Source organism: Aquimonas sp. (assembly GCF_044377145.1).
Classification (GTDB): domain Bacteria; phylum Pseudomonadota; class Gammaproteobacteria; order Xanthomonadales; family Xanthomonadaceae; genus Aquimonas.
Window position 1 is genome coordinate 1 of the sequence record NZ_JBILJQ010000025.1, and the last position, 56,596, is coordinate 56,596.

Genomic DNA, 56,596 nt, shown 5'->3' on the forward strand with positions numbered 1-56,596 from the left:
CATCGACGTACTCACCCGACTGCCGACCACGCGCAACCGCGACATCGACAGCTTGCTGCCGATCGAGGGCTGGGCGCCGATCTGCAACTGAGGCTCAGCACGGCGAGTGGGGAAGCGGTAGGTGGCTTGGGCGGACGCATACGTCACGATGCAATCAGCGTGACCCGCGATCGCCGCAGCCAGGACATGTGCGTCGTCGGGGTCAGGCAGCACCAAGCCTGCCGCGATCGCGATACAGGAGGCTTCGGGCACTTCCCAGTCGGGGTTGGCATCGCGCATCAGAGCACGCCGACGATCCAGTTTGCCGGCAAGCTCGGGCCTGCTGCGCTCCAGGTTTCGGATCCACTCCTGCTCGATCGCTACCGTCCATTTAGCCGCATACAGCCCTGCTACCGCCATGCTCATCAGGGCGTCGGCCACACAAACGGGATAGAGCACGCAGGCATCCAGTACCGCGGTGTAGCGCGCATGCCCAGCCATCAGTACTCCAGACCGAGGTCGCGTGCATTCTCGGCGATCTGTCTCAGAGCGTCCTTCTGGCCGGCCAGCATCTGCAGTTTGTAGGCATGTAGATCATCGAACTGCACGCGACGATGGCTACCCACCATTCGGTGAGGTAGACGGCCTGCCTCGATCTCGCGGATCAAGAACGGGCGGGACACGTGGAGATAGCTGGCCGCCTCCACGGTCGTCATTTCTAGCTTGGCCGACACCACCGTCACCGCCCTGCGCTCGCTGAGCTGTCCCAGGACTTCCCCGATCAGGCGCAGCGCGCTGGGTGGCAGATCCACGGAAGGCATCTCGCCCTCATCACTGGTGAGGCCAATCGTGGCCGCTCGGGCTCGATCCAGCGACTCAGCGATGCAACGATGCGCAACGCGAGCCATCTCAAGTTCCTCCGGACTCAACTCGGGGCGCTTGGAACGGCGGGTGGGCTCTTGAGTACTCGACATGATGTTCTCCTTGAAAGATGCGCCAGACACTCACTGCGTTTGCAGTGTCGAGGGCATTTTATCAATCGCAATATATGCATCAAATGCACTATCTGCAACGCAAAGGCAGCATAAGTGCGCCCATACCCACCCAGCGCCGTCCCTATGCGCACGCCGGGCTGCCGACCGGCCTCCGCGCGGACAAGTGGAGCTTCTGGAAACGCGGGGTCTCGTGCAGGCCGGCTCGGAAGCGACTGGCACCCTGGAAGCAGGACCTGCGGTCCAGTTGCCCCAAGCTGACGGCCTCAACCCAAGCCAACCCAACAGGTATACAAGCTCGTAAACGCACGAGGCTGCGCAGCCTCGAACTCCGCCCACGCCTGAAGATCCGCTGGCGGCGAGGGGCTTGCGGCCAGCACGGCGCGTTCGTCGGGGTCCAGCTCGAAGCCGCGGAAGCGCAGGCCGGCGGACTGCAGCCGTGTGGCCAGGCCACGCAGATCGAGCGCGCTGGCCTCGTACTCGAACAGCAGGCTGCGGCACGACCCCAGTGCGTAGAACTCGGCGACTGCGCTGACGCCACGGGCGGGATCGGACTCGGGCAGGGCCAGGATCAGTTCGCGGGCGCGCCGGAGGTCGTCGGGGCTGGGCCCGAGTCCGGCTTCGGCGAGGTGCACGCGGGCCGCACGCAGGGCGCTGCGCAGACGACCGGAGGCAAGCCGGATCCGCAGCAGGCCCAGCGGTGCCAGCCAGCGCTTGAGTTCCGGCAGCTGTGCCAGCGGGCGCGGATCGACCAGCAGGCTGCGTCCGCTGTCGATCAGGGTGTAGCCGCCGGCGCCGGCCTGGGCCAGGCCGCCCTGGGCACAGCGCAGCTGCGGCAGGCGCAGGCGCTGGGCCTGATCGGTCGTCGCCGCCACGCAGTCGGGGTCGGGATCGAGCGCCAGCACCTGGGCGCCATACACCCGCTGGACCAGCTCGATGGCCCATTCCCCGGCGCCGCAGCCGAGCGCGAGTACCCGAGGATTTGGCACACCGGGCAGCGCACCGGTATGCGCCTGGCCGCGCCGCTCCAGCAGGTAATCCGGCAGGCTCAGCGGCCGCGGGCTGCAGCTGGCGCGGGTCCAGCGCAGGCTCGGCAGCAGGGTGGCCGCATCGGCCAGCGCGAAGCTGAGCAGGGCCTGCACCGACACCGGCCAGCTGCGCTCCTGCAGGCGCTTGGCGTCGCGCAGGCTGGCCAGCGGCAGGCAGGCGATCAGCGCCGGCAGCCAGGCCGGATGGATCGGCTGATCGTTGTCGATTGCATGCAGCAGGCGGTGACGCAGGCGCAGGGCTTGGGCGTGTTCAGCATCGGATTGCGGGTAGGCGTGGCGATTGCGCAGGCAGTGCGCCGCCAGCGCGCAGTGGAAGGCCAGCTGCGGCTCCGACCAGGCGATATCGTTGCTGTCTTCGGCACGCTGCAGCAGCCAGCTGCGCAGGTTGATCAGCAGGCGCTCAATGGCACTGTCGGGAATCAGCGGCTGGCGCAGCAGAGCGCGCAGCAGCGGCTGCCCGAAGATCGCCGGGCCCAGCCGCAGATCGGCCAGGCTGCGTGTCGGCAGCTGTTCCGGCCAGGCCGCAGCTACGCGATCGATCCAAGCCGCCACTCGTGGATCGGCCCGCAGCAAGCGACAGGCCGCTGGCAGCAGCTGGCGCGGCGCCGCCCAGGGCGCGTCGAGGGCGCGCGCCATCAGGCTGGCTTCGGGCTCGAAGCCGACGATCTCAGGTTGCTCGGCCAAATGCTTGAGCAACAGCCGCACCCAGGCTTCGGCAGCGGGCAGGTACTGGGGATCGGTCTGCAGCAGGACGCGCAGTTCGTTCAGGGCCGCATCGGTGTTGCCCACGGCCGCGTTCAGCAGGGCCTGGTGGGTCAGCGCAGGGGCATGCCCGGGCCGCCGACTCAGGGCGACCGCGCTCGCTGCCAAGGCCTCTGGGAAGCGGCCCAGGTCGGCCAGCAGGGCACTGCGCTGGAGCAGCAGATCGGGCTCGTCCGGCCACTGCTGCAGCCCCCGCTCGACCTCGGCCAGGGCTTGCTCGGGGCCCTGCCGCTCGCGCTGCAGCTCGGCCAGAATCGACAGCGCCTCGGTGCAGCTGGGATCAAGCTGCAGTGCGCGCTCAGCCCGCTGGCGGGCTTCATGGGTGCGGCCGGTGCGCATCAGGATGATGCTCAGATTGAACAGCACCGAGACCCGGTCCGGCGCCAGCTGCAGGGCCCGTCGGTACAGCGCCTCGGCCTCGGGCAGGCGCTCGCGCGCATGGTGCTCCAGCGCCTGCAGGAACATAGCTTTGGCTTGCTCGAGCGCGCTCATGCGGCGTAGCCGTTATGGCAGTGCAGTCGCGCATTGGCGCGGCTTGCGGCCTTCAGCGGCGAGGGGTCGAGAATTCTCTCGCAAGGGGTCGTGTTCACGGGTGCACCTGCTAGACCGCCCTTGCGAGCTGAAAGATCGGCCAGTAAATCAGCACCGGCATGGCCACCAGCATCACCGGCAAGCTGGACAAGCCGATCAGAAACACCCGCTTCGACTGCTGCAGCGGATCGCGGCCAGCGAAGCGAAGCGCCAGCAATGCGAAGGGCAGCGCCCACAGCAGCAGGTGATAGCGCAGCAGCCACCGGGTCAGCAGCGGCAGGTCAGCGCCAAACGCATCAAACACCGAAGCGAAATTTGGCAGCACGAGTGTCGGCATTGCCGCTGTGACAACCGCGCACAGCAGGCCCGCGGTCAGCCAGCCGAGGCCCGTTCCCCCGGCATCGGCCTGGGTGCTTGGCGTGCTCGCCGGCGCAGCATAGGGATTGTCCATCGCGGTTCTCATGTCACTCGGGAAGCGGCGCCGCCGCAGCCGCTGAACCTACATGATGCCAGTGCGCGGCGTGATCGCCGATGATGATCGGGCTTTCGGTCTTGATCTGCTGCGCCGGGTCTGGACGCAAAAAGGGCGGCCGCGCGAAATCGCGTGCTGGTGTCTGGCCCGGGCCTCGCGGTAGGCTGCGCGCCCACTGCAGTGCTGCGCCGACGCGCAGCCTTCCGCGGATCTTCATGACCCCTCGCCTGGACGCTGCCGCGCCGATGTTTGCGAACCCGACTTCCGCGCCCGCCCTGCCGGTCCAGCTCGAAGTGTGGTCGAACCGGCCGCATCTGCAGCAGTGGTTCACTGCCCTGCGCCGCCTGCATCGCAGCGGCGAGATCCGCCTGCGGCAGCAATTCGGCAGCGCACCGGTGCCGGACTACGAACAGCACGGCGCACACCTGCGTGATGCCGAACAGGTGCACTGCCGCTGCATCCTCGGCGACGGCCGCCGGCTGTACCTGGATTTCCACGACAGCCATGAGGTCTGCCTGAGCGGCATGGCCTGGTGTGACGCCTACTTCAAGCGCAGCGCCCGCGCTGAGGACCTGAAGCGCTATCCCAAGCTGCGGGCGCTGGGCCTGAACTATCCCGTGCACGACGACGCCAGCGACACGCTGCTGCTGCGCCGAGGCCTTCATTTCGAGCCTGCGCAATGGCGCTGGCATACCGCGGCCTTGCTGCGTTTGGACCGCCTGTTTCCAGACCGCTTCATCCTGCCGCGGCTGGCGCAGTGCGAGCAGGCGCCCGAGCCCGGCGGCTATCGGACCGTGCTGTTCCAGACCCGGCTGTGGGACCCGGCCGAGGCGCCGTCCGCCGACAAGGCGGCGGCCTGGGCACGCCTGAACGCGTATCGGATCGAATGCGTGCGCCGACTGCGCGATGCCCTGCCGGAGGCATTCCTGGGCGGGATCGCGCCGAGTGCGTTCGCGCGCAGCCAGTGCGAGGAACGGCTGCTGTGCCCGCCGGATGCCGCTCGCCGGGCGGCCTATATGGGGCTGCTGCGGCAGCGTTCGATCGCGGTCAGCACCGCCGGCCTGCACGATTCAAACGGCTGGAAACTGGCCGAGTACCTCGCCTTCGGCAAACCGGTGCTGGCCGAGCCCCCGCAGCATGTGATCCCGGGCGGTTTCGCGGCGGGCCGCCACTATCTCGGCTTCGACAGCGCCGATGCGCTGGTGGCCCAGGCGACCCGCCTGCTCGACGATGCGGCAGAGGCCGACACGATGGCGGCAGCCAACCACGCCTACTACCGCGCCCACCTGCACCCGGACGTGCTGGCGCGGCGCGTGCTGGGCCTGCTCGACGATGATCCTCAGGCCGAAACGCCGAGCAGCGCCTCGGCGACTTCCGGATGCCCCAGAAACTCGCGCGGGCTGGCGGTCTTGCCGTAGGCGCCGGACTGGAACACCACGATCAGATCGCCCGGCTCAGCGATACCCAATTCCATGCGGTCGGCCAGCAGATCGAGCGGAGTGCACAGCGGGCCGACCACGCTGGCGATTTCGCTGTCCCCCGGCCGCGCATTGACCATCAGCGGATAGTTGCGCCGGATCACCTGACCGAAGTTGCCCGAGGCCGCCAGGTGATGGTGCATGCCGCCGTCGCAGACCTGGAACACCTGCCCGCGCGACTGCTTGCGGTCGATCACGCGGGTGACGTACACACCCGCCTCGCCGACCAGATAACGGCCCAGCTCCAGCAGCAGATGCGCCTGCGGGAAATCGACCGCGCAGCGCGCGCTGAGCGCCGCCAGCGCGTCCGCAATCGGCGCCAGCTCAAGCGGCGCCTCGGCCGGCGTGTAGGGAATGCCGAAGCCGCCGCCGAGGTTCAGGCTGCGCAGCGGGGCCGGCAGCTGCTCGGCCCATTCGCAGACGAGCTCGTAGCAGCGCGTCTGCGACTCGACGATCGCGGCGGCCTTGAGGTTCTGCGAGCCGGCGTAGAGGTGAAAGCCCTCGAAGGCCAGGCCGCGTTCGGCAATCGCCTGCAGCAGCACCGGCACCTGTTCGGAGTCCACACCGAACTGCTTGGCGCCACCACTCATGCGCATGCCGGAGGCCTTCAGCTCGAACGGCAGGTTGACCCGCACTGCCACCCGTGCGGCACGGCCCGAGCGCTCACTCGCCGCGCTCAGGGCATCGAGCTCGCGGAAGGATTCGAGGTTGATCAGAATCCCGGCCGCATGCGCCTGCTGCAGTTCGCGATCCGACTTGCCCGGCCCGGCAAAGCTGAGGTGCCGGGGATCGACGCCGGCATCCAGCGCCACCCGCAGTTCGCCGACCGAGGCGACATCGAGGCCGTCGGTCAGCCGCGCCAGGTGGCCGACCACGGCCGGCATCGGGTTGCATTTCACCGCGTAGTGCAGGCGCAGCGCTGGCGGCAGCACGGCGCGCAGTTGCGCAACGCGCGCATCGATACGGCTGCGGTCGTACAGGTAGCACGGGGTGTGGCCGACCGCCGCCACCGCCTGCGACAGCGGCTGGCCCGCGATCAGCAGTTCGCCGGCCGGGTCCAGCGTCCAGGGCTGGGCCTGATTCCAGGGCTGTTCGAGTAGCGACGTGCTCAAAAGAAACTCCTGCGATGCGCATCACGGTTAGCATGCGCGCTGGTCCAAACAGGAGTATCCGATATGCGCGTCTTGTTGAGAGCATCGTGGCGGCTGGCGACATTGATCCTGCTGCCGCTGAGCAGCCAGGCGGCGGTGCACCAGGTCGGCCCCGGCCGCGAGTTCACCCACCTGCAGGCACTGCTGGATGTCACCGATTTCGCCCCCGGCGACGTGGTTGAAGTCGACGGCGGCGTCGAGTATCCGGGCAATGTGATCCTGCGCCCGCAGCACGGCGGCGCCGCGGGCTCGCCGGTGGTGCTGCGCGGGCTGCGGGTCAACGGCGCGCGGCCGATCCTGCGCGGCGGCACCAGCACGATCGAATTCCGGCTGGCCAACCACGTGGTGTTCGAGAGCTTCGAGGTGGTCGGCTCAGTCGACGACGGCACCACCCGCTGCGTGTTCCACCACTCCAACGATCTGCTGATCCGCGATGTGCTGGTGCGCGATTGCCCGATGCACGGCATTCTCGGCGCCGACAATGACTCCGGATCCTTGACCATCGAGTATTCGGAAATCCGCAACGCCGGCAGCGACACCTACCACCACGCGATCTACATGGCGACCGATCAGCGCGCGTTCCCGGGCAGCGTCTTCCGGCTGCGCCACAGCGTGGTGCGCGACAGCCGCTACGGCGATTCGGGCGAAGGCGGCAATCTGATCAAGAGCCGCGCCGAGCGCAACGAGATCCACTACAACTGGCTGCAGGGCGCCTACTACCACAGCCTCGAACTGATCGGCCCGGACCCCTCCGGCGGCGCCACGCAGAGCGGCGCGCGCGAGGATTCCGACGTGGTCGGCAATGTGATCGTCCACGATGGCGAGTTCGGCTCGGTGTTCCGGCTCGGCGGCGACGGCACCGGCCAAAGCCAGGGCCGCTACCGCTTCGTCAACAACACGGTGGTGCGCCCCGGGCAGGGCGGCGTCAGCACCGTATTCCGCCTGTTCGACGGCATCGAGGCGCTGGAGGCACACAACAACGTGTTGGTGAACACCGACGGCGTGTTCCGCGTGTACAGCGACGGCGACGCGCAATGGGTCGGCGGCGCGCCGCGTCTGCACGGCAGCCACAACTGGATCAGCGAGGGCGCCGGCTACATTCCCGACGGCTGGACCGACACCACCGAAGGCGATGAGCCGGGTTTCGTCAACGTGGCCGCCAGCGACTTCCGTCCAGGCGCCGATTCCGAGCTGCGTGATGCTGGCGGCGACGCCGTCAGCGCGCCCGGCTTCGAGATCAGCGCAACGCTGTTTCCACCGACCCGCCAGCCACCGCGCGGGGTGGTCGAGGCGGCCGGTTCGGCCAGCGTGCGCGCCGTCGATGCGCGGATCGATATCGGCGCGTTCGAGAGCACGGGCTCGGAGTGAGCAAACGCCGACTCACAGCGGCTGGCACGGCTGCCCTGGCCGCCTGACGCTCAGATCGCCGCGACTGCGACAGGCGGCCGCCGCCCCGGCGGCGAGCCCGCCGTCAACGCTCGCGGCAGAAGATCTGCGGCAGGGTGCAGATGGCGCTGAACAATTCGGGGCTGACGTGGGGTTCGATCGGCTCGCGGCGGATGTCGAGATCGTCGTCGGTGCGCAGGCCGTGGAAGCCGCCGTAGTAGGAGAACGCATAGCGCACGCCAGCCGCGCGCAGGGCGTCGCGGCTGTCGGCATTGAACGAATCGCGCTTGCCGACCGGATAGGCGAAGCAGTGCATGTCGATGCCGAGCTCACTGCGCAGGCGCGCTGCGCAGCCGTCGATCTCGGCCTGCTGCTCGGCGCGCGACAGTCGCGCCAGCACCGGGTGGTGCATCGTGTGGCCGCCGATCGCCATGCCGGCGACATGCATGGCGCGTAGCAGAACCCAGTCCATCCACTGCGAGCGCGCGTCCGGCAAATCAGCGCCCGGCAGCTGCTGCAGCGTCGCCAGCAGGGCCTTGGCGCGGGCCAGCGGCAGCGCCTTGTACAGACTCAACAGCTGTCGCACCGCGGCGGCGCGCTCCGGGCCTGCCAGCGAAAGCGGCGCCAGCCCGAACTCCGGCAGCTCGATGCGCTCGACCACCGTGCTCCCCACCAGGGCAGTAATGGCGTCCCACCAGGGCAGGCGCGGATGATCGATGTAGTCGCTGGCGATGAAGAAAGTTGCCCGCGCACCGTGCGCCTTCAGAATGCGAAAGGCGTTGTCGTAGTTGTCGCGATAGCCGTCGTCAAAGGTGATCAGCACATGTCGATTGCGGCGGTCACGGCGGGCATCTTCGATCTCCGCCGGGACAATCAGCTCGGCGTGCTGGCGCAGGAACTTGACCTGCGCCTCGAAGGCATCGGCGCTGGCGCTGAGAAGATCCGGATCGCAGTACTCCGGCAGCGCGGTGGCGATCCGGTGGTAGTTCAATGCCAACAGGCCGCGCGCGCGCAGTGGCCTCAGCAGCTTCAATGCCTTGCTGCGCGCCAGCAGTTTCGCCAACAACTCTCGTTTCATTGCAGGTCTCCTTTCGACCTGGTCAGCGGCAGGCACTGTCCCACCCCTTCACGCATGTTCTCACCCAAGCCGGCGCGCTGCGGCCTGACCGCCACAGCGACTCAGCCCGGCCTCCGCAGCCGCGCAGCCAGGGCCTGCAGCAGCGGGCCCAGCCGCGCCTGCAGCCGCGGTTTGCGCTGCAGAGCTTCCTGCAGGGTTTCGATATCGTCGCTTTGAAAACCACGCAGCAGCAGGCTGAGCGCGATGTACAGCAGCGCATACAGCACGCCGGCGCCGAAGCGCGACCACGGGTCGGGCCAGAGCAGGGCGATCGTCAGCGCCGGCGCCGCCGCCAGCAGCGCCGCCAGCAGCAGGCGCAGCAGTTCGCGCCACGGCAGGCTGACCCGCAGCAGCTGACGCACGCCCAGCACCAGCAGCACCAACACGATCAGACGCGAGGCCACGTGCGCCCACAGCGCGCCCATCAGGCCGTACTCCGGCACCAGTACCAGGGCGAAGACGGCGGTGATGACGATCGAGGCAGTCGCGAAGAAAGCGCGCAGGCGCTGGTGATCGGTAGTTGACAGCAGGGCGCCGAAGGCGCCTTCGCTCAGGGTGAGCCCGCCGATGATCACCATCCAGCGGAACACTTCGGCCACCGGCGCATAGGCCTCGCCATACATCAGGTGCACCACCAGATCGGCGGCCAGCGCGCCGGCGCCGGCCAGCAGCAGGCCGAAGAACTGGAAGATCCGCACCGAGTTCGACAGCACCCGATTGACCTGCTCGATACCGGCGGCGCCGTAGGCATGCGCCATCATCGGCATCAGCACCGTGGTCAACCCGGCCGACAGCAGATCGACGCCGCCGCGGGTCAGCGCAGTAGCGATCGCGAAGAAGCCAACCTCGGTAGCACCGACCAGCGCGTTCAGCAGCCAGGTTTCCACCGCCTTGTTGCTGAGTGCGGCGGTCAACACCAGCAGCACCGTCCACCACAGGTGACTGCGCAGACGCGCCAGCAGGGCCGGATCACTCAGGCCGCGCCGCGGGCGCAGCCCGGCGCGACGGCTCATCCACAGGCCGAGCACGCCGAAGGCCAGGCTGGTCACGGTGAACACGGCGAGGTAGGCATGCAGGCCGACTCCATACCAGGCCAGCAGCGCCACCGCGGCGGCGTTCAACAGGCCCAGGCCAACGGTGGTCGAGGCCTCGATGCCGAAGCGACCGTAGCCCTTGGCCATCGAGATGAAGAAGATGAAGCTGCTCTTGCCGAACATGCTGAGCAGCACCACCGCGGCAAACAGCGGCAGCTCGGTGCTGAGCCAGCCGCTGCGTTCGAACAGCGGCAGCGAGATCAGGTACAGCGCCGCCACCGCCAGCAGGCACAGCAGCTGGCGCCGCCACAGCCAGCCGTGGATCTGGGCGGCGCTATCGGGCTGGTCGCGGCCCAAGGATTCCGACACGAAACGGATGCCGGTGGTGGTCAGGCCATTGTTGGCGAACATGCCGAGCATGCCGGCCAGCCACACCAGATAGGCGTAGCGGCCGAAGTCCTCTGGCCCGATGTCGCGCGCGATCAGCGCGCTGACGACCAGACCCAGCGCGTACACGACATAGGTCGAGCCGGTCATCAGCAGGGCGCCGCGCAGGGCGGCGACGCGTCCGAAGGCCGCACTCATGGGCGCGCTCGCGCCGACGTGCGCGCGGCTGCGCAGGCAGCCTGTCGGGCTTCGCTTGGCTGGGCGGCAGATCCACCTGCGCGGTCAGCGCTGCGCCGATCCCTGGCCGAGCGCCCACTCGGCCTGCCAATCATCGAAGGGCTGCGCTCGCGCAGTCGAAATTCGCTTCGACCCCCAAGGTCCGACAGGCTGCTAGCATCGCGGCCTCGCGTTCTCCTCGCCTGCCGCGCATGCCCCTTGCGTTCACCCGGATTCTGCACATCGTCGACAGCCTGGAAACCGGCGGGCTGGAGCGCTTCGTGTGTGATCTGGCAATCGCCCAGCAGGCGGCCGGCCATAGGGTCGCGGTGTTCAGCCTGGTCGAGACGACGGGCTTCCGCGGCGTGCTGGAGGCGGCCGGCATCGCGGTACTGATTGGCGGCAAGCGCAGCGGGCTGGATCTCGCCATGGTGCGAAAGCTGCGCGCTTTGATCCGCGCGCGCGGCATCGAGGTCGTGCACAGCCATGATTTCGTGCCCAGCTACTACGCCGCGCTCGGCGTGCTCGGTACCGGCGTGGCGCTGGTGAACACTTGCCACAACATGGGCGCGCGTCTGGGCCAGCGGCGCCTGCGCTGGCTGTACCGGCTGAGCCTGCTGCGCAGCGGTCGCGTTGCGACCGTCGGCGCGGCCGCACGAGAGGCCTTGATCGGGCTCGGCGTGGTACCGGCGACCAAGGCGGTGGCGATGCGCAATGGCATTCCAGTCGAACGCTTCCGAACCGATGCGTCCGCGCGCGAACAGGCGCGCGCCGCACTCGGGCTTGCGCCCGGCGAGTTCGTGATCGGCTGCGTCGGTCGATTGGTAACGCTGAAGAACCACAGCCTGCTGCTGGCTCAGCTGCCGACGCTGCGCGCAACCGTGCCCGAACTGCGCCTGGTGCTGGTCGGCGATGGTCCGCTGTCGACCGAGCTGAAAGCGCGCGCGGCCGATCTCGGCGTACTCGGCCAGGTCCTGTTCGCCGGTGGCCGCAGCGATGTGTCGATGCTGCTGCCGGGTTTCGATGTGTTCTGCCTGCCCTCGACCACCGAAGGCCTGTCGATCGCCCTGCTCGAAGCCTGCGCCAGCGGCTGCGCGATCGTGGCCAGCGCGGTCGGCGGCAATCCGCAGATCATCTGCGACGGCGTCAACGGTCGCCTGTTCGGCAACAACGATGGCGAGGCGCTGCGCAGCCTGCTGCTGCAGCTGGCCACCGACCCGGCCGAACGCGCACGCCTCGGTGCCGCCGCACGCGCCTATGCCGAACGCGAGGCCTCGATGCAGGCCGTGGTCGATGCCTACGCTCGGCTCTATGCCGAGGCCGGCGCCGGCTGAGGGCAAACGCTGTTTCGCAGCGACGTTCATGTGCGGCCCGCTTCGCGCGCGAGATGGGCGAAGAAGCCATCGATGCCGTCGACGGTTGCCACCCGCGGTCGCCAGCCCAGCGCCTTCAGAGCCGCGTTGGAGTAACGGAAATCGCGGTACATCGAACGCACCAGGTAAGGCGTGAATACCGCCGGCAGCTGGCCCTTCGAATAGTGGTGGTAGCGCTCCAGCAGCCGCGCACCCAGACGAAACGCGAACTTCGGCATCGGCAGCCAGTGCATGCGCTCCACGTGCTGGCGGTACTCGCGAAAATAGCCTGCGCAGCTCGGCAGATCGTCATCGACCACGCTGAAGCTGGAACCATCCGCGGCCTTCAGCGCCGCCAACGCGATCGCATCCGCGCAGTTCTCGACGTGGGTCAGCGGCAAGGTGACGCTGCCGCCGAGGGCGAAGAACACGCCCATCGCGCGGAGCCCGACCCGCGGCGACAGCGCACCGCCACCGGGCCCGTAGATCACCCCCGGGCGCAGCACGATGCCCTCGAAGCCGTGCTCGCGCCGGTAGCGCTGGAACAGCTGCTCCTGACGGGTCTTGGCGAAACCGTAGGCGCCCTTGCCGAGGCCTATATCCTCCAGCGGCGTGTGCTCGTCGACGCTGGCGCCGTCGGCCAGCTCGGCGGTGCGATAGACCGCGAACGAGCTGACCAGCACGAAGCGCCGAACCTTCGCAGCGACCGCGGCATCCAGCAGATTGCGGGTGGCGACCACGGTATTCGCGAACATGTCGGCGGCCGCGCCGCGCATGCCGGCGGCGGCGTGGACGATGCAGTCGACGCCCTCGACCAGGGCCGGCAGCTCGGCCCGCCCGGTCAGATTGGCGGCGCGGAACTCGACCTCGCAGCCGGCCAGTTCGGCGCGCAGCGCGTCCATCTGCGCGGCGCTGGGCAGGCGTCGATAGTGCAGACGCAGCACAGTCGCACCGGCCATCGCCAGACTGTAGACCAGACGCTGACCCAGAAACCCGCCGGCACCGGTGAGCAGGATCTTCATAGCGGTCGCTCCAGCTTGACGACGATGGCATCGATGATCCGGCACACGCGCAGGATGTCGGCCGGCGCCACCGGCGCAGGACCACGGCCCTCGACCGCGTCGTAGAAGCGCCCCAGCAGCACGCGCATGCCCTCGAAAAAGTGGAAGCGCGAACGCGCGAAACCCAGCGCATTGCGGGCGCCATTGCCAGCGGAACGCAGCGCCTGCACCCACGGCGGAAACAGCCGCCCCACCGCGCTGGGCTGCGACTGCCGCGCACTGCGTACAAGAGTGCGGCAGGCGTAGTCGAGTTCAACGCTGTCGCGGGTGCCGATCACCTTGAGGCTGTGCGCGACTGGCCGGCCGTGCGCACTCACCAGCGCCGATACGGTGACATCGCCGCTGCGGATCAGCAGCCGCAGCTCGTCGTTGAGCGCGTCCAGCACCGGGTTGCCGCTGGCCGGGCGGCGACGGAAGGCCTGCAGCTCCAGCGCGAAGTCATCGCCCAGATGCGCGACCACCTTGGCCAGCACATGATCGAGTACGTTGTGGAACAGCTTGCCCGGCAAGCTGTGCACCCAGTGCGCCGGGTCCGCCATCACCGCCACACCATAATCGCCGGCCAGGTTGTAGCCATAGGCCACATCGAAGTGCACCGGCTCACCGAGCGCCTGCGTCGCCAGCAGCTGCTCCAGCTGCAGCCCGGGCGACTCGAAGTTGTACAGATAGTTGACCCCGATCTGGCGCCCGGCCTGCGCGGCAAGGCGGAGGATCTCGGCCGCCTCTGGCGCGGTCGGCGCAAAGGGTTTTTCCATGAACACGTGGCAGCCGGCAGCGAGGGCTTGGCGCGCGATTGGCAGATGTGCGCCGGGCGGCGTCGCCACGTGCAGCACGTCGATCCGCTGCTGCGCCAGCAGCGCGCCCAGATCGGTGTACTGCGCGGGCTCGCCGAAGCGCAGCGACAGCTGCTCGGCCATCAGCGGTTCGCGGTCGCAGACGGCCACCAGCTCGGCCCGGCCGACTGCGCGGATCTGCTCGGCGTGAGCGTCGGCGATCTTGCCGCAGCCGACGATGGCGGCGCGCAGTCGCGGCGCAGAGTTGTGCGGGGTATTCATCGCGGCGTGCTGGTCCAGGTGGCGGCAAAACGCCCGCTGGCAAAGCGCAGCGAGGCGATCAGGAAAGCCCAGTTCAAGGCGAACAGGAAGGCGAGAATTTTCAGCGGACCCGGCAGTCGTCCGCCAGCGCGGCTGCGCCACCAGCACAGCGCCGACAGCGCGTAGCCGGCCAGCTGCAGGAGGCTTGCGATCAGCCAGAACCCTGATTGCGTGGCCAGCAGCAGCGAGGCGAGCAGGCCGAGGATCAACAGATGCGGCGCGACCCAGCGCAGCAGCTTGTGCGACACGTACGCGAACGCCGTGGCCGGGCCGCTGCGCAGCAGGTATTCGGGGTGGCGGAACATCGCCTGGAAATTGCCGATGCCGATGCGGATGCGGCGCTTGTATTCCTCGGCGATCCGCGCCGGCATTTCCTCGCGCGCGCGCGCTGCCGGCTCGTACACGATGCGACTGCCTGCCGCGGCCACATTCATCGCCACGCAGAAGTCGTCGCAGATGGTATCGGCCGCCAGTGGCCGCCACAGCTCGCGGCGGATCGCGTAGATCGCGCCGTTCGCACCGAGCAGGCCGCCGATGCGGTTCTCGAAGAATTTCAGCAGCTGTTCGACCCGCCAGTACAGGCCGTCCTGGTTGTCGCCGCCGCTGCCGAACAGCTGCAGCTCACCGCTGACGCAGCCGACCTGCGGGCGCTCGAAGTGGCGCACCAGCGCCTGCAGCGCCGCGGGTTCGAACAGGGTGTTGGCATCCGAAAACACCAGAATCGGCGACTGCGCGCGCGCGGCCAGATCATTCAGCACATTGGCCTTGCCGCGGTTGTGCTCGAAGGCCAGGCACGTCAGCCGCGGGTCGGCATAGGCGGCCTCGACCTCGGCCATGATCGCGGCGGTGCGATCGCGGCTGCCGTCAGAACCGATCAGGATCTGCAGACGTTCGCGCGGGTAGTCCAGCGCCAGCAGATTCTCGATCCGCTCGCCGATACAGCGCTCCTCGTTGAAGGCGGAGATCAGCACCGTCACCGCCGGCAGCTCGCTCGCCTTGGTGGCGCGGCGCTCGCGCTTGCCCAGCACGAAGCGCAGATCACGCCACAGCTGCACCAGCCCGCCCAGCGCGATCAGCAGCAGCGGATACACCGCATAGGAATAGACCACCGCACCGATACAGGCGAAGGCCAGCAGGGCAAGAGCGGTACTCACCTGGGACGGGTCTCCAGCGGTGTGATCGGAAGTCGGCTGGCGCGCAGCGCGACGGGGCGGCAGTATAGGGAAACTTGCGCCAGCTCACAGTTTGGCGGCTACCGATATCGGCGCTGCGAATGCTGGATGCGGAGCGCCGTGAGCTTGAGGCGGCTCAGCTTGCGGTCGAGGCGGGTCGGTAGAGACGAGTCGGGCTGGTCGGTCCGGCTCTGTGTCTGTGTCTGGCGCAGTCGACTCCGGTCGGATCTGGCATGGCCGAGCGCTTTCCTCGCCCACGGCGTCACCGAACGCGGTCAGCGGCAGGCGAGGCCCGGAGTGCTGTGGTCCGACCGGAACGGACAATCAGCCCGGCTCACACCGTTGACCTGACGACCGCCCCACCCCACCCCAGCTTGGAGTTCCGCGTGATCCTGCTTGATGACCTGCGCGCCAAACAGACCCTGTACTGCCAGCACGGCCAGACCTGCTCCTTCGCCCGCGCCGTGCTGGCCGACGGCACGCTCGCGGTGGTGCTCTACCGGATCCAGTCCGGCCTGGCCGGCATCGGCCTCGGCGTGCTGGCGCTGATCCCACACCTGCTGAACAAGTGGATCAACGGCTGCGTGATCGGCGTGCGCGCCCGCTTCGGCCCGGGCTTCGTGCTGATTCACCCGATCGGCGTGGTGATCAATTCCTCGGTCCGCGGCGGCCGCAACGTCTGGCTGGAAAGCAGCGTCGTCATCGGCGAAAACCGCGGCGCCTTCCCCACCCTCGGCGACGACATCTTCGTCGGCTCCGGCGCCAAGATCATCGGCGGCGTCAGCCTCGGCAACGGCGCACGGATCGGCGCCAATGCGGTGGTGCTGAAAGATGTTGGCGCAGGCGAGACGGCGGTCGGCGTGCCGGCGCGGGTGCTGGCGAAAAAGCCGGGCTAGGCCGCAGGTAAGCTGACCTCACTGCACCCGCCCCGAGCACGGCGCTGTTCGCCGCTGCCTCAGCGCTGTGGTGTATCGGCCTTGGTTGCAGGCCCTCGGCTGGTCAAGTGGCCGCCACCGCCTCCCGCGCCGCATACCCCGGCCGCGGAATGAGGTAGTCGCGGTATGCGCCGGGCTCGCCGGTTTCGCCGGCTTCGGCGGCCTTGATGATGTTGTAGGTTTCCCGCGCGCTCACGTAGTGCAGTTTCCAGTCGGTGCCGTCGTTGTACTTCGACTCCAGGTGCTCGAAGGCGCGCGCCATGGCCGGGCCGAGCAGGGTGTCCATGTCGCGCTCCTGGGTGCCGTGGGTGTGGATCTTGACGAAGATCCATTCCGGCTTGCCCTGCACATGGATGCCGCAGTTGACCCAGTCGTCGATTCGCGCCGGGTCGGGCGGGCTGACCGCGCGGATGTCGGAGTTTTCGATCCGCGGGATCAGGCCGAATTTGCGCTTGCGCCAGTTGAGTCCAAGCACGCCCTGCACCAGCAGCAGATCACCGACCGCCTTGCCGCCGACCCGCACGCGCTCGCCGGTGTCGTGCGACTTCGGCTGGGTCGGGTTGTCGGTGGCGTAGTAGATCTGGTTGATGGTGCGGGTCTGGCAGGGGTCGGGTGCGGAGGGGTAGGTGAAGTCGGCGTAGCAGCCTTCTTCGCGCAGGATGATCAGCTCGTTGTTGATGCCGCAGCCGAAGCCGGTGGGATGGCAGTTGTCCAGCGCCCAGTTGCCGTGGATGAAGGACCACAGCGGCTGGCCGCTGCGGGCATCGACGGGCAGCGCATCGTGGCGATCGACCAGGGTGCGGGTGAAGCGCTGCAGGCTGGCGCGCAGGTTGGCCTCGGTATCGTTGTCGTGGTGCAGGTGGATTTCGATCTCACCCAGGCCCATGCGGCAGAGTTCGACCAGCGAGTCCAGATGTTCTGGCCGGTACTCTTCTTCCGGGTAGAAGAAACTGTGCACCGGCGGACGGCCGTCGGCATCGCGGTGGCCTTCGCACAGGAGCGGATAGTCGCGGCGCCAGCGCGCCACGCGCGCGCATTCGGTTGCGTAACTGGGCTGGGTCCAGCCGGGCTCGTAGTGGTCGACGAAGCAGAACATCAGATGGCGGGTGGTGCCTGCGGGTGCCGGGGCACGCCAGTCCTGGCGCAGATAGCTGGTCAGCCAGCCGAGGATGTGGCGGCGATGGGCGAGGTAGAGCACGCCGGCAAGCCCGAGCAGGGCCAGAATCGCAGCGCCGAGCAGCAGCAGGATCAGGAAGTTCATTGCAGTTCCGGTAGGACGGCGGTGGTGGGCGGCAGCGGCGATTCGAGAGCGGCGCAGCGGGGTTGAGCGCGATAAAGGTACGGCGGCGGGCTCATCCGGTTGAGCGCTCGATCACGATGAAAGCGTAGACCATCAGCACGCTGGCGAATGCAGCGCCAACCGTGGGGGCGGCCCAGGGCACCGCGGGCCAAGGCCCGTCCCCACTGTGGGCCGCAGCACGGCGCGCCGACCACGCCGCGCTGATGCATAGCGCCAGCAGCAGGTACAGCAGCGGTTGGTAGGTGCGCGACAGAAACCAGGCGCAGGCCATGAAGCCGACCATCGAGGTGCGCAGGGCTTCAGCGACTGCGGCCTCGCGGCTGCCGCGGCCGCTGCGCTCGGACACTTGGCCAAGCTCGCGAAACGGGATCAGCAGCAGGGCCACCCACAGCAGCAGGCCGATCGCGCCGAGTTCGGCGAAGCACAGCACGAAGGAGTTGTGTGCGGTCAGGTCGTGGAAGTTGGTGAAGTTGCCATAGCCTACGCCCAGCAGTGGCTGGCCACGAAACATCTGCAGGCCGTCGTACCAGGCGTCGATACGTTGGCCTGCCGAGGCTTCCTGGGTCGAGAATTCGCGCCCGCCGCCAAACCCGACCGCGAGCACGCCGATTCCTCCGAAGGCCGCCAGCAGGCCGGTCTTGAAGGTGCCGATCACCCGCCGCAGGCCCATCAGCATCATCGCGCCGACGCCCAGAATGGCGCCACGCGAATGGGTCAGGTACAGCGTGTAGAGCAGCAGGGCGGTCGGCGCGGCGATGAACAGCAGGTTGCGGATCAGCCGGCGCTGCTGCCAGCCGAGCAGCAGCAGGGGCAGCACCATCACGATGGCCTGGCCGAGGTCATTGGGATCATTCAGGATGCCGAGCCCGCGCACCCGCCACAGGAACAGGCCGCTGCTGTCGTCGGCCGGCACGCCGTTGAAACCGGCGCTGAGCAGGTCGGCCTCGTCGCCGGTGCCTTGCCGCAGCACCAGTTCATCGGCGCGGAAGCCAGTGTGGAAGGCGTTCGCCGCCAGCGCCGCCACCGTCAGCATGCTGAGCACGACGGTGGTGAGGGTGAGCTGCAGCCGACGCAAACTGGTGATGTTCAGGCAGGCCAGCACCAGAAGCAGGGCCGAGGTGCTGAAGTCGCCGACCGCCACCATCGCCCCGCCTGCCCAGCCGTTGACCACCAGCGACAACCCGATCGCCACCGTGAAGGCCAGCAGCAGGCCGAGGTACACCGGCGGCGCGGCGATCTCGCGCCGCGACATGGCGGTCAGCGCTGCCGACAGAAAAGCCAGCAGCCACAGCCACAGCATCGGCCGCAGATGGGCGAGATCGGGGGCGAACAGGTCGACCGGACGCAGGAAGGTGAACACCACGTACAGCAGGAACAGGGCGAAAGCCATCGGGTGTTCAGCGGTTCCAGTGGGGGCGGCGGGCGCGGGCGCGCCGATGATAGCGGAGCCCGGGCTGGCATTCTTTTCGCGGTCTGTCAGAATCCGCGCCTTGACACTGTGCGCAAGTTCGCAGATTGCCGGTCCGGGGCTGCCGATTGCCACTCTCTTTCATGCAATCGGGACGTTCCAAATCATGGCCGAGCAGCAGGATCCGGGCAAAGTGACGCGCGTGCTTTACCACCATCGCACCCAAGGCAAGGCGGTGGAAGGCGTGCATATCCGCGGGGTCACCGATGCCCTGCGCGCAGAAGGTGTGAACGTCGACATCATCAGTCTGCCCGGCGCCGACCCCTATGTCAGCCCCAAGGCGATGTCACCGACCCAGCAGGCGCGCAGCTACATGCGCTGGGTGTCGAAGCTGCCAGAGCCGCTGTTCGAGCTGGCCGAGCTGGCCTACAACGCCGTCGCCGGCTGGCGGATCCTGAGCTACCTGCGCGCGCACCGCGATGTCGGCCTGATCTACGAGCGCTATTCACTGTTCATGTTCATTACGGTGTGGATCGCGCGCCTGAAGAAGATCCCGATCATCCTGGAGGTCAACGACTCCGCCACCGTGTATCGGGTCCGACCGCTGTTCTTCCTGCGGCTGGCGACTTGGATCGAGCGCTGGGTGTATCGACGTGCGGACGGTCTGGTGTTCGTCTCGGCGGTGTTCCGCGACCGCGCGCGCGCTGCGCATGGCGAGATCGCGCCGGCGATCATCACCCCGAATGCCGCCAACATCGACAAGTTCAGCTTCACCGACGAGCAGCGCGACGAGGCCCGCCAGCGCCTGAAGCTCGAGGGCAGCGTGGTCTGCGGCTACCTCGGCGCCTTCGTGCCCTGGCATGCGATCGACGCCTTCGTGCATCGCATCGCCGAGCGCCTGGCCGACGATGCCCAGCTGAAGCTGTTGCTGGTCGGCGATGGCGCCACCTATCCGGCCATGAAGCAGTACGTGGAGGAGCGCGGCCTCAGCGATCGCATCGTGCTGACCGGGCGCGTACCGCATGACGCCGTGCCCGGCCTGCTGGCGGCGATGGACATGGCGATCCTGCCGAGCGCGGGCGACTACACCTCGCCGGTCAAGCTGTTCGAGTTCATGGCCTGCGCAATCCCGCCGATCGCGCCGGATTTCGAGCCGATCCGCGAGGTGCTGGTGGAGGACCACACCGGCTGGATGTTCAAGGCTGGCGATCTCGATGCCGCCGTGCAGGCGGTGCTGGAACGCAGCCGCGATCGGGCCAGCCTGAGCCGCGTCGGCCAGGCGGCGCGCGCGTACATCGCCGCCGAGCGCCAGTGGCGCCACAACATCCTGCAGCTGCTCAGTTTTCGGGCCGAGCTGATCGCCAAGCGCAGCGTCTGACCCCGCGCGACGCGGGGACGCGATCCGCGTTGAGGCGGGCCCGAGCCGGTTCCGGCCTGCAGGTGTTTATCGCGGCGCCGCGAGCACTTCTTTGCACACGCGCAAGGTGTCCGCGGCGACATCGTCCCAGCTGCGGCGCATGCGGCTGGCCATGCCGGCGTGGTCCCAGTCGCGCTGCAGGGCTTCCCGCAGCGCTGCTTCAAGTGCGGCGGGATCGCGCGGCGGAATCAGCAGCCCGCTGTTGGCATCGATGATCTCGCGGGTGCCGCCGACATCGGTGGCGACCACCGGTCGCCCGCAGGCGATACCCTCGACCACCACATTCGGATAGCCCTCGGACCAGCTCGGCAGGGTCAGCACATCGGAGGCGGCGACCCAGCGCGAAACGGCTTCGGGTTCCAGCGCGCCCGGCAGCAGCACGCCGTCGCGCAGGCCCTGGGACTCGATCAGCTGCAGCAGTTCGGCGCGCATCACGCCGTCACCGACCAGTACCAACCGTCGACGCGCGTCCTCGCGGTACAGGGCGGCAAAGGCCTGCAGCAGTTCGCGCAGGCCTTTGGCGACCACGAAGCGGCCGACATAGGTGATCAGCTTCAGGTGTGCATCGACGCCCAGCGCGGCGCGGGCCTCGGCCTGTGGCTGCGGTCGGAACACTGCGGTGTTGATGCCATTGATGACCGTGTGCACGCGCTCCAGCGGCATGCGGAAATCGCGGATGCTGGTGGCTCGCATCGCCTCGCTGACGGTCAGTACGGCGTCGGCGCGCTGCAGGGTCCAGCGGGTCAGGTGCTGCATCAGCCCGGCGCGCACGTGGATATCCGAGCCGAGCGCGCCCAGCACCGCCGGCACACTGAGGGCGCGCGCGCTGAGCAGCGCGCCGGCCCCATCCGGATAGATCCAGTACGCCAGCACCAGGTCGGGCTTGAACGCCCGCAGACGCGGCAGCAGCACTCGAAGGATGCTCAAGGGGTTGGCAACCCGCGACAGGACCGGCAAGGCCAGGTATTGCAGGGCTTCGACGTCGATGCCGTCGAGATCGAACTGCGCGGGCACTTCGACATCGACGTAGCTGCGCGGCTGCAGCCCCGGAACGCGCGGATAGCGCGCGCTGACGTGGAACACTTTGACCTCGGTCAGGCGGGCCAAGGACCGCGCAGTTTCATGGATGTAGCGGCCGCGAGTGGCGTCGCGCGGCAGCGGCAGCATCGGGGTGATCAGGGCGATTCGGGGCATGCGTGGCCGGCTTTGAGAGGCGGCAGCCGCTGCGGCCGCCGAAGCGCGACATGTTAGCGATGCACGTCAGCCGCCGCGCTGTGGCATCGCTGCGGGCTCTGCGCTGGCTCTTATTCGAAGTCGTCGCTGAACAGCAGGTCGGCGTTTTCGGCGCGCCAGCGGTTGAGCAACTGCACGAATGCCGCTGACACCTGGGTGCTGGCGCCCTGGCCGGACTGGCTGGCGGTGTTGACGCCGTGGCAGCCGTCGCAGGCACGCACTTCACCCGGCTGCACCGACACCCAGTAGCGCTCGCGCACCACCGGCTGGCCGGCCGGGTCGGTGCTCTGCCAGACCAGGGCGCGGCTGGCCGGAACGAAGGCCGCGACTGAACCATCGGCCGCCACCGGCACGCTTGCGACCGGGCCACCAGGGTTGGTGCCATTCAGCGCGGTGGCGTTGGCATCGTGCATCGGCACCGCCAGCGGGCGTCGACCCGGGCGTGGGTTGCTGCCGCCGAAGGTGATGCCGCGGATCTGGTCGGCCTGGAAGAACTGCATGTGGCCGACCGTGTAGACCGCGCCGGTTGGGGTAGGCGGGTTCTGATGGCCGCTACCGGCCACGCGCAGATTGAACGGCTGCTGCTTGTCGGCGCGGTCGCGGGTGGTGACATCGCGCATCACCAGCACGCCGAGGTTGCGCTGGCGCAGGTACTGCTTGAACGCGTTCAGATCAACCCCCGCCTGTTGGAACGCCGCAGTCTCGGGCCCTTCCATGCTGGCCTGGGTGGACGGCGGCACCGGACGCGCCCGCACCTCGACCGCACCCAACTCCCACAGCGGGCCGTCGTAGATCACCCGCACGTCCGGATCGAAGTACTCGACGCGGCGGCTGATGCCTTGGGTGCCGGTCAGCGGGCTGGTCCCGGTCTGGAAGCCATTGCTGCCGGTCACCAGGCGCGCCAGCCGGAACATGTGATTGGACCCGGGCGCCGCACGGGTGCCGGTATTGATGGCCGCGCCCTGGGCGGTGGCGTGGGAGACCACCACGCTGCCATCGCTGAGCACCAGCGGGTTGCGATAGTGGCCGCTGTTGTTTGCATTCACGGTGGTGGTGCCGGTCGCGGGGTGAGTGATCGATTCCAGCCGGATCTGGTCGGGATTGAGCGTGAGGCCGGCGGTGAAGCGGATGATCTGGCCCGAATTCAAGGTGCCGAATTCCGGTGCATTCACCGCGTAGAAGCGCCCAGTCTGGGTCGGGTCTTCGACCATCTGCAGGACGTTCTCCAGCCGATAGGCGTTGCCGCCCGCCGGGGTGAAGTCGCGCAGGTTGGTGTCATTGGTGAGACTGCGGGTGAAGTAGCTGTGCAGCTCATGTCGGCCCAGATGATTCAGAGTCAAGGGTGCGGTGCCGTCCTGATTGATCTGCCACGGGAAGAAGTGATTGAAGCGCAGGCCCGACACCGTCGCCCCCGCGGCTGCGATGCGCGGCTCCGGGAAGTGCTCGCTGCGGTCGGTGGTGCGGGCGGCGTTGGCCGCTTCCGAGCTGTAATTGAAGGTGCCGAAGGTATTGCCGGCGCTTTCGTTCTGCTGATCGCGCTGCAGGTGATCCCAGCGCGAGAACAGCACGCGGCCGGCGGCATCCACCAAGGGATCGAACGAACCGCTGGGCGAGTGCTCCAGCAGACGGGGCTGGCTGGCGCCGGCTTCGAGCTTCCACAGGCCGGTCACGGTGGGCGTGGATTCGTACTCGTCCAGCTGCGGGTACAGGTGACGCTCGCCGCTGCGGCTGCGGTCAGAGACATAAATGATGCTGCCGTCGGAACCGTAGGTCGGCATCAGGTTGTTGAAATCGGCGGGCTGGTTGGGCACGCGGGTCATCACCACAGTCTGACCTTGCGCCAGCCCGGTAACTTCATACAGCTGCCAATAGAAATTGTCGGCGCCGTACTGGGCGTTGGGCGCGCCAATCACCATGCTGAAAACCGCGCGAGTGCCGGACCAGTGCACCGCCGGGTCGCGTACGGCGATCGAGTTGGAACCCTGAAACGCCACTGCACTGCCGAAGCCGGCCTCGCGAGTCAGGTTGCGCAGACTGCCGTCGGTGTAGCGGATATACAGATCACCGCCGCGCCCGCTCAGCGCAACCGTCGCGCGATGGTTGGCGAACACCGAACCAATCGCAGCGAAGTCGTTGGGAATGGGCACCTGGGTCACGAACAGGATCGGATGCGGCGCCACCGACTGCGGAGCCGGCGCGTCGGCGGCGGCGACCAGCGGGCTGAACGCGGCAGCCAAAACGGTCGCGAAGCAAACACTGATGAAGCTGGGGATATGGGTCATGTTTGCGCCACCAAAATTTACAGTCGCAGGTTAGGCCCCCTAACTGTTTGGTTCCGCGATGCAGTTGGCACAATCGATCAACAATTACGCGATGCAACACGCAGATTGCGAAAGTGCTGTGAACAGCGACCGAGATCCCGCGGCTTTGCGCTCACTCGCGGGGTCGCCGCCGAGGTCCGGCTCGGGCGAAGCGAGATCTCTGCGTTCCTCGCCAGTTGGTTGGCTCCGAATGTGAGCCAATCCACAGTTCTCTCGGATGCTGGTATCGTTCGCCTCCGCCGGGACGTGCCGCCGCACGACGCCGTGATCAATCCTTAGGTTCTGGAGCTTCTGGTGTCCGCTCGCCCTGTCCTGCTGCGCCTGCCGGCCTTGACTGCCGTCCCGTCCGCGGGCGCTGCGGCATGAACTCGCCGCGCCTGCAGCCTCTGCGTCTGGGGCCGGATGAGGCCTGGCTGAGCGCCGTGTTCGCCGAGGCCGACGCCCCGCGTGCCGCGGTACTGATGCTGGCGCCATTCCCGCACGAGTGGCAGCGGAGCTATCGGCTGTTTGCGCTGCTGTCGAATGCACTTGCCGAGCGCGGCATCGCCAGCCTGCGCTTCGACTATCGCGGCTGCGGTGATTCGGCCGGCGACGATACCGAGTTCTGTCTCAGCCAGGCGCTTCACGATGCCCGCATCGCCCTGGACTGGCTGCAGAAGCGGGTGCGGACGCCGGTGCACGCGCTGGGTATTCGCGCTGGTGCTCTGATCGGCGGGCACTTGTGCGCAGCGGCGGGTCTGCCCCTGCTGGTCTGGCAGCCCATCGAGGATGGCGCCACCTATCTGCAGGCGCTGCAGCAGCGCGATCAGACCGAGCTCAACAACCGTCGTCGATTTCCATTCCAGCGCGCACTTCGGGCTAGCGCGCCTGATCAACTGCTGGGCGCTCGACTGCACCCTGCCCTGTGTACCGAGCTGGCAGCGGCGCGCCTCGCGTATCCGGTGGCGCTGCGGATCGGCGCAGAGGCCGCCGACATCGAACTCGGCCCCGCGCTTGCCAACTGGGTCGATGAGATCGATCTGGCGACCAGTTTTCCACTGCCCCAGATCCGCGCGCTGGCGGCGCGGTTGAGTGAACGGCTGGGGGGTCAGACATGAGCGAACGGCTGATCAGGCTGGAGGGCGAGCGCTTCGGCGTTCTCAGTGAGCCCGCCGGTGCCGGTAAACCGGGGGTGCTGTTCCTGCAGTTGAACGCCGGCTCGGTGCATCGTCAGGGGCCGTTCCGGCTGCACGTCACCTTGGCGCGAGAATTCGCAGCCGCGGGCATTCCGTGTTTTCGCTTTGACCAGCCGGGCATTGGCGATTCGATCGCGGCGGCTGAGCGGCCGCAGGTCGAAGTGCTGAAGGACGTGCTGGACCGGCTGGAGGCCGAGACCGGTATCGAGCGCTTCTGTGTCGGCGGCATCTGCAGCGCGGCCGATGCCGGTTGGTGGCTGGCGCTGGCGGACCCGCGAGTGTGCGGGCTGGTGCTGCTGGATCCGCTGGCGCGCGCTGGCCTGTGGTTCAAGCTCGCCAAGCTGCTGCAGCCGCGCTCGCTGCAGGGCTGGCTTGCGCTGCTGAAGCGTCGAGCCCGGTCAGGTGGCGATGAAGCGGGTGGCGAGGCCGCCTACCGAGAGTGGCCGCGCGCCGGTGAAGAAGCCTCCCAGATGCAGGGCCTGGTGAATCGTGGCGTGGAGATCTGCACGCTATACACGGGCGGCGCAGCGCACTATTTCCTCGACCCGCGGCAGTTCAACGCCACCTACGGGGCGGCCAGCCGAGATCCGAAGGTCGCGTTCGCACATTGGCCCGAGGTCGACCATCTGTTCTATCGCCCGGACGACCGCGAACGTCTGATCAAGCATCTGTTGTCTTGGACGCAGCGTCGTCTGCTGTCCACACCCTGAGCCCACGCGGAGAACCCATGCAACGCAAGCCCATTCTGGTCACCGGCGGCGCCGGCTACATCGGCAGCCACGTCGTGCTGCAGCTGGTGGAGGCCGGCGAGCAGGTGATTGTGCTCGACAACCTCAGCACCGGCTTTCGCGAGGCAGTTATCGGTGCCGAACTGGTGGTCGGCGAGGTCGGCGACCTCGAGGCGGTGGAGGCCCTGCTGCGCGCGCGCGGCATCGATACGGTCATGCACTTCGCGGCGCGCACCATCGTGCCGGAATCTGTCGCCGACCCGCTGCGCTATTACGCCAACAACACCGGCGCCACGCGCAACCTGTTGGAAGCCTGTCAGCGCAGCAGCGTGAGCCAGCTGGTGTTTTCGTCAACGGCTGCGGTCTACGGCATGCCCGCCAAGGGCATCGCGCGCGAGGACAGCCCCACGGCGCCGATCAACCCCTACGGCACCTCCAAGCTGATGAGCGAGTGGATGCTGCGCGATCTTTCGGCGGCCAGCCCGCTGCGCCACGTCGCGCTGCGTTATTTCAACGTCGCCGGCTGCGATCGGCAGACTCGGATCGGCCAGTCCACCGTCAAAGCGACGCTGCTGGTCAAGGTGGCCGCCGAGGCTGCGCTGGGTCTGCGCTCGCACGTCTCCGTGTTCGGCACTGACTATCCCACCGCCGACGGCACCGGCGTGCGCGACTACATCCATGTCGAGGACCTGGCCTCGGCCCATCTGGCCGCGCTGCGCTACCTGCGCGCGGGCGGCGAGTCGGCCACGCTCAACGCCGGCTACGGCCACGGCTACAGCGTGCGAGAGGTGCTGGCGGCGATGTCGAAGGCGGCGGGCCATGCGGTGCCGTTCGAGGATCACCCGCGCCGCGCTGGCGACCCACCCGAATTGGTGGCCGACTGCACGCAGATCGGCGCCCGCCTGGGCTGGTCCCCGCAGCTGGATGACCTCGATCTGATCTGCGCCAGCGCGTTGGCCTGGGAACGGACTCTGCTTGCGCGACGCGGCTAGTGCACGACGTGCAGTCTGGGCCTTGCTGCTGCTGAGCTTGGTTGGCGCAGTCAGCGCGCTGATTCCGCTGCCCTTCGATCCGCAGCTGCGCTGGCTGTTGAGTGCGGCGCACTTGCCGGCGTTCGGCCTGTGGGTGCTGCTGCTGTGTCGACTGCTGCTGTTGCGCGGCCACGTGTTCGGTCCTACGCTTTGGTGGGCGGGTGCCGCGGGCGTGGCGGTTGCGGTAGCCAGTGAAGGCGCGCAGCTGGCGGTGCCGGGCCGCTGCGCCGACCCTGTCGATGTGTTCATCAATGTGGCGGGCGTCGGGCTGGGTCTGGCAATTGCGGGATGGCGATATCAGCGGACGCGCTGAGCGGTTGCAGGCGCGGCACAATCATTGGTGTGATGCCGCAGGGCATCCCCCATCAGGAGTTTGATCATGTGTGGAATCGTCGGCGCCGTCGCCGAGCGCGACATCAAAGCCATTCTCATCGCCGGCCTGCATGCGCTGGAATACCGCGGCTACGACTCGGCCGGTCTGGCGGTGTTGCAGGACGGTCGGCTTGAGCGCCGCCGCGCCAAGGGCAAAGTGCGCGATCTGGAGCAGCTGCTGGAGGCCGAGCCGGTGTCGGCGCGCATCGGTATTGCGCACACGCGCTGGGCCACCCACGGCGTGCCCAGCACCCACAACGCGCATCCGCATGTGTCGCAGGATCGCGTGTCGGTGGTCCACAACGGCATCATCGAGAACCACGCCAGCCTGCGCGAGGACCTGACGGCGCAGGGCTTCGTGTTCACCTCCGAGACCGATACCGAGGTCATCGCCCATCTGGTCGAGTCGATGTTGGTGAAGGGGCAGGATCTGCTGCAGGCGGTGGTCTCCACGACAGCGCTTTTGCACGGAGCCTACGCGATCGCGGTGTTGTCGAAGGACGATCCAACGCGGTTGATTGGTGCACGCCGCGGCAGCCCGCTGGTGGTGGGAATCGGCATCGGCGAACACTTTCTGGGCTCGGACGTGCAGGCCTTGCTGCGCGTCACCAACCGGTTCATCTACCTCGCTGAAGGCGATATCGTCGAGATCCGCCGCGACAGCTATGGCGTGTATGACGCCCTGGGCGAGCCGGTGGACCGCGATGAACGCGTCACCGACCTGAGCGCGGATTCGGTCGAGCGCGGCGAGTACCGGCACTACATGCTGAAGGAGATCCACGAGCAGCCCGAGGCGGTCGCGCGCACGCTCGAGGGACGCATCAGCGGCGACCGTATCCTGCCGAACGTGTTTGGCGTCGATGCCGAGCAGCTGCTGGCAAAGGTGAAGCAGCTGCACATCGTTGCCTGCGGCACCAGCTACCACGCCGGTATGGTCGCGAAGTACTGGATCGAGGCACTGGCCGGTTTGTCCTGCTCGGTCGAAGTGGCCAGCGAGTACCGCTACCGCAAGACCGTGGTGCCCGAAGGCACCTTGTTCGTGGCGATTTCGCAGTCAGGTGAGACTGCTGACACCCTGGCTGCTTTGCGCAGCGGCAAAGACTCGCGTTACCTCGGTGCGCTAGCGGTTTGCAACGTGCCCGAGTCCTCGTTGGTCCGCGAGTCAGATCTGGTGCTGATGACGCGCGCGGGTCCCGAGATCGGTGTGGCCTCGACCAAGGCGTTCACCACCCAATTGGCGGCGATGGCCCTGTTCGCGCTCGAGCTGGCGCGACTCAATGGCATCGCCGATGCCAAGTACACCCGCTTGGTGAATCAGCTGTCGACCCTGCCGCGTCTCGTCGCCGAAGCGCTCAAACTCGAACCCGAGATTGCGCGCTTGGCCGAGCGCTTCGTCGACAAGCACCACGCCCTGTTCCTGGGCCGCGGGGCCAGTTACCCGATCGCGATCGAAGGCGCGCTGAAGCTCAAGGAGATCTCCTACATCCACGCGGAAGCCTATCCGGCCGGCGAACTCAAGCACGGCCCGTTGGCCTTGGTTGATGAGGACATGCCAGTGATCGCGGTGGCGCCCAACAACCAGCTGCTGGAGAAGCTGAAGTCCAACCTGGAGGAGGTGCGTGCGCGCGGCGGCGAGCTGTTCGTGATCGCCGACACCGACGTCGACGTGCCGCTTCCGCCCGAGCGCGGTGCGCTGATCCGGCTCGAATCAGGCGGCAACCTGATTGGTCCGGCGGTGTTCAATATTCCGCTGCAGCTGTTGGCCTATCACGTCGCCGTACTCAAGGGCACCGATGTCGATCAGCCGCGCAATCTGGCGAAGTCGGTGACGGTGGAGTAGTGCAATGACCACCGTGCTGAGCGTCAACCTCAACAAGATCGCGGTGCTGCGCAACTCGCGCGGCGGGGTTGAGCCTTCGATGCTGAAGGCGGCTGCGAAAGTCGTAGAGGCCGGTTGTGGCGGGATTACCCTGCATCCACGGCCCGACTGCCGCCACGTTCGGCCGCAGGATGTTCTCGACATAGCGGCCTGGCTGCCTGCTGGCGTTGAACTCAACCTGGAGGGCAATCCGTTTGCCGGTGCGCGCACGGGATACCCCGGCCTTCTTGAACTGGTGGAGCGGGTTCGGCCGCATCAGGTCACCTTGGTACCGGATGGCGATGGTCAGATCACCTCCGACCACGGCTTTGATCTGACCCGCGACTCCGCTCGGCTGGCACCGGTGGTGGAGCGAATCCGCGCGGCCGGCGCGCGCACCAGCGTGTTCGTCGATCCCGGCAGTGTTGGAGCTTCTGCGGCCGTGGCCGCCGGTATCTCGCGGATCGAGATCTACACCGGCCCCTATGCCGAGGCTTTCGCTGCTGGTGACTGCGAGTTTGCGATAGCGGAATGCGTTCGGACGGCGGGGGACGCTCTGGCGGCTGGCATGGCCGTCAACGCCGGGCATGACCTTAGCCAAAGCAACCTGGGCGCCTTCGTTGCTCGCGTGCCTTCGGTATCCGAGGTATCGATTGGGCACGCCCTGATTGGCGAGGCGCTGTACGAGGGTTTGCAGCGCACCGTACAGCGGTACCTGGCGATTCTGGCTGGGTCCCGTTGATCGGCAAACCGAGGCTGGCGGCGGATGCCGTCTGCCTCGGCGGGCGAGACCGTCAGCGCCCCAGCAATTCCAGCTTATCGAGCCCGACGTTCTGGGCCAGGCTCAGCACTTCGGCCACTGCCTGGTAGGGGGCCTCTGGGCTTGCATCGATGCTGAGGATCGGGGTGTCGCCCCGCCCGGCCTCAAGCGTCAACACACCACGTAAGGCCGCGCGGCTGAGTTCGCGGCCACCCATCCAGACCACCCCAGCGGCATCCATCCGCAGCTCCAGCTTGTTGGTGACTTCGGGGGACGGCTGCGGCGTGGCCTGCGGCAACGGCAGATCTAGCCGCTGCATCACCAGCGGCGCACTGATCATGAACAAGATCAACAGAACCAGCATCACGTCAACCAAGGGCGTGACATTGATGCCGGCGAACTCGCTGGAGTCGGAATCGGAAGCGAACATGGCCATGGTGCCAGCCCTCAAGATGTGGCCGTCCTTTGCCTGTGCAGGACCCAGCCCCCCGGCTGGTTGGCGGCTCAAGCCACCAGCGTTCAGGTTCGCCTGCACCGACCTGCAAAAGCAAAGGCCGCCCGGAGGCGGCCTTTGGCATTGGTTCAGCTGAATGCCCGGAATCAGAGCGTTTCGACGAAACCGATCTTCTTCATATCGGCGTTCTTGGCCGTAGCCAGAACTTCCGTCAGCACCTGATACTGGACTTCTTGGCTGGCCTCGATCTCCAGCGTGGGCTGGGGGTCGCGACTGGCTTCAACCCGCAACGAAGGCAGAAGGGCTGCCTTCGGCATGGGCGAATTGTCCCAGAACAGATTGCCGATGTCGTCGATCTTGAGTCGGATCGGCGTCGGGGGCTCTGGAAGATCCTCCGGCGGCTTGTTGGTCGGTTGCGGCAGATCGATTTGAATCTCGTGCGACATCATCGGTGCAGTGACCATAAAAATGATCAGCAGCACCAACATCACGTCCACCAAGGGGGTGACGTTGATGTCCGCCATCGCGCCACCACCACCACCGCCTGTACTGAATGCCATGGGATAACTCCTTGCGTTCCGGTTAGCGGTCCGGTGTGGTCACGAAGCCGACTTTCGCGATGCCGACGTCTTTAGCGGTCTTGACCACCTCGGACACCATGCGATAGCGGGTCGTGCTGTCTGCGCGGATATCAACCCGCGGCTGCGGCTTTTTCTGCGCTTCAACGGCGAGCTGGGATTCCAGCAGGGTCTTCTGGACCGGTTGATCGTTCCAGAAGATTTCGCCGTTTGCCTTGATCGCGATGGTGATCGGGGTGCCGGGGGTTTCAGGGGGGCTCATGTCGAGCGTGGCCTCTGGAAGCTTGACCTGCACCTTGTGAGCCATGAGGGGCGCCGTAATCATGAAAATGATCAGCAGCACCAGCATCACGTCCACCAGAGGCGTGACGTTGATGTCCGCCATTGGCGAACCACCTTCGCCACCTCCACCACTGCTGAATGCCATGGCCTGATCTCCTTAGATTGCGTTCGAGACCGAATCAGCGCTTGGCGGCAGCTTCGCCGACACGCGAGCCGGTGGCGAAGAAGTCGTGCAGATCGTGCGCGAAGGTGTCGAAGTTCGAGTTGGTGGTGCGGTTCATGCGGTTGAAGAAGTTGTAGGCCACCACCGCCGGAATTGCGACCAGCAGGCCGATCGCGGTCATGATCAGGGCTTCACCGACGGGGCCGGCAACTGCGTCGATCGAGGCAGAACCGGTCGCACCGATCTTGATCAGGGCGCCGTAAATGCCCCAAACGGTACCCAGCAGTCCAACGAACGGAGCCGCCGCGCCGGTGGTTGCCAGCCAAGTCATGCCGTTCTCGAGCTTCGAGCTCTCGCGGGTCACGGCCTGACGCAGGGCACGATCGATGAACTCCGAGCGGTTCAGGGTTTCAGCCAGTCGCGAGCCTTCGTTCTTCTGGTGATGGGCAGCGGCGGTGGCACAGTCCAGCGCGATCTTGGAGAACGGCTCGTTGGCGGGCTGGTCTTCCATGAAGCGGATTGCATCCTGCGCGTTCGGGGTTTCCCAGAAGGTGCGGACGACATGGCTGGCGCGAGCCTTGATGACCTGGTTCTTGATGGCCTTGATGACGGTGTAGTACCAAGAACCGATCGACATGATCACCAGGGTCAGCAAGACGAGCCAGGACATGGCGAACTCGCCCGGGTGCATCGTCATCTCTTCCCAGAGGTGGGCGAAGCCCATCTGCGACATGGCTGCGGCGTCGGAATCTCCGACCACGCCACCGGCCATCGAGCCGACGGGTGCGGGTGTTGCAGCCTGGGTGACTGCGGTGTTCACCGCGGCAGCGTCAGTTACCGGCGTGGAAGCATCTTGTTGCATGGCCCTTACCCTTCTAGTTAGGCGTCACTGAGAGAGAACTTGATCGGAACGAGCACCCAGTTTTGCACTGGCACACCTTCCTTCATGCCGGGATTGAACATCCACTGGCGGACCGCCTGGATGGCGGCCTGATCCAACAAGCGCGACCGGCTGGATTTCTCCACCTCGATCTGCACTGGCGCACCGTCGACACCGACCAGCACGCGCAACACAACCTCACCTTCCTCGCGGCGGCGCAGGGCCTGCGGCGGGTAGCGAGGCGGCCGGGCGCGTCGATACGTACTGTCTTCCGATGGCAGATAGCTTGGCGCACTGACCGGTGGCGCCGGCGGTGCAGGCGGTGGAGCTGGAATCGACATCGGGGTCGCTTCCTCCATCACCACCGGCGGTGGCGCCTCGGGCGGCGGCGGCGGCACAGGACGCTGGCGCTCGACGATCTTCGGTGGCGGACGCTTGGGCGGCTCGGGCGGCGGCGGCGGCGGTGGAGGCGGCGGCGGCGGCGGCTCGATGAAGGTAACCTCCACCCGCTCAGCTTCGGGCGGCCCCTGATCTGGCGGCGGCACCGGCACCATCATCAGCAGGAACGCACCGCCATGGACGGACATCGCCGCTGCGAGACCAATGATTCGGACCCAGCTCAGGGCGCGGGATTCGCTTTCCGGATTTTCGAACTTGTCTGTCATGCGCGGTATCGTATTCGGCGATCAATCTGCCCATGTCGGAGCCGCCCGAGAGGGCAAGCTGAACAACATGGGAACGGCGTAGCTTATACCAAGTCGGTGCTCAAGCCTAACGCTAAAGCGGTCAGCAAGCGTTAACGGCGCGTCGCCTGGCGCAGAAATGCTTCAGCAGAATCCTTGGTCTCGGGATACTTGGCGGCTTCTCGGTAGGCGTTGAGGCCACCCGCTTCGTTGTTTAGGCCGAATTCCGCTGCACCGAGGATCACGTAGGCATCCCCCGTGCGGCGAACGCCCTTTGAGATCGCTCTGTTTACGGCTGCCTTGACCTCGGTCCAGCGCTCCAGCTCGTACAACGCACGGGCCTGGTTGAGTGCCATCTCGCCGTCGGTCGAGAGTTCGTCTGCCTTGCCGTAGGCGTCTACCGCGGCTTCTGTGTTGTCGGAGAAGTAGTAGGCTTCGCCGATGGTCTTGTAGACGTCCAGCGAGGCGGTGATTGCGCCCGCGGTGAGCCCGCTGTTTAGCAATTCTGCGGCGCGCTGATCCTGTTCGGCAAACCGGTACATCTTGGCCAGCTCGATGTAGTCGCGATCGGTGTTGGTGACGCCGCGATCCAAACCGCTTTGCAGGATTTCGATCGACTTGTCGACCTTCTCAGCGTTTGCATAGATGGCCGCCAGGTTGCGCACCAAGCTGGCGTTGTCGGGCTCACGCTGAAGCAGGTCGGCGGCAACTACCGCAGCTTCGTCGGTTTGGCCGAGCTCGAAAAGGCTGGCCATCAGCATTTGTGAGATCGCGGACTCAGGCTTGTCGGACAGCGTCATGGCTTTGCGCAGGTCGGCAACCGCTTCTTCGTAGCGCTCGGCGCGATAGAACGCATTGCCGCGGATCGCAATGGCGGTGGTGGCATCGCTGCGCGTCTCCTCCAGGAAACGAGTCATCGTCGCGATGGCGCCGGCGTAGTCTTCTTCACCGAACTGCATCTGGCCGATGTTCTGCATGATCTGGTAGTGCTGGTTGTTGTTGAGCCCGCCCGCCTCCAACGCCGTTTGCAGGTAGGCGATCGCCGCTGGCATGTTGTCTCGCTCGAGTTCGATGAAACCTAGGATCTGGTTGATCAGCGAGATTTCGTAAGGGCCAACACCGCGTGCAGCAAGCAGCTCCTTCGCCGCGGCTTCGGTCTCCGCATCTTTGCCTTCTTCCTGCGAAAGGTCGTACATCTTCTGGAGCTGCCGCTGCAGTCGCTGCGCAGGGCGCACCGTCGGCTCTTCGCGCTGTGCGTTCGGGAACAACACCTCTTCGGCCGCTTGGCGACCTCGACGTTGGGCGTCAGCTGGCATTGCCACAAGCAGACACACCAGCAGCAGAAGGGTGGACCTCAACAGGGTGAATGCTGTGGGCATCGTCGTTTACCTGGGGAAGGGAGTGCGAACGGTGGATCCCGACGCGGCCGGCAAGCCTAACCGCAGTTAGAGCATTGACTCAAGGCTCAATGCGGCATTTGCGTCCTCGCCACACCTGTGATGCCTCAGCTTCCTGGGTTCCGGCGCGGGAGCAAGTAAAGGCGTGTCGTGCGGCGCACCGAGCGATCGGCATTGTGGAGTTTCGTGAACGCCGCCGGTAAGGATCGCGGACGATCGACAGATCGTTCGGCGGGAGCGTTCTAGACGGTAGGAAAGTTTGCGCGCGCGAACGCCGCCCGCTCAGCCGGGTCCGTGCTCAATTGACCCGCGTCCTTCAGCGCTTCGATACGTCGCAGGCGGTGCTCCAACCCGTTGCCGTTGGCGATCTGGATCGCCAAGCCGGGTCGCGCGTTGAGTTCAAGAATCATCGGCCCGTGGTTCTTATCGAGAACAAAATCCACGCCGATGTATCCGAGTTCCGACAGTTCGTAGCAGCGCGAAGCCATCTCAAGCAAATCCTGCCAGCGCGGGATGTTCAAGCCGACGATGGTGTGCTCGGTATCGGGGTGTTCCTTGACCGGCTCTGAGCCCCAGACGCCACGGCGCGTTACGCCTGTTGGGATATCGATGCCGACCCCGATCGCGCCCTGATGCAGATTGGCTTTGCCGTCCGACAGGCGGGTCGGAAGACGGATCATTGCCATCACTGGATAACCAAGAAAGACGATGATGCGGACGTCCGGAACGCCTTTGTAACTGACCTGATCAAAAATGGGGTCGAACTGTACGCAGTACTCAACGAGGAGATGATCAGGATGCCCGCCCAGCGAGAACAGGCCTGACAGCCCGTTCGACAGGTGGTGTTCGAACTCCTCGCGGTTCATCAGGTGGCCGTTGGAGCGGCGGTATTTGTCGCCTCGCCTGCCGTTGATCACAAGAATTCCATCGCCGCCTGAGCCATGGGCGGGTTTGACCACGAACTGGTCGTACGCGGCAATCTTCGCGTGCAGCTCTCGAATCTCGTGCTCCTCGCGGACCACCGCGTAAAGCTCGGGTACCGGCAAACCTGCATCAATCGCCAGCTGCTTGGTGATCAGTTTGTCGTCAACCCGCGGATAGAAGCGTCGCCGGTTGTAGGCCAGGATGAAGTCGGCGTTGCGCTGCCCGAGCCCGATCATGCCGATCTGGCGAAGGCGTTTGGCAACGGTGAACAGGTTGAGCATCGCAGCAGGCCTGTGGATCGGTGGATGTCAGCGGCCTTGCGGCCGGTCGTCGGTGTACAGCGACGTGCTCGGAGATCAGGGTTTGGCTTCTACCGAATCGGCGGGGCGGCTCGCTTCCTTGGTTTCAAGCTCACGAGCCAGTGCCCGGAAGCGGAACAGCTCGCTGAGGCGATAGCCCGAGTAGCGGCCGATGATCAAGGTGGCGGCGAGCAGGATCAACAAGGCCTCAGGAAACACGAACATGAAGTGCTCAAGCGGCGCAAAGCTCATCGCCAGGTAGGCGATGCAGGCGACGACCAGGGTTCCGACGCCTTCCTTCAGCGCGAATCCAGGGCCACGTTCTTCCCAGGCGATCGACATGCGTTCGATCGTCATGGCCATGATTACCATCGGGAACAGGGCGACCGACAGGCCGACCTCAAAACCCAACTGGTTGGCGATAATCGATACCGCAGCCATCAGCAGAACCACGATTATCAGTACTGAGGTCAGGCGTGGCACCAGCAGTAGTCGCAACCGTTCCATGTAGAACCGCACCAGCAGTCCAGAGCTCACTACCAAGGTGAACAGAATGACGCCAGCCAGCAGCTGGGTTTCACGGAACGCGATGGCGATCAGCACTGGCATGAAGGTTCCAAAGGTCTTGATGCCGATGATGTTGCGCAGAAGCAGCATCAGGAAGGCACCGATCGGTACCATCAGCAGAACCTTGTAGACCGACTGTGTCTGCAGCGGCAGGCTCAACAATGAATACCGGACGAGATCGTTGTTCTGAACCTCAAGCCGGCGCTCGGCGATGGCGATGGCGTCGGCGAGATTTCGACTCACTGAGAAGGTGACCTCGGCCCGGTTTGCGTCCTCGATCTGCAGGAGCGGCGATTTCGATGCACTCCACAGCAGGAGGTTGTCGGGCCATCCGTCGGTAGCCGTACGCAGATCGATGGTGATCCAGCGCGCTCCGTTGTGGACTTGCAGCCACGGTCGGATCTCGACCATTGACTGCGTCTCGCCCAGCTCGATCCCGCGAATCACCCGGGCCGGGATATTGCGCATGGCGAGCAGATTGGCGATGAACTGGGCGCGATCCTCGGGCGTCGTGTGGTTCTCGCCAAGCAGCGAGACTTCCTCGCTACCGCTGTCGAGGTTCATCCGTCGGACCAGTTCTTTCGCGTAGGTCGCAATGTCCGCCGACCCTTCGCGAACCTGATCCAGGAGCGACTGCGCGGCTGTTGCGTAGGGTTCTTCCAGTGTCGGTGGCGTGCCCACCTTGGGCGCCGCCTCTGCCACATCGCTCTGCTTGGTGCGGACGACCGTGGCACGGTAGTAGAGCGCCTGTCGTCCGCTGGCCCGACGGATCGACCACTGGACTTCGCGTCCATCGCGCCGCGGTTCGTCGAGTTTCGAGTAGTTGCGGGCTACATATCGCTCATCAAGCACAGTGAAGCCGGGCGTCTGCGAGGGCAGCTGCAGGATGACCGTATTGGCCGGTCGGCGCGGCAGATAGTCCACTCGCGCCTGCACCGTCCAGACCTCAACTTCGGTGGACGGCGACAGAGGAAAGTCTAGAACCTTCCATTTGTAGTAGATGGCAGCGCCACCCACCAGCGTTAGGAGCAGGGCGAGCAGGTGCAGGTGGGCTTTTTTCATGGGGGTCGGCCAGCTCGCTGGCAGTGTTACTTGGTTGGGCCGGTGTGGCGTTCAGGATCAGTATAGCCAGCGGACCGGGCCCCGCGCCGTCGAGAGGCCACTTTGCTGACCTCATCGCATCCGCGTCGGCGCTCGGGGTGCGTCGCATCCGCTGTTCCGAGCGCGGTTCTTGCGGCGCCCTGGACCGGGGCCCAGTGTGCCTGATGCCTGTCTGGGCGCCGCCGGTCGGTCCGCGTTTTCGCTGTCCGCTTCTGCAGCGATCGTGGCCTCGCTTGGGTGTTTCGCTGGCCGGTGTTTTGCTCAGACGTCGAGATTGGCGACCTTCAGCGCGTTGTTCTCGATGAAATCACGGCGCGGTTCGACCACATCGCCCATCAGGGTCGAGAAGATCTCATCCGCTGCCACCGCGTCCTCGATCCGCACCCGCAACAAGCGACGTGTCTCCGGGTTGACCGTGGTCTCCCACAGCTGCTCAGGATTCATTTCACCGAGGCCCTTGAAGCGTTGGATCGTGCGCCCACGCTTTGCTTCCTCGAACAGCCAGGCGTGGACATCCGCGAAGCGTTGCACCGGCAGGCTACGGCTGCCGCGGCTGATGGTGGCGCCGGCCTGGAGCAGATCCTGCATCTCTTTAGCGGCGTCGGTGACTGGTTTCAGTTCGCTGGATTCGAACATCGGAAGCGGCCAGAGCTGCTCAGTCGTCAAGCCATGATGCTGTCGCTCAACCCGCAAAGCGGCCGGCTGTTCATCGAAGCCCGGCTGCAGGCCGATGCGGTAGCGCGGCTTGCCTAATCCTGAACGAGCGATTTTCTGCTGCAGCGCAGCAATCCACATATCTGCCTGCGCGGGGTCCGCAAACACCGTCGCACTGGGTGGCGGTAGCTCCAGCAATGACTGCAGGATCGCAGCGTCATGTCGATGGCTGAGCCGACGGATGGCGTCCTCAGCGGCGCCGTACATCGTCAGCAAGCGCTCAAGGGCCGCCGAGCTGATGGCTGGCAAGCCCTCGCCGCAGATCAGCTCCGCGCCCTCCACTGCATGGCTGATCAGATAGGCATTGAGGGCCGCATCGTCCTTGAGGTAAAGCTCCTGCTTGCCCTGTTTCAGCTTGTACAGCGGCGGCAGCCCGATATAGATGTGTCCGCGCTCGATCAACACCGGCATCTGGCGGTAGAAGAAGGTGAGCAGCAGGGTGCGGATGTGAGATCCGTCGACATCGGCGTCGGTCATGATGATGACGCGGTGATAGCGCAGCTTGTCGGGGTTGAACTCTTCGCGGCCGATGCCGCATCCCAGAGCCGTGATCAACGTGCCGACCTCGGCCGAAGACAGCATCTTGTCAAACCGGGCCTTTTCGACATTCAGGATCTTGCCGCGTAGCGGCAGGATGGCTTGGGTGCGACGATTGCGACCCTGTTTGGCCGAGCCGCCTGCGGAGTCGCCCTCGACCAGGAACAGCTCGGACAGCGCGGGATCTTTTTCCTGGCAATCGGCAAGTTTGCCGGGCAGACCCGCGATATCAAGCGCGCCCTTGCGGCGGGTCAGATCTCGCGCCTTGCGTGCTGCTTCACGTGCGCGTGCGGCGTCGACCACCTTGGCGGCGATGGATCGCGCGTCTTGCGGGTGCTCCTGCAGGAATTCTTCGAAGCGCTTTGAAACGATGCTTTCGACCGCGGTCTTGACCTCGGAGGAAACCAGTTTTTCTTTGGTCTGCGAGGAGAAACTTGGGTCTGGAACCTTTACCGACAGCACTGCGACCATGCCTTCGCGCATGTCATCGCCGCTCATGCCTACCTTGGCCTGCTTCAGCAGCCCGGATTGCTCAATGTAGGCACCCAGGGTGCGCGTGAGAGCAGCGCGGAAGCCCGCCAGGTGGGTGCCGCCGTCCTTCTGCGGAATATTGTTGGTAAAGCAGAACATCGCTTCCTGGTAGGCATCGGTCCACTGGACCGCCACCTCGACCACGATCCCATTCTCTTCGCCGGACAGCGGAATCACCGCCGGATGCAGGGGGGTTTTCAGCTGCGCGAGATGCTCGACGAAACTGCGGATACCGCCCTCATAGCGGAACTGATCGCGCTTGTCGCTGCGCTCATCGGTCAGATCGATGCGTACGCCAGAGTTGAGGAACGACAGCTCACGCAGACGCTTGGCGAGAATGTCGTAGTGGAACTCGACATCCGAAAAGATTTCGGTGCTGGGCAGAAAGCGTACTTCCGTGCCGCGCTTACTGGAGGCAGCGACTTGCTTCAGGGGATACAGCGGCTCGCCGAGGCTGTACTCCTGTAGGTGCTCGAATCCATCGCGCCAGATCCGCAGGCTGAGGTGCTGCGACAGCGCGTTGACGACAGACACACCTACGCCATGCAGTCCGCCGGAAACCTTGTAGCTGTTGTCGTCGAACTTACCGCCGGCATGCAGCACCGTCATGATGACTTCTGCGGCCGACCGCTGTTCTTCGTGGTGAATGTCGACCGGGATGCCGCGACCGTTGTCGATAACGCTGACGCTGCCGTCTGCGTGAATCGTGACGACGACCGTATCGCAATGCCCGGCCAGCGCCTCGTCGATGGCGTTGTCGACAACCTCGAACACCATGTGGTGGAGGCCCGTGCCGTCATGGACGTCGCCGATGTACATGCCGGGCCGCTTGCGTACCGCTTCAAGGCCACGCAGCACGGTGATTCGACTGGAGTCGTACTCTTTGGAGATCTGGTCGCTCATGAATGCCCTGGTCTACGCCGCAAGAAGCACCGGCCACACGGCCGGCGGAGGCAAGGGCGGGATTATAGCAGGGGGGTGATCAAACCCTGTTCCACGTGGAACAGACGCCATAGGGCGCGCTCTGGCTGCGGTGGCGGATGCACTGCGGTCACAAACACTTGGCCCTCATGAACCTTGAGCCAGCGCATCACCGCGTCGGCGTGCTCGGCATCGAGTTCCGAGAAGACGTCGTCGAACAACAGAACGGGTGCGAAGCCGCGGCGACCCTGGTAGCACCTTGCCAGCGCGAGAATCAATGCCAACGCAATGAGCTTGGTCTGACCTCGCGAACAGCGGTCTCGGGCGTCCGTTCCTTCGAACCGCAGGCTGATATCAGCGCGATGGGGGCCAACACTGGTAAAACCTTGATCGACATCGCGCGTTCGGCTGGCCGATAGTGCGTCTGCGAAACCTTCGTGCGTCTGACCCCAGCCAGGCCTCAAGCACAGCTCGACGCCCTTCAAACACGGCGACAGCCACGCCAACACCTCATGCACCGCTGCGAACCAGAGCGCGGAGAACCGCCGTCGAGCCTGGGTGATTTCCGCGGACGCTGCGAGCAATTGAGGTTCCCACACATCAACGACGTCGAGATTTCGCATCCTCAAAGCTTGGTTGCGTTGGGACAACACCCGTTGATACACGCGCCAAGCCTCGAGAGGTATCTGTTCCACGTGAAACACGCCCCAATCCAAAAGCCGACGCCTGCGCTCAGACACGCCGGTCACCAACTGCTGCGACCCTGGCTCAAAACACAGAATCGGCGCGAGGGACACGAGCTCAGACAACCGAGCTAAGCGCGCTCCGTCAATACGCACCACCCACTCACCACGGCGTTGGCGAAGAAGCCCAGCTCGTAGCTCCCCCCGCTCAGCTATATCAAGCGACGCAGAAAGCCATAGCGACTGGTCGCCAACACGAACCACAGGGTCAAGCGTGGAGCTACGAAAGGAGCGGCCGTGCCCGAACAGATACAGCGCTTCCAGCACCGATGTCTTGCCAGCGCCGTTGGCGCCCGCGAACCAATTCAACCCCGCTGCAGGAAAGAACTCAGCCTCGGCAAACGACCTGAGTCCGCCGAGACTGATCTGTGCGAAACGCATGCCGGGGTCAGAGCCGCATCGGCATCACGACGTGACGATTACGCGCATGGCTCGGCTCACGCACCAAAGCACTCGAACCGGAATCGCGGAACAGCAGCAAGGCCTGGGGTTCGCTCAACGCAGCCAACGCATCAAGCAGATAACTCGCGTTAAACCCGATCGAAAGCCCTGAAATCTCAGTCTCGGCCTCAACCTCCTCCACCGCCTCCTCCTGCTCGGGGTTGTGCGCGATCACCCGCATGACGCCGCTGTCGATCTCAAGCCGGATACCCCGGTACTTCTCATTCGACAGAATCACCGCTCGCTGCAAAGCGGCACGCAGAACGTCTCGCTCCACCCGAGCCTCCTTGTCAGCCCCCAAGGGAATGACGGCTTCGTAATCGGGGAAACGACCATCGATCAGCTTGGTGCTGAACGAGACATCATCCCGACGGAACCGCAGATGGCTGCGACCGAGCTCAAGCTCGATCTCGCGATCCGCCGACTCCAGCAGCCGCAACAACTCCAGGATGCCCTTGCGCGGAACGATAATCTGCCGCTTGACCTGCGGGCCCGCAGCAAGATCGGTCTCGCTCATCGCCAGCCGATGACCGTCCGTAGCCACACAACGCAGCGTGTTGCCTTCAGCATCCAAGAGCAGGCCGTTCAAATAAAAACGCACATCCTGCTGCGCCATGGCGAAGGCCGTCGCATCGAACGCCTTCTTCAACGCTCCCTCACTCAGCCGCAGGCGCTCGACCACCTCTGCTTCTTCCGAGCTCGGATACTCGTCTGCACTCAAACCAGCAAGCGTGTAACGACTGCGTCCAGCATTCACCGCGATCCGATCGCCTGTCACATTGACGCTGACCATCACGCCATCCGGAAGCGCTCTGACAATCTCGAAGAACTTGCGCGCCGGGACCGTGATTGCACCGGGCTCGCCATCCGCACAACCAACCCGCGCCACCATTTCGACTTCAAGATCGGTAGCCGTGAGCGACAGCACGCCCTGCTCCAAGCTGACCAACAGGTTTGAAAGCACAGGCATTGTCTGCCGCTTCTCAACCACGCTGACCACCTGCTGCAGCGGCTTGAGCAACACTTCCCGAGTCAGACTAAAACGCATACCTCAACCCTCATGTTTTTTAAGCTTTAAGAAGACTGTGATGATGATGGTGTCGCGGATTTCTCCGGATAAGCCATGCAACCCCATGAATCACAATCGTTTTTCGAGACTTCAAAGCCTGTGCGCTGTGAGCTTCTGGGCTGTGGACCAAATGTGGATAACTGCGGGGCCAAAAACAGTGCCCCACTTCATACCGGGCTTATCCACAGCTTACCAAGATGCTCCCGCGCCCCGCTTGCGGACGCTATTCGGTCAGGCGGCGGATCAGTTTCTCCCAATCCTCGCGTGACTTCGGGTCGTCTCCGGTCAGGCCCCGAACCACCTTGCAGGCATGCATCACCGTTGTATGGTCGCGACCTCCGAATGCATCACCGATCTCCGGCAAACTGTGCTCGGTGAGCTCCTTGGCCAAGGCCATTGCCATCTGACGCGGACGCGCCAGTGAACGCGTGCGACGCTTGGACAGCAGATCCGACACGCGCAGCTGGTAGTAGTCGGCCACCGTCTTCTGGATATTGGTCAGCGAGATCACAGCCTGCTGCGCGCGCAGCAGATCGCGCAGGGCCTCCTGTGCGAACTCCTCGGTGATCGCACGGCCCATGAAGTTGGCGCGCGCGGCCAGAGTGTTCAGTGCGCCCTCGAGGTCGCGCACATTCGAGCGCATCCGCCGCGCAATCAGAAAAGCGACGTTCTCCGGCAGCGCCACCGACTTCTGCGCAGCCTTCGCCAGCAGGATGGCTGCGCGCGTCTCGAAATCAGGCGGCTCGATCGCCACCGACAAGCCCCAGCCCAGGCGCGACTTCAGCCGCGGCTCCAGGTTGTCGACTTCCTTCGGGTAGCGGTCGCAGGTGAGGATAATCTGCTGCTTGAGCTCGAACAGCGCATTGAAGGTGTGGAAGAACTCCTCCTGGGTGCGGTCCTTGCCGGCGAAAAACTGGATATCGTCGATCAGCAGCGCATGTACCGAGTGAAACTGCCGCTTGAACTGCTCCATCGCCTTGTCGGCCAGCGCCTTGACCATCGCTGCAAAAAACTGCTCCGAACGCAGGTAAAGCACGCGCATGCCGGGGTTCTGCGCCAACATATAGTTGCCGGCGGCGTGCATCAGATGGGTCTTGCCCAGGCCGGTGCCGCCGTACAGCAACAGCGGGTTGTAGGCGCGGCCGGGTTCCTTGGCGACCTGCATTGCCGCAGCGCGGCCCAACTGGTTGGAGCTGCCTTCGATGAAGTTGTCGAAGGTGTAGAGCGGATCGATGTTGCTGTTGATCGGTTTGCCGGAGGGCCCGCTCGCCTTCATCCGCTGGCTGGGGCTGCCGCTCGCAGCCGGCTTGACTTCGGCGATGGCGAGGTCACGCGCGCTGCGCGGGGTGCCCAGCTCAACCGCGACCCTCAGGTTGGCATCCTCGGCGTAATGCCGCAGCAGCTCGCTGATGCGCGGCAGGTACTCATCGCGTACGGTCTCGACCACGAAGGAGTTCGGAGCAAACAGCGCAATCCCGCCTTCTTGAGGCAAGGCGTGCAGCGGTTTGATCCACGTGTAGAAGCTCTCCGCCGGCAGTTCGGCTTCAAGGCGTTCGAGGCAACGCAACCAAGGCGACATGCAGCTCCCGCAAATGTAGGGAAGCCATCGCGTCATCGATCGACCCTGAAAGGGCAACGAGCGTTGCGGTGGCTTCGGGCCAATCGATACGGCCGCCGACGGGGTGCCGGGCACCCAAGCAGGGTACAGGCCGAAACAGTCGGCCAGTCTACGCCCGGCCACCTGCACTGCCAACCGCTGAGCGCTTGACAATGCCGTGACGCGCCGGCTAAGCTCCGCGGTCTTTCTGCCCAACATTCAAGGCCGCTGTCATGAAGCGCACCTTTCAGCCCAGCAATCTCAAACGCGCTCGCACCCATGGTTTCCGCGCCCGTATGGCAACTGCCGACGGCCGCAAAATCCTGAATGCACGTCGCGCCAAGGGTCGCAAGCGTCTCTGCCCGTAATCTGCGTCGAGGAGCTTCGCTCCTTACGTAGAAGTTCGCACCGGGTCCTGCTTCGCATCGACTCCGGTCCGGAACACTCCATCAGGCCTGGCATTCGCCGGGCCTGTGGCGTTTCTGGGCCTTGTGCGGGTGCCCGGCATGGACTTGAGCCATGAGCATGACCTCCAGCGACCAACGCCCCACCCCAGCTGCACGTCTCCGCCCCAGCGCGCGCATGCACCTGCCGCGCGAGTTCAGCCGTTGCCTGGATTCTGGCAAGCGCATGGGCGGCGCCTTCTACCGTTGTACCGCACTCGCCCAACCCGAGAGCGAGGCCAACCCCAGGCCACGGATCGGCTTTGCGGTCTCGCGCAAAGTCGACAAGCGCGCCGTCGTACGCAACCGCATCAAGCGCGTGGCCCGCGAATTCTTCCGTCAGCAGCGCAACCTGCTGCCACCCGGCGACTACGTGTTCATGGGCCGGCGCGAAGCCGCACTAGCCACCCCTCAGCAGCTGCGTGACGACCTGATGCGGCTGTTGCCGCGCCTGTGCGCGTTGAAGGCCCCTGCTGCGCAGGTCACAATGCCGGCTGCGCCGACTGCATCCGCAGCGTTCAGCCCGACGGCTGAAGCTGCCGACTCCCCTACCCCCACGCGTACCGAGCCCGATCCCCGGGCCGGTGACGACCGAGTGTCCGAATGAACCAAGCACGCACTTTTCTTCTGATCGCCTGGATGCTGGTGGGCTATCTGGTTTGGGACACCTGGCAGCAGGACTACCATCGCCCGCAGGCAACGTCTCCGACCCCCAGCGCGGCCGCGGATCAGCAAGCGTCTGTCGTGCCGAACGCCAGCGGTGATCTGCCCGAGTTCAAGCCGGCCAGCGGACAGGCTGTCGAACCCACCGTTGAAGCTGCCGCGGCCAGCGACCACAGTCGACGCGTGCGCATCCACACCGACGTGCTGGAGCTCGAAGTCGACACCCGCGGCGCCAGCATCGTCACCGCCGATCTGCTCGCCTATCGTCAGCAGGCGACGGGTGATGCGCCGCCGGTCCGACTGCTGGACACCGCCGCCAACCGCTACTTCATCGCCCAGACCGGCTATGTCGGCAGCCGGCCCGAGCTGCCCAACCACCTCAGCAACTTCCAGGTCGATGCCGACAGCTTCAGCCTGGCCGAGGGCCAGGACAGCCTCGAAGTGCCGTTCAGCTGGGAAGGTGCCAATGGCCTGCGCCTGGTGCGCACGCTGCGCCTGACGCGTGGCAGCTACGCGATCGAGGTGCAGGATCGATTCGAGAACAGCTCGGCCGAGCCGGCAAGTTTCCAGGCCTACCGCCAGCTGCTGCGAGTGCAGCCGCCCGCGTTACCTGGATCGAGCTTCACCAACCCGGCCGCGTACAGTTTCGTGGGCGCCGCCTGGTACAGCCCGCAGGGCAAGTTCGACAAACTGAAGTTCGCCGACTTCCAGGACGAGCCGCTCGATCTGAAGAACGCCCAGGGCTGGGTGGCCATGCTCGAGCACTACTTCTTCGCGGCCTGGATTCCACAGGCCGAGGAAATCCACGAGTTCAGCACCGGCATCGAATCCAGCGACCGCTACCGCGTGCGTGCGCTCGGGCCGGTGCTGGAGCTGAGCGCCGGCGGCAATCTGCAGAACTCGGCCCGCCTGTACATCGGACCAAAACTGCAGGACCAACTCGAAGGCATCGCCCCCGGCCTGAAGCTGACACTCGACTACGGCATCTTCACCATCCTTGCCCAGCCGATGGCGTGGCTGCTTGGCATCCTGCACGACCTCACCGGCAACTGGGGCTGGGCAATCGTTCTGCTGGTGGTCTTGCTCAAGGCCGCGTTGTTCAAGCTCTCCGAAGCGCAGTACAAGAGCTTCGCCAAAATGCGCGCCGTGCAACCGCGCATCGAAGCCCTGAAAGAACGCTACGGCGAAGACCGTCAGAAGTTCCAGACCGCGATGATGGAGCTGTACAAGAAAGAGAAGATCAACCCGATGGGCGGCTGCTTGCCGATCCTGATCCAGATTCCGATCTTCATTTCCCTGTACTGGGTCCTGATCGAAGCGGTTGAGCTGCGCCATGCCCCCTGGATCCTGTGGATCCAGAACCTGACCGCGCCGGATCCCTACTTCGTTCTGCCCATCCTGAATCTGCTGACCATGTGGGCCACCCAGAAGCTGTCGCCGACGCCGGGCATGGATCCGGTGCAGAAGCGGATCATGCAGATCATGCCGATCGCGTTCGGCGTGATGTTCGCCTTCTTCCCCGCCGGCCTGGTGCTGTACTGGACCACCAACGGCGCGCTCGGCCTGCTGCAGCAGTGGGTAATCACCCGCCGCCACGCCGCCACGGCGACCCCTGCCAAGAGCTGATCACTACGCAGCGGGGATCCGGCATTCGGCAGCGAGCAGCCGTCCCCGCTGTGGCAGCAGAAGAGCAAGCTCCGCGGAGCGCGAACCATGCACCAACAATCGCCGCCGCCGTCCAGCCCCGCCCCCGAACCCCTTGTGCCGCTGTCAGGTCGCGACACCATCGTTGCAATCGCCACGGCGGCCGGCGCTGCGGGCATCGGTGTGATCAGGTTGTCGGGACATTCGGCCGCCAGCATCGCGAAGGCTCTGAGTGGACAGACGCCACAGCCGCGTCAGGCCCGATACGCGCGCTTCCGCAGCGGCGAAGGAGAGCTGATTGATGACGGCCTGCTGCTGTATTTCCGCGCACCCGCTTCCTACACCGGCGAGGATGTCGTCGAACTGCAGGCGCACGGTAGCCCGGCCCTGCTGCGCGCGTTAGTGGCGCGATGTATCGAGCTCGGTGCACGGCAGGCGCGGCCCGGTGAGTTCACCGAGCGGGCCTTTCTCAACGACAAACTCGATCTGGCCCAGGCCGAAGCGGTGGCCGATCTGATCCACGCCGGCTCGGAAGCCGCCGCACGCGCCGCGCGCCGCGCACTCGATGGCGAGTTCAGCCGACGCGTCGACGCCATTGCCGAAGCCTGCACCGGGCTCCGGGTCTACGTAGAAGCCGCCATCGATTTCCCGGAGGAAGAGATCGACTTCCTGGCCGGGCCGCAGGTCAGTGGCCGACTGCAGCAGCTGCGCGAACAGTTGCGGACCCTGCTGGAGCAAGCGCGCCGAGGGCAGCGCCTGCGCGATGGCCTGCACGTCGTCATCGCCGGCCCCCCGAATGCGGGCAAGAGCTCGCTGCTGAATGCTCTGGCCGGCAGCGAGCGCGCGATTGTCACCGACATCGCCGGCACCACCCGCGACCTGCTGCGCGAAGTGGTGCAGCTTGATGGCATCGAGCTGACCCTGGTCGACACCGCCGGTTTGCGCAGCGCGGCCGACCGGGTCGAGGCCGAGGGCATCCGGCGCGCCCGCGCCGAGTTCCAGCGCGCCGATCTTGCTCTGGCTGTGCTTGATGCAGACGCCGATCGGGAGTCGACTCGCGCTTTGCAGGAAGAATTGGCCGGCCTGCCGCACGTGTTCTGGCTGCACAACAAATGCGATCTGTCCGGTCAGATGGCGCGCACCGAAACAGGCGTTGACGGTGCGCACTTCTGGCTGTCAGCGCGCACTGGCGCTGGCCTCGAGCTGCTGCGCCAGGCCTTGAAGCATGCCGCCGGCCTCGACAACGCGGCCGAGGGGGCCTTCAGCGCCCGCGCCCGCCATGTCGACGCCCTCGAACACGCCAGTGTCCAGCTCGACCAGGCCGCACACTCGTTGGCCAAGGGCAACAGCGAACTGGCGGCGGAAGACCTGCGCCACGCGCACGACGCCTTGGGTGAGATCACCGGGCGAATCAGCGCAGATGATCTGCTCGGCAAGATTTTTGGTAGTTTCTGCATAGGCAAATAGCGCTCACGGCGGCGCGTAGCCGGTTATATTGCGTTGCGGAAGACAACCCCCGAGCAGACCGACCGTCTGCCCGCGCACGTTCGCAGCAGGGGTGCTGTGGGGCGTGAATCGGGCGGTGCCGCAGTCCTTTCGTGCTCTTAAGGGGGAGCCAATGAAACGTCCAAATCGATGCCGGTACCTGGCGCTGTCGACACTGTTGCTGCTGGCGGCCTGCGGCGGCTCTGACCCGCCCGCGCAGGCCCCAAGCAGCGCGCCAGAGACCACCCCGACCGAGCCCGCAAGCCAAACGCCTGCGGCACCTGTGGTGGCGGTTGTGGCCAGCGTTGAAACCGCTGAAGCGGCGTTGCGCGCTCAGCGCTTGTTCGCGCCCGCTGGCGACAACGCTTTCGAGTTGTTCGTCCTCGCGCTGGAAGCGAAGCCGGACCTGACCAAAGCCCAAGATGCGTTGACCGACCTGTTTCCGTACGGGGTGCTGCATGTCGAGCAGCGAACTGCCGCGCGCGATGCGGAGGAGGCACGGCGCGTTCTGGACCTGCTCGCCCGTGCTCAGCCGGAAGCGCCCGCCCTGGAGCGACTTGAGCGCGAACTAGAGCGGCTGGAGCGGCGCCTGGCCACCGAGCGTGAAGCCGTGCCGCCCGCCCGCCCGGTGGCGCCCACACAACCTGCAGAGCCCGCGGTGCCAGCGCCGCCGCCTGTGGTCAGCGCGCCCGAACCCGTCGCACCCGAACCGGCCGAGCCTGCGCCCGCACCGGTTGTCACACCTCCGCCTGCGGCTCCAGTGGTCGTCGCGCCGCCGCCGCCCGTCGAGACTGCACAGCCTGCGCAGCCAAGAACTCCGCGAATGATCCGTCAGCCCCAACTGCGGTATCCCGAGCAGGCCGCACGGCAGGGCATCAACGGCAGCGTGACCCTCGACTTCCAGATCGACGCCGATGGCGGTGTCTCGGATGTGCGGGTGGTGTCGAGCGTTCCGCGCAATATCTTTGATCGTGAGGCGATCCAGGCGATGCGCCGCACGCGCTTCGAGCCGCCATCCGAGCCGATGCGGGTTCGACGGACGATCGATTTCAACCTCGAGCGCTAGCGCCGTCGCCAGCGCCGAACCGCAATAGCCCGCAGCCTGATCTGGCGCCCGTCCGAGCAACGGGCGCCAGCATCCCTGTCTGGGCGCGCCTCCCTGCGCTCGCCGGATGTTGCCGAAAGTTACACCGTTGTCGCAGTGCCGCAATCCGGTCCGGCCAGACTGCGGCGCTGGCTTGGGCCCAACGGGCTCAGCGATTTCCGGGGTTCACCGTGGCGTTTCAATTCTTGCTGCGCGCCAAGCGCAACCCGCTCCGCCTGTGCGCTTACGCAGCAGGCGCCGCATTCTTGGCCAGCGTCATCGGCTGCTCAGGCGAGGCGCCGCCAGTGGAAGGCGCGCCGTCGCAGCCGTCGACGGCTGCGGTCACTCCCGAGCAGCCGGTCGAAAGCTCCACGCCGGTGCACTCCGCTGATCTGACCCGGCGCGGCGATCTGGCATTGCGCGACCAGCGGCTGTTCGTGCCGCCCGCCGACAATGCCTTCGAACTGTTCCTGCAGGCGGCAGAACTCGATCGGGACAACACGGTCGCACGCACGGCGCTAGATGACCTCTTGCCCTATGCCGTGCTGCACGTGGAGGAACGTGTCGCAGCGACTGACTTGACCGATGCGGATCGGGTCCTGGCACAGATCGCGCGCGCCGCGCCGGATGCGCCTGCGTTGCCTCGCCTGCAGCGCCTGCTCGAGTCTGCCCGAACCAGTGCGGCTGACCGCGCCCAGGCCTTGGAAACGGCGGCGCAAGAAGCGAGGGTCGCGACTGAACCGACGCCCCCTCCCGTTGTTGAGCAGGCTCCGCCTCCCGTCGTCGAGCAGGTGCCTCCTGCAGCACCGGCGGTCGCTGTGGTTACTCGCCCGACGCCTGCTTCAGTCAGCGTAGCGGAACCCCCCGCTGCCCAGGAGCCGGCCACAGTGAGCCCAAGCTCGCCAACGGCCGTGGCGCCTGAGCGCCTACCGGAAGTCGTGTTTCGCCCTGCTCTGCGCTATCCGCCCCTGGCGCAGCGTCGGCGCATCGAAGGTCGGGTGGAATTGGAGTTCATGATCGGCACCGACGGCGGCGTGACCGATGTGAGGGTGCTGAGCAGCGAGCCGGAAGGGATCTTCGACCGCGAAGCCATCGGCGCGCTACAGCGCTGGCGATTCGAGCCGCCAGCGACCCCGCTGCGCGCGCGGCGCTCGCTGGAATTCAAGCTGGACAACTGAAATCGGGACCACAACCTGATTGGCGACCGTTTGCGCCGGACAGGCCTACTCGGCCAGCCGTCGCTGCAGCCGTTCGATTCGACGCTGAGTCCGCTCGACATCGTCGCGCACACCGTCGACATCCTCCAGAAAAGCGTCGAGTTCGGCGCGCCCGAGCAGGTCGCGGCGCTCATCGCGCAGGTAGTCGGCACCCGCCTCGGCCAATGCACGTGCACCGCTCGCTGCCGAGCCGAACGCTGAACGCAAAGCCTTGGCTACCTGCACACCGATGACCTCACCCAGCCGTGCCGAAAGCGCGGCCTCGATGTCCGGGGTGTAGCGCTGAGCCAACCGCTGCAGCGCCTGCGCCAACTCGACATCACCGGCGATCTTCAGCCGGCCCGGGCTGGCGGGCGCCGCCCCCGGCAGCACACGCGCCAGCACCGCGCCAAGCGTGGCCTTGAGGCTCAGATCCGGCTCGGAATCGACCTGCCCAGGCCCGACCTTAAGCGCGCCGCGCTCGACCGTGATCCGCGCCAAGAGCCGCGGTGCCGCCAGTTCGAGTTCGATGCTGCGACCCTCAAGTGTCACAAGTTCCGCGGCCATGTCGGGGTCCAGCTGCAGCGCACGGTTCAAAGCGAACTGCAGCGCTTGGCCGCCGATGGCCAGCAGCGGGTTGGGTGCGGTGGTGGCTGTGTTCATTTCAGGCTGCCCGGAGGTAGGCGCCACCCGCCGAATCCGGCAGGCGGAAGAAGGCGCGCGCATTGGCGGTGGTGCACGCCGCCACTTCGGCATAGGTCTCGCCACGGTCGCGCGCGAGCTCTTCTGCGATGTGGCCGAGGTACATGGGTTCGTTGCGCCGATGCGAAGGCATGGGATTCAGATTGCGTGGCAGCAGGTAGGGGCAGTCGGTTTCGATCAGCAGGCGATTGCCCGGAATCTCGCGCACGAGCTCGCGCAGATGCTGGCCGCGGCGCTCATCGCACAACCAACCGGTGATGCCGATGTGGCAGTCGAGGTCGAGATAGTCGTACAGCGCCTCGCGACTGTCCGTGAAGCAGTGCACCAGTGCCGCCGGCACGCGGTCGCGAACCTGCTTGAGGATCGCCAGGAAGTCAGCGTGGGCTTCGCGCTGATGCAGAAACAGCGGCTTGCCGAAGGCGACACCGATCTCCAGCTGACGCTCGAACGCACGCCGCTGCGCCGGCCGCGGCGAGAAGTCGCGGTGGTAATCGAGCCCGGTTTCGCCCAGCGCACAGACTTCCGCATGGACATGCAGGGCGCGCAGCTCGGCCTCGGCCTCCTCGGTGTATTCAGTCGCATGGTGCGGATGCACACCGGCGGTGGCGAACAGTCGGCCCGGATACAACTGCGCGAGCGCCAACGCCGCCGCGCTGCCCTCGCGGCTGGCGCCGGTGACGACCATCTGCGCGACACCGGCATGCGCAGCACGCGCAAGCACGTCCTCCAGGTCAGCGGTGAAGGATTCGTGGGTGAGGTTGGCGCCGATGTCTATGAGCATGGGATTCGGGATTCGGGATTCGGGATTCGGGATTCGGGATTCGGGATTCGGGATTCGCCACAGCGGGCGTAGCGAAAGGCCAACTCGACTCAGCTCGCCTGCAGTCGCGGGCTTCGACAGTGGCCCAGTGTGCGGCTCAGAGCGGCTCGGGCTCGTCGGCGGGCACGCAGCGCTCGGCGGCCCACTGGCGCAGGCGCTGCACCTGCTCGGCCATCACCACCGAGATCGGGCGGGTGCCGCGCAGGGCGGACAGCAGATGGACCTGGCCGAGGCGCTCGCCGTCGCCGTGGCTGTCGTACAGCGCAGCCACCACGGCTTGTTCGATCTCGGCGCCGGAGAAGCCAGCGCTGGCTGCTGACAGCGCGCTGAGGTCGAACTCTTCGAGCGCCTGTTCGCGTCGGCGCAGGTGGATGGCGAAGGCCTGTTCGCGCGCCGCTGCGCCGGGCAGATCGACGAAGAAGATCTCATCAAAACGCCCCTTGCGTAACAGTTCCGGCGGCAGCTGTTCGATGCTGTTGGCGGTCGCCACGAGGAACACCGGCTGCTTGCGCTCGGCCATCCAGGTCAGCAGTGCACCCAGCACCCGACGGCTGACGCCGTCATCGCTGTTCGAGGTCGCTAGGCCTTTCTCGATTTCGTCGCACCACAGCACGCAGGGCGCCATCGACTCTGCCGCGCGCAGGCTCTCGCGCAGGTTGCGTTCGGTTTCGCCGTGGTACTTGTTGTACAGCGCGCTGAAGTCCAGCCGCAGCAGCGGTACCCCGAAGCCGCCCGCACAGGCCTTGGCCGCCAGCGACTTGCCGGCGCCCTGCACACCCAGAAGCAGCAGGCCGCGGGGCGGGTCCAGCCCGGGCGGCGCCTTGCCCTCGACGAAGATCGCCCGGCGCTGTTCGATCCAGCGCTTCAGACGGCCGAGTCCGGCGACCTCATCGAAACGCGCGACATCGGGTTCGAAGTGCAGCACGCCGCCGCTGCCGAGCAGCTTGAACTTGGCCTGCTGCGCCTTGGCGATGTCGTCGTTGCGAATCGCGCCATCGTCGTGGATCAGCTGACGGATGATCTTGCGCGCGTCCAGCAGCGAAAGGCCGCGCAAATGGCGCAGCAGCTGGCGCTGGGCCGGGGCTTCGACCTGCACGCGCTTGCCGCCGTGTTCGCGCGAGTAGGCGAAGGCCTCCTCGCGCAGCATCTGTCCGAGTCGCGCCTCGTCCGGCAGACGCACCTCGAAGCGTGTAGCCAGTGACTCGAGATCGTCTGGCAGTTCAACCTTGGCGCCGACCAGCACCACGCTGTGCTTGGCTGCCGCCTGGCCCAGCACCACTTCACGCAGGCGGCGAATGCTCATCGAGTAGCGCAGGTAAGGGCTGAAGTCGAACAGCAGCCAGATCCCACGCCGCGGGTCGCCGTGCATCAGTTCCAGCAGCTGGCTGGAATCATTGCAGGGTGGCAGATCGGTCTCGTCGAGATCCAGCCGCTGCAGGCCCTGGGTGATGCTCCAGCTCATCAGCGGCCGCAGCAGCTCGGCCACCACGTGCCGGAAGGCATCCAGCAGCAGGGCTTCCTCATGGGTTTCGATCACCACCAGCGGTGCGCCGGAGCGCAGCAGAACGGCCAGATCGCGGGGTTCGAACATCGGCAGGGGCTTCACAGGGCGCGGGAAGGACGCCGGACGGCGAAGTGTAGCGGCAGTGACTCAGGCTGCAGTCCGCTGACGCGGCTGCGGCACTGACCAAAGCGGGCGTGGTCGGGGTGTATCCTCGCGCTTCGAGAGCACAAGCCCTTGCGTCGTGCCGCCTTCTGGAGAATCCCCATGCGTCGTGTCTGCCTCGTTCCCCTCCTCGCTGTAATCGGCCTTGCATCGGTAGAGATGGCGCACGCGGAGCGCATCCTGCTGCCTGCGCTGGATTTGCCCAAGCTGAGCGCCGATGACCGCGCCAGCGAGGGCAAGGCCGGTGTGCCGCTGCGCTACGGCGTGGTCCACGAATTTGCCGGCAAGGGCATCTCCAAGGCTGCGCCCGGTGTGGATCAGGGCGGCAGCTGGAGTGTGCTGGCAGATGGGCGTGAACGCTGGTCGCTGCAGCTTGATGGCGCACAGGCGCGCAGCCTGGAGCTGGGTTTCGGTGAATTCCGTTTGCCGGTGGGCGCCGAGCTGGCGGTGTATGCCGGCGACGACAAACACCCCCAGCTGCGCTTCACCGACGCCGACAACCCGGCCAGCGGTCGGCTGCACACCGCCATGGTCGCCGCGGACAGCCTCCGTATCGAGCTGACCATCCCGGCCGGCAGCCGCGCGATCACCCGCCTGCAGCTGGCCTCGGCGACCCAGGGCTATCGCGATCCCTTCGTGGCGATGAACCAGCTGAAGTCAGGCAGCTGCAATATCGATGTCGCCTGCAGCGAAGGCGACAGCTGGCGCCCGCAGATCCGCTCGGTGGCCCACTACACCTTTGCCGGCTTCGTCTGCACCGGGCAGTTGGTGGCCACCGGGGTTCCCGGGCAGGACATCTCCAACCCGCGATTCCTGACCGCACACCACTGCGTTTCGACGCAGGATCGGGTGGCCGGCATGGTGTTCTACTGGCGTTACCAGAGCCCGACCTGCCGCAGCCCTGGCAGCACAGCCAGCGGCTCGTCGTTGTCGAACTCAATCTCCGCCGCGGTGCAGTCGGGTGCAAACCTGTTGGCAACGCACGAGGCGACTGACTTCACCATCGTCGCCTTGAACAACCCGGTGCCGGCCGCCGCCGATGCCTTCTACAGCGGCTGGGACCGCAGCGGCAGCGTCCCAACCGGAGGGGTGGGCATCCATCACCCGTCTGGTCACGAAAAACGCATCGCAATCGACCTCAACCCGTTGACGACGGGTCGCAACTGCATCATCCCAACCTCTACCGCGACGACCCATTGGTATGTGGGCGCCTGGGACCGCGGCACCACCGAAGGCGGATCCTCCGGGTCGGGGATTTGGAACCCGCAGAATCAGCGCCTGGTCGGCGTGCTCTCGGGCGGTAGTGCGTCATGTACCGTCCCCGATGGCAGCGACTGCTATGGGGCCTTGGACAAGGCCTGGACCGGCGGCGGTACCGCCGCCAGCCGCATGCGCGACTGGATGGATCGCAGCGCCAGCAATCCGCTCGGCATCGACGGCTACGGCAGCTGCAACGCGCCCAGCGTCGCCCTTGCCTCGAACGCCTTCAGCGCGGCGCCGCGGGTCGGCGAGACGGTCAGCTTCACCGCCAGCGTCAGCGGTGGAACTGGAAGCGGCTACACGTATGAGTGGGACCTGGATGGTGACGGCGTCTATGAGCGCAGTGGCAGCGCAGCCAGCGTCAGCCTGCGCTATGCCCGCGCGCAAAGCGGCCAGGTGCGTGTCCGTGTGCAGGACGGTAGCGGCTGCGCCGGTATCGCCAGTCGGGCGCTTGACGTTGCATCGGCGCGCGTCACCGTGACCGCCGCCCAACCGACCCAGATCTGCGGTGACGGTGTCGGCGGCATCGACCCGGGCGAACGCTGGCGCTTGCCGGTCACCCTGACCAACAGCGGCAACGCAGCACTGCCGGCGGGCGCACATGCCTTGTTCGCCAACAGCGCAATCGCTGCCACCTTGCCCGGCGGCATCGGTCCGAACGCCTACGGCTACCTCGGCACCACCAGCGCCGCCAGCCCATCGGTGTGCAGCTATGGATTCGTCGACATCAGCGACGCCGCGCCACTCAGCCTGAACAGCAACGATGACGGTCGCGGGGTTATTGCCTTGGGCGGCACCGGCCTGCGCCTCTACGGCGCGAGCTACAGCCAGGCGATCATGTCCACCAATGGCTATGTCTCTTTCTCAAACGCCGACACCGGCGCGGACTACGACAACAGCTGTACCGGGGTGCTCGACCGCGGCGGAGCGGGCCCGCGTCTGCATGTGCTGCACGACGATCTGGTGGTGCCGGCCAGCGGCGCGCTGCGCTATCGCTACTACGCATCCTGCCCGCGCGCAGCCACGGTCGGCGGTGTCCAGCCCTGCCACGTCTTCCAGTGGGATGGCGTGCAGAACTATGTCAGCACCGGCAACACCGGCGATGCTTCGTTCCAGGCGATCGCCTATGCCGGCAGCGGCGAGATCGCCTACCAGTACCGTCGCGCCGATGCAGCCGGTGGCGGCAGCGCCACAGTGGGCCTCGTCGATGGCGTCGGCAGTGACCCCTTGAACGCTTCCTGCAACGCGTCCGGTGCGGTCGCCGCCAACCGCTCGGTGTGCCTGTTCGACCCGCAGAATGTGCCCCTGCAGGCACAGGCGCGCGTGCAGCTCGAGGGCGCCACCTTGGCCCTGCCGGGCAGCCTAGCCGCAGGCGCCAGCGTGACCCTGCAACTGCCGTTCAAACTGCCGGAGAGCGCCAGCTGCGGCGCGCCGATCGCGATCGACTACCTCGCGACCGCTGCCGCAGGCCAACACAGCGCGCAGTTCACACGCATCTACAGCGGACAGGTGGCAACCAGTTGTGGAGCGGTCAGTGGTTGCCCTGCAGCGGCGCCGCCTGCTCTGCCGCGCCGGGGCTTCTTCAACGACCCGAGTCGTGATGGCAACGGTCTGGCGGCCTTTGTTTACGGCGACGCGCAGAGCCCGGCCATCGGCGCCATCTGGTACACCGGCACCACCAGCTACCTGTCGGACTGGTACACCTTCGCCGGGCAATGGAACCGCGGTCTGGTGGAGGGCACCCTGTTCGCAAGCCGCAACCGTGGTGCACCCTCCGGGTTCCAGCCGGAGAGCACGCCCACCGGTCAGGTCTGGCTGAGCAGCATTGATGCGCGCACCCTGCTGTACGCCTGGGATTTTGGCGGCGGCCGCCGCGGCGCTGAACTCATGACCAGCACCGCGGGCAACCAGCCGTTTGCGGCTGCCGACCACACCAATGCCTGGATCCAGGACGGCCAAAGCGGTTGGGGGATCGGTGTCG

At 66.1% G+C, this 56,596-nt stretch carries 47 protein-coding genes (1 of these 47 cut by a window edge); 18 read left to right on the plus strand and 29 right to left on the minus strand.

Annotated elements, in window-relative coordinates; translation table 11 throughout:
- From ACIQ7H_RS09580 to ACIQ7H_RS09595, 4 genes are all read right to left on the minus strand, one after another.
- A partial coding sequence (locus ACIQ7H_RS09580) for a PIN domain-containing protein (RefSeq protein WP_395790788.1) occupies positions 1-480 on the minus strand: 480 nt, incomplete at its 3' end.
- On the minus strand, positions 480-953 hold the full coding sequence (locus ACIQ7H_RS09585; RefSeq protein WP_395790790.1) for an excisionase family DNA-binding protein: 474 nt from the start codon (positions 951-953) through the stop codon (positions 480-482). The genes ACIQ7H_RS09585 and ACIQ7H_RS09580, both read right to left, overlap by 1 nt.
- 284 nt (positions 954-1,237) lie before the next feature.
- Positions 1,238-3,274 (minus strand): tetratricopeptide repeat protein, encoded by a 2,037-nt coding sequence (locus ACIQ7H_RS09590; RefSeq protein WP_395790792.1) that lies wholly within the window; start codon positions 3,272-3,274, stop codon positions 1,238-1,240.
- Positions 3,275-3,383: 109 nt separating this feature from the next.
- A complete protein-coding gene (locus ACIQ7H_RS09595) occupies positions 3,384-3,764 on the minus strand; it encodes a hypothetical protein (RefSeq protein ID WP_395790794.1) in 381 nt (126 codons plus the stop codon).
- Positions 3,765-4,000: 236 nt separating this feature from the next.
- On the opposite strand from ACIQ7H_RS09595, the gene ACIQ7H_RS09600 reads away from it, so the two are divergent.
- Positions 4,001-5,203 carry a glycosyltransferase gene (locus ACIQ7H_RS09600; protein ID WP_395790796.1) on the plus strand — a complete coding sequence of 401 codons (1,203 nt, stop codon included), beginning with the start codon at positions 4,001-4,003 and terminating at the stop codon, positions 5,201-5,203.
- Here the strand turns inward: ACIQ7H_RS09600 and ACIQ7H_RS09605 are convergent.
- Entirely contained in the window at positions 5,125-6,375 is a 1,251-nt protein-coding gene (locus ACIQ7H_RS09605; RefSeq protein ID WP_395790798.1) for a pyridoxal-dependent decarboxylase, exosortase A system-associated, read from the minus strand. The genes ACIQ7H_RS09600 and ACIQ7H_RS09605 overlap by 79 nt on opposite strands.
- A 63-nt stretch (positions 6,376-6,438) precedes the next feature.
- On the opposite strand from ACIQ7H_RS09605, the gene ACIQ7H_RS09610 reads away from it, so the two are divergent.
- A complete protein-coding gene (locus ACIQ7H_RS09610) occupies positions 6,439-7,782 on the plus strand; it encodes a hypothetical protein (protein ID WP_395790800.1) in 1,344 nt (447 codons plus the stop codon).
- A gap of 103 nt (positions 7,783-7,885) precedes the next feature.
- On the opposite strand, the gene ACIQ7H_RS09615 is transcribed toward ACIQ7H_RS09610, so the two are convergent.
- Positions 7,886-8,878 carry a polysaccharide deacetylase family protein gene (locus ACIQ7H_RS09615; RefSeq protein WP_395790802.1) on the minus strand — a complete coding sequence of 331 codons (993 nt, stop codon included), beginning with the start codon at positions 8,876-8,878 and terminating at the stop codon, positions 7,886-7,888.
- Between the two features lie 101 nt (positions 8,879-8,979).
- Positions 8,980-10,536, minus strand: coding sequence for an oligosaccharide flippase family protein (locus ACIQ7H_RS09620; RefSeq protein WP_395790804.1), 1,557 nt, complete (start codon positions 10,534-10,536; stop codon positions 8,980-8,982).
- Between the two features lie 230 nt (positions 10,537-10,766).
- On the opposite strand from ACIQ7H_RS09620, the gene ACIQ7H_RS09625 reads away from it, so the two are divergent.
- Positions 10,767-11,888 carry a glycosyltransferase gene (locus tag ACIQ7H_RS09625; RefSeq protein WP_395790806.1) on the plus strand — a complete coding sequence of 374 codons (1,122 nt, stop codon included), beginning with the start codon at positions 10,767-10,769 and terminating at the stop codon, positions 11,886-11,888.
- Between the two features lie 26 nt (positions 11,889-11,914).
- On the opposite strand, the gene ACIQ7H_RS09630 is transcribed toward ACIQ7H_RS09625, so the two are convergent.
- From ACIQ7H_RS09630 to ACIQ7H_RS09640, 3 genes are read right to left on the minus strand one after another with little or no spacing between them, the layout of a single operon-like run.
- Entirely contained in the window at positions 11,915-12,928 is a 1,014-nt protein-coding gene (locus ACIQ7H_RS09630; protein WP_395790808.1) for an NAD-dependent epimerase/dehydratase family protein, read from the minus strand.
- Positions 12,925-14,022: a Gfo/Idh/MocA family protein gene (locus tag ACIQ7H_RS09635; RefSeq protein ID WP_395790810.1), complete on the minus strand. Its 1,098-nt coding sequence runs from the start codon at positions 14,020-14,022 to the stop codon at positions 12,925-12,927. Before ACIQ7H_RS09635 ends, ACIQ7H_RS09630 begins: the two co-directional genes overlap by 4 nt.
- Positions 14,019-15,215, minus strand: a complete 1,197-nt coding sequence (locus tag ACIQ7H_RS09640) for a glycosyltransferase family 2 protein (protein ID WP_395790812.1) — start codon at positions 15,213-15,215, stop codon at positions 14,019-14,021. Before ACIQ7H_RS09640 ends, ACIQ7H_RS09635 begins: the two co-directional genes overlap by 4 nt.
- A gap of 251 nt (positions 15,216-15,466) precedes the next feature.
- Between ACIQ7H_RS09640 and ACIQ7H_RS09645 the strand changes: the two genes are divergently transcribed.
- The gene (locus ACIQ7H_RS09645; protein WP_395790814.1) at positions 15,467-16,129 is read left to right on the plus strand and encodes a serine O-acetyltransferase; all 663 of its coding nucleotides are present in this window, start codon (positions 15,467-15,469) and stop codon (positions 16,127-16,129) included.
- A gap of 103 nt (positions 16,130-16,232) precedes the next feature.
- Here ACIQ7H_RS09645 and ACIQ7H_RS09650 read toward each other — a convergent pair whose 3' ends face one another.
- The gene (locus tag ACIQ7H_RS09650; protein WP_395790816.1) at positions 16,233-17,429 is read right to left on the minus strand and encodes a hypothetical protein; all 1,197 of its coding nucleotides are present in this window, start codon (positions 17,427-17,429) and stop codon (positions 16,233-16,235) included.
- A 91-nt stretch (positions 17,430-17,520) separates the two neighbouring features.
- Complete coding sequence (locus ACIQ7H_RS09655) at positions 17,521-18,858, minus strand: O-antigen ligase family protein (protein ID WP_395790818.1); 1,338 nt, start codon at positions 18,856-18,858, stop codon at positions 17,521-17,523.
- Positions 18,859-19,042: 184 nt separating this feature from the next.
- On the opposite strand from ACIQ7H_RS09655, the gene ACIQ7H_RS09660 reads away from it, so the two are divergent.
- Complete coding sequence (locus ACIQ7H_RS09660) at positions 19,043-20,254, plus strand: glycosyltransferase family 4 protein (protein WP_395790820.1); 1,212 nt, start codon at positions 19,043-19,045, stop codon at positions 20,252-20,254.
- 66 nt (positions 20,255-20,320) lie between these two features.
- Here the strand turns inward: ACIQ7H_RS09660 and ACIQ7H_RS09665 are convergent, their stop codons facing one another.
- On the minus strand, positions 20,321-21,487 hold the full coding sequence (locus tag ACIQ7H_RS09665) for a glycosyltransferase (RefSeq protein ID WP_395790822.1): 1,167 nt from the start codon (positions 21,485-21,487) through the stop codon (positions 20,321-20,323).
- 110 nt (positions 21,488-21,597) lie between these two features.
- Positions 21,598-23,808, minus strand: a complete 2,211-nt coding sequence (locus ACIQ7H_RS09670) for a hypothetical protein (RefSeq protein WP_395790824.1) — start codon at positions 23,806-23,808, stop codon at positions 21,598-21,600.
- A 401-nt stretch (positions 23,809-24,209) separates the two neighbouring features.
- Here ACIQ7H_RS09670 and ACIQ7H_RS09675 point away from each other — a divergent pair, with 401 nt between their 5' ends.
- From ACIQ7H_RS09675 to ACIQ7H_RS09700, 6 genes are all read left to right on the plus strand, one after another.
- Complete coding sequence (locus ACIQ7H_RS09675; protein ID WP_395790826.1) at positions 24,210-24,944, plus strand: hypothetical protein; 735 nt, start codon at positions 24,210-24,212, stop codon at positions 24,942-24,944.
- Positions 24,941-25,732, plus strand: a complete 792-nt coding sequence (locus ACIQ7H_RS09680) for a hypothetical protein (protein ID WP_395790828.1) — start codon at positions 24,941-24,943, stop codon at positions 25,730-25,732. Before ACIQ7H_RS09675 ends, ACIQ7H_RS09680 begins: the two co-directional genes overlap by 4 nt.
- Positions 25,733-25,749: 17 nt before the next feature.
- Positions 25,750-26,742, plus strand: coding sequence for a UDP-glucose 4-epimerase GalE (galE, locus tag ACIQ7H_RS09685; protein ID WP_395790830.1), 993 nt, complete (start codon positions 25,750-25,752; stop codon positions 26,740-26,742).
- Positions 26,743-26,764: 22 nt separating this feature from the next.
- Complete coding sequence (locus ACIQ7H_RS09690; RefSeq protein WP_395790832.1) at positions 26,765-27,094, plus strand: VanZ family protein; 330 nt, start codon at positions 26,765-26,767, stop codon at positions 27,092-27,094.
- Positions 27,095-27,160: 66 nt separating this feature from the next.
- On the plus strand, positions 27,161-28,993 hold the full coding sequence (glmS, locus tag ACIQ7H_RS09695; protein WP_395790834.1) for a glutamine--fructose-6-phosphate transaminase (isomerizing): 1,833 nt from the start codon (positions 27,161-27,163) through the stop codon (positions 28,991-28,993).
- A 4-nt stretch (positions 28,994-28,997) separates the two neighbouring features.
- Positions 28,998-29,753 (plus strand): pyridoxine 5'-phosphate synthase, encoded by a 756-nt coding sequence (locus ACIQ7H_RS09700; RefSeq protein ID WP_395790836.1) that lies wholly within the window; start codon positions 28,998-29,000, stop codon positions 29,751-29,753.
- A 52-nt stretch (positions 29,754-29,805) separates the two neighbouring features.
- Here the strand turns inward: ACIQ7H_RS09700 and ACIQ7H_RS09705 are convergent, their stop codons facing one another.
- From ACIQ7H_RS09705 to dnaA, 12 genes are all read right to left on the minus strand, one after another.
- Entirely contained in the window at positions 29,806-30,201 is a 396-nt protein-coding gene (locus tag ACIQ7H_RS09705; RefSeq protein ID WP_395790838.1) for an ExbD/TolR family protein, read from the minus strand.
- Positions 30,202-30,371: 170 nt separating this feature from the next.
- Positions 30,372-30,785 (minus strand): ExbD/TolR family protein, encoded by a 414-nt coding sequence (locus ACIQ7H_RS09710; RefSeq protein WP_395790840.1) that lies wholly within the window; start codon positions 30,783-30,785, stop codon positions 30,372-30,374.
- A 22-nt stretch (positions 30,786-30,807) separates the two neighbouring features.
- Positions 30,808-31,230, minus strand: coding sequence for an ExbD/TolR family protein (locus ACIQ7H_RS09715; RefSeq protein WP_395790842.1), 423 nt, complete (start codon positions 31,228-31,230; stop codon positions 30,808-30,810).
- A 34-nt stretch (positions 31,231-31,264) separates the two neighbouring features.
- A complete protein-coding gene (locus tag ACIQ7H_RS09720) occupies positions 31,265-32,020 on the minus strand; it encodes a MotA/TolQ/ExbB proton channel family protein (RefSeq protein WP_395790886.1) in 756 nt (251 codons plus the stop codon).
- Positions 32,021-32,127: 107 nt separating this feature from the next.
- Positions 32,128-32,793: an energy transducer TonB gene (locus tag ACIQ7H_RS09725; RefSeq protein WP_395790844.1), complete on the minus strand. Its 666-nt coding sequence runs from the start codon at positions 32,791-32,793 to the stop codon at positions 32,128-32,130.
- A gap of 131 nt (positions 32,794-32,924) precedes the next feature.
- On the minus strand, positions 32,925-34,190 hold the full coding sequence (locus ACIQ7H_RS09730; protein ID WP_395790846.1) for a tetratricopeptide repeat protein: 1,266 nt from the start codon (positions 34,188-34,190) through the stop codon (positions 32,925-32,927).
- Positions 34,191-34,450: 260 nt separating this feature from the next.
- Positions 34,451-35,413 (minus strand): alpha-L-glutamate ligase-like protein, encoded by a 963-nt coding sequence (locus ACIQ7H_RS09735; protein WP_395790848.1) that lies wholly within the window; start codon positions 35,411-35,413, stop codon positions 34,451-34,453.
- A 75-nt stretch (positions 35,414-35,488) separates the two neighbouring features.
- Positions 35,489-37,060, minus strand: a complete 1,572-nt coding sequence (locus ACIQ7H_RS09740; protein WP_395790850.1) for an inactive transglutaminase family protein — start codon at positions 37,058-37,060, stop codon at positions 35,489-35,491.
- A 300-nt stretch (positions 37,061-37,360) separates the two neighbouring features.
- Entirely contained in the window at positions 37,361-39,784 is a 2,424-nt protein-coding gene (gene gyrB / locus ACIQ7H_RS09745; RefSeq protein ID WP_395790852.1) for a DNA topoisomerase (ATP-hydrolyzing) subunit B, read from the minus strand.
- A gap of 62 nt (positions 39,785-39,846) precedes the next feature.
- Positions 39,847-40,926: a DNA replication/repair protein RecF gene (recF, locus tag ACIQ7H_RS09750; RefSeq protein ID WP_395790854.1), complete on the minus strand. Its 1,080-nt coding sequence runs from the start codon at positions 40,924-40,926 to the stop codon at positions 39,847-39,849.
- 7 nt (positions 40,927-40,933) lie between these two features.
- On the minus strand, positions 40,934-42,034 hold the full coding sequence (gene dnaN / locus ACIQ7H_RS09755) for a DNA polymerase III subunit beta (RefSeq protein WP_395790856.1): 1,101 nt from the start codon (positions 42,032-42,034) through the stop codon (positions 40,934-40,936).
- A gap of 244 nt (positions 42,035-42,278) precedes the next feature.
- Entirely contained in the window at positions 42,279-43,634 is a 1,356-nt protein-coding gene (gene dnaA / locus ACIQ7H_RS09760; protein ID WP_395790858.1) for a chromosomal replication initiator protein DnaA, read from the minus strand.
- Positions 43,635-43,885: 251 nt separating this feature from the next.
- On the opposite strand from dnaA, the gene rpmH reads away from it, so the two are divergent.
- The 6 genes from rpmH to ACIQ7H_RS09790 all read left to right on the plus strand — a co-directional run bounded on the left by rpmH (position 43,886) and on the right by ACIQ7H_RS09790 (position 50,149).
- The gene (rpmH, locus tag ACIQ7H_RS09765; RefSeq protein WP_395790860.1) at positions 43,886-44,020 is read left to right on the plus strand and encodes a 50S ribosomal protein L34; all 135 of its coding nucleotides are present in this window, start codon (positions 43,886-43,888) and stop codon (positions 44,018-44,020) included.
- Positions 44,021-44,171: 151 nt separating this feature from the next.
- Positions 44,172-44,702 carry a ribonuclease P protein component gene (gene rnpA / locus ACIQ7H_RS09770; protein ID WP_395790862.1) on the plus strand — a complete coding sequence of 177 codons (531 nt, stop codon included), beginning with the start codon at positions 44,172-44,174 and terminating at the stop codon, positions 44,700-44,702.
- Positions 44,699-46,384, plus strand: a complete 1,686-nt coding sequence (gene yidC, locus ACIQ7H_RS09775; protein WP_395790864.1) for a membrane protein insertase YidC — start codon at positions 44,699-44,701, stop codon at positions 46,382-46,384. Before rnpA ends, yidC begins: the two co-directional genes overlap by 4 nt.
- A gap of 87 nt (positions 46,385-46,471) precedes the next feature.
- On the plus strand, positions 46,472-47,869 hold the full coding sequence (mnmE, locus tag ACIQ7H_RS09780) for a tRNA uridine-5-carboxymethylaminomethyl(34) synthesis GTPase MnmE (protein WP_395790866.1): 1,398 nt from the start codon (positions 46,472-46,474) through the stop codon (positions 47,867-47,869).
- Between the two features lie 151 nt (positions 47,870-48,020).
- Positions 48,021-48,953, plus strand: a complete 933-nt coding sequence (locus ACIQ7H_RS09785; protein WP_395790868.1) for an energy transducer TonB — start codon at positions 48,021-48,023, stop codon at positions 48,951-48,953.
- A gap of 209 nt (positions 48,954-49,162) precedes the next feature.
- Positions 49,163-50,149: a TonB family protein gene (locus ACIQ7H_RS09790; protein ID WP_395790870.1), complete on the plus strand. Its 987-nt coding sequence runs from the start codon at positions 49,163-49,165 to the stop codon at positions 50,147-50,149.
- Between the two features lie 45 nt (positions 50,150-50,194).
- On the opposite strand, the gene ACIQ7H_RS09795 is transcribed toward ACIQ7H_RS09790, so the two are convergent.
- From ACIQ7H_RS09795 to ACIQ7H_RS09805, 3 genes are all read right to left on the minus strand, one after another.
- Positions 50,195-50,830, minus strand: a complete 636-nt coding sequence (locus ACIQ7H_RS09795; protein ID WP_395790872.1) for an SCP2 domain-containing protein — start codon at positions 50,828-50,830, stop codon at positions 50,195-50,197.
- 1 nt (position 50,831) lies between these two features.
- Entirely contained in the window at positions 50,832-51,650 is an 819-nt protein-coding gene (locus ACIQ7H_RS09800; protein ID WP_395790874.1) for a TatD family hydrolase, read from the minus strand.
- Between the two features lie 136 nt (positions 51,651-51,786).
- Positions 51,787-53,280 (minus strand): AAA family ATPase, encoded by a 1,494-nt coding sequence (locus ACIQ7H_RS09805; RefSeq protein ID WP_395790876.1) that lies wholly within the window; start codon positions 53,278-53,280, stop codon positions 51,787-51,789.
- Positions 53,281-53,457: 177 nt separating this feature from the next.
- Between ACIQ7H_RS09805 and ACIQ7H_RS09810 the strand changes: the two genes are divergently transcribed.
- Positions 53,458-56,596, plus strand: partial view of a PKD domain-containing protein gene (locus ACIQ7H_RS09810; RefSeq protein WP_395790878.1) — the 5' portion only. Its footprint extends 326 nt past the window's final position; the window shows 3,139 of its 3,465 coding nt (coding positions 1-3,139); it begins with the start codon at positions 53,458-53,460; its stop codon lies off the right edge, out of view.

What these genes read in the sequence shown, in the direction of transcription:
- ACIQ7H_RS09585 (WP_395790790.1), bottom strand. Translation starts at nt 953, where the DNA reads ATGTCGAGTACTCAAGAGCCCACCCGCCGTTCCAAGCGCCCCGAGTTG.
- ACIQ7H_RS09590 (WP_395790792.1), bottom strand. Translation starts at nt 3,274, where the DNA reads ATGAGCGCGCTCGAGCAAGCCAAAGCTATGTTCCTGCAGGCGCTGGAG.
- ACIQ7H_RS09595 (WP_395790794.1), bottom strand. Translation starts at nt 3,764, where the DNA reads ATGGACAATCCCTATGCTGCGCCGGCGAGCACGCCAAGCACCCAGGCC.
- ACIQ7H_RS09600 (WP_395790796.1), top strand. Translation starts at nt 4,001, where the DNA reads ATGACCCCTCGCCTGGACGCTGCCGCGCCGATGTTTGCGAACCCGACT.
- ACIQ7H_RS09610 (WP_395790800.1), top strand. Translation starts at nt 6,439, where the DNA reads ATGCGCGTCTTGTTGAGAGCATCGTGGCGGCTGGCGACATTGATCCTG.
- ACIQ7H_RS09615 (WP_395790802.1), bottom strand. Translation starts at nt 8,878, where the DNA reads ATGAAACGAGAGTTGTTGGCGAAACTGCTGGCGCGCAGCAAGGCATTG.
- ACIQ7H_RS09620 (WP_395790804.1), bottom strand. Translation starts at nt 10,536, where the DNA reads ATGAGTGCGGCCTTCGGACGCGTCGCCGCCCTGCGCGGCGCCCTGCTG.
- ACIQ7H_RS09625 (WP_395790806.1), top strand. Translation starts at nt 10,767, where the DNA reads ATGCCCCTTGCGTTCACCCGGATTCTGCACATCGTCGACAGCCTGGAA.
- ACIQ7H_RS09630 (WP_395790808.1), bottom strand. Translation starts at nt 12,928, where the DNA reads ATGAAGATCCTGCTCACCGGTGCCGGCGGGTTTCTGGGTCAGCGTCTG.
- ACIQ7H_RS09635 (WP_395790810.1), bottom strand. Translation starts at nt 14,022, where the DNA reads ATGAATACCCCGCACAACTCTGCGCCGCGACTGCGCGCCGCCATCGTC.
- ACIQ7H_RS09645 (WP_395790814.1), top strand. Translation starts at nt 15,467, where the DNA reads ATGGCCGAGCGCTTTCCTCGCCCACGGCGTCACCGAACGCGGTCAGCG.
- ACIQ7H_RS09650 (WP_395790816.1), bottom strand. Translation starts at nt 17,429, where the DNA reads ATGAACTTCCTGATCCTGCTGCTGCTCGGCGCTGCGATTCTGGCCCTG.
- ACIQ7H_RS09655 (WP_395790818.1), bottom strand. Translation starts at nt 18,858, where the DNA reads ATGGCTTTCGCCCTGTTCCTGCTGTACGTGGTGTTCACCTTCCTGCGT.
- ACIQ7H_RS09660 (WP_395790820.1), top strand. Translation starts at nt 19,043, where the DNA reads ATGGCCGAGCAGCAGGATCCGGGCAAAGTGACGCGCGTGCTTTACCAC.
- ACIQ7H_RS09665 (WP_395790822.1), bottom strand. Translation starts at nt 21,487, where the DNA reads ATGCCCCGAATCGCCCTGATCACCCCGATGCTGCCGCTGCCGCGCGAC.
- ACIQ7H_RS09670 (WP_395790824.1), bottom strand. Translation starts at nt 23,808, where the DNA reads ATGACCCATATCCCCAGCTTCATCAGTGTTTGCTTCGCGACCGTTTTG.
- ACIQ7H_RS09675 (WP_395790826.1), top strand. Translation starts at nt 24,210, where the DNA reads ATGAACTCGCCGCGCCTGCAGCCTCTGCGTCTGGGGCCGGATGAGGCC.
- ACIQ7H_RS09680 (WP_395790828.1), top strand. Translation starts at nt 24,941, where the DNA reads ATGAGCGAACGGCTGATCAGGCTGGAGGGCGAGCGCTTCGGCGTTCTC.
- galE (WP_395790830.1), top strand. Translation starts at nt 25,750, where the DNA reads ATGCAACGCAAGCCCATTCTGGTCACCGGCGGCGCCGGCTACATCGGC.
- glmS (WP_395790834.1), top strand. Translation starts at nt 27,161, where the DNA reads ATGTGTGGAATCGTCGGCGCCGTCGCCGAGCGCGACATCAAAGCCATT.
- ACIQ7H_RS09700 (WP_395790836.1), top strand. Translation starts at nt 28,998, where the DNA reads ATGACCACCGTGCTGAGCGTCAACCTCAACAAGATCGCGGTGCTGCGC.
- ACIQ7H_RS09705 (WP_395790838.1), bottom strand. Translation starts at nt 30,201, where the DNA reads ATGTTCGCTTCCGATTCCGACTCCAGCGAGTTCGCCGGCATCAATGTC.
- ACIQ7H_RS09710 (WP_395790840.1), bottom strand. Translation starts at nt 30,785, where the DNA reads ATGGCATTCAGTACAGGCGGTGGTGGTGGTGGCGCGATGGCGGACATC.
- ACIQ7H_RS09715 (WP_395790842.1), bottom strand. Translation starts at nt 31,230, where the DNA reads ATGGCATTCAGCAGTGGTGGAGGTGGCGAAGGTGGTTCGCCAATGGCG.
- ACIQ7H_RS09720 (WP_395790886.1), bottom strand. Translation starts at nt 32,020, where the DNA reads ATGGCCGGTGGCGTGGTCGGAGATTCCGACGCCGCAGCCATGTCGCAG.
- ACIQ7H_RS09725 (WP_395790844.1), bottom strand. Translation starts at nt 32,793, where the DNA reads ATGACAGACAAGTTCGAAAATCCGGAAAGCGAATCCCGCGCCCTGAGC.
- ACIQ7H_RS09730 (WP_395790846.1), bottom strand. Translation starts at nt 34,190, where the DNA reads ATGCCCACAGCATTCACCCTGTTGAGGTCCACCCTTCTGCTGCTGGTG.
- ACIQ7H_RS09735 (WP_395790848.1), bottom strand. Translation starts at nt 35,413, where the DNA reads ATGCTCAACCTGTTCACCGTTGCCAAACGCCTTCGCCAGATCGGCATG.
- ACIQ7H_RS09740 (WP_395790850.1), bottom strand. Translation starts at nt 37,060, where the DNA reads ATGAAAAAAGCCCACCTGCACCTGCTCGCCCTGCTCCTAACGCTGGTG.
- gyrB (WP_395790852.1), bottom strand. Translation starts at nt 39,784, where the DNA reads ATGAGCGACCAGATCTCCAAAGAGTACGACTCCAGTCGAATCACCGTG.
- recF (WP_395790854.1), bottom strand. Translation starts at nt 40,926, where the DNA reads ATGCGTTTCGCACAGATCAGTCTCGGCGGACTCAGGTCGTTTGCCGAG.
- dnaN (WP_395790856.1), bottom strand. Translation starts at nt 42,034, where the DNA reads ATGCGTTTTAGTCTGACTCGGGAAGTGTTGCTCAAGCCGCTGCAGCAG.
- dnaA (WP_395790858.1), bottom strand. Translation starts at nt 43,634, where the DNA reads ATGTCGCCTTGGTTGCGTTGCCTCGAACGCCTTGAAGCCGAACTGCCG.
- rpmH (WP_395790860.1), top strand. Translation starts at nt 43,886, where the DNA reads ATGAAGCGCACCTTTCAGCCCAGCAATCTCAAACGCGCTCGCACCCAT.
- rnpA (WP_395790862.1), top strand. Translation starts at nt 44,172, where the DNA reads ATGAGCATGACCTCCAGCGACCAACGCCCCACCCCAGCTGCACGTCTC.
- yidC (WP_395790864.1), top strand. Translation starts at nt 44,699, where the DNA reads ATGAACCAAGCACGCACTTTTCTTCTGATCGCCTGGATGCTGGTGGGC.
- mnmE (WP_395790866.1), top strand. Translation starts at nt 46,472, where the DNA reads ATGCACCAACAATCGCCGCCGCCGTCCAGCCCCGCCCCCGAACCCCTT.
- ACIQ7H_RS09785 (WP_395790868.1), top strand. Translation starts at nt 48,021, where the DNA reads ATGAAACGTCCAAATCGATGCCGGTACCTGGCGCTGTCGACACTGTTG.
- ACIQ7H_RS09795 (WP_395790872.1), bottom strand. Translation starts at nt 50,830, where the DNA reads ATGAACACAGCCACCACCGCACCCAACCCGCTGCTGGCCATCGGCGGC.
- ACIQ7H_RS09800 (WP_395790874.1), bottom strand. Translation starts at nt 51,650, where the DNA reads ATGCTCATAGACATCGGCGCCAACCTCACCCACGAATCCTTCACCGCT.
- ACIQ7H_RS09805 (WP_395790876.1), bottom strand. Translation starts at nt 53,280, where the DNA reads ATGTTCGAACCCCGCGATCTGGCCGTTCTGCTGCGCTCCGGCGCACCG.